General features: G+C 44.5%; 55 protein-coding genes and 1 pseudogene (2 of these 56 cut by a window edge). 19 read left to right on the top strand and 37 right to left on the bottom strand.

All coding sequences use genetic code 11. The features are described 5' to 3' along the window. The 3 genes from L4D12_RS12755 to L4D12_RS12745 all read right to left on the bottom strand — a co-directional run. A protein-coding gene (locus L4D12_RS12755) for a zinc/cadmium/mercury/lead-transporting ATPase (protein WP_428448221.1) crosses the window boundary here: on the bottom strand, positions 1 to 1,486 show its 5' portion. 947 nt of this gene lie to the left of the window's left edge; only the first 1,486 of its 2,433 coding nucleotides appear in the window; it begins with the start codon at positions 1,484 to 1,486; its stop codon lies beyond the left edge, outside the window. Positions 1,487 to 1,687: 201 nt separating this feature from the next. Beyond that, complete coding sequence (locus L4D12_RS12750; protein WP_428448232.1) at positions 1,688 to 2,524, bottom strand: patatin-like phospholipase family protein; 837 nt, start codon at positions 2,522 to 2,524, stop codon at positions 1,688 to 1,690. 344 nt (positions 2,525 to 2,868) lie between these two features. After that, on the bottom strand, positions 2,869 to 3,162 hold the full coding sequence (locus L4D12_RS12745) for an SH3 domain-containing protein (RefSeq protein ID WP_428448220.1): 294 nt from the start codon (positions 3,160 to 3,162) through the stop codon (positions 2,869 to 2,871). 264 nt (positions 3,163 to 3,426) lie between these two features. Between L4D12_RS12745 and L4D12_RS12740 the strand changes: the two genes are divergently transcribed. Beyond that, positions 3,427 to 3,708 (top strand): hypothetical protein, encoded by a 282-nt coding sequence (locus tag L4D12_RS12740; RefSeq protein WP_428448219.1) that lies wholly within the window; start codon positions 3,427 to 3,429, stop codon positions 3,706 to 3,708. 40 nt (positions 3,709 to 3,748) lie between these two features. Here L4D12_RS12740 and L4D12_RS12735 read toward each other — a convergent pair whose 3' ends face one another. The 4 genes from L4D12_RS12735 to L4D12_RS12720 form a co-directional block, all read right to left on the bottom strand. Continuing rightward, entirely contained in the window at positions 3,749 to 4,222 is a 474-nt protein-coding gene (locus tag L4D12_RS12735) for a response regulator (RefSeq protein ID WP_428448218.1), read from the bottom strand. A gap of 9 nt (positions 4,223 to 4,231) precedes the next feature. Beyond that, on the bottom strand, positions 4,232 to 5,557 hold the full coding sequence (locus tag L4D12_RS12730; RefSeq protein ID WP_428448217.1) for an ATP-binding protein: 1,326 nt from the start codon (positions 5,555 to 5,557) through the stop codon (positions 4,232 to 4,234). 10 nt (positions 5,558 to 5,567) lie between these two features. Continuing rightward, entirely contained in the window at positions 5,568 to 6,983 is a 1,416-nt protein-coding gene (locus L4D12_RS12725; RefSeq protein WP_428448216.1) for an SLC13 family permease, read from the bottom strand. A 345-nt stretch (positions 6,984 to 7,328) separates the two neighbouring features. Beyond that, positions 7,329 to 7,745 carry a CBS domain-containing protein gene (locus L4D12_RS12720; RefSeq protein WP_428448215.1) on the bottom strand — a complete coding sequence of 139 codons (417 nt, stop codon included), beginning with the start codon at positions 7,743 to 7,745 and terminating at the stop codon, positions 7,329 to 7,331. A gap of 423 nt (positions 7,746 to 8,168) precedes the next feature. Between L4D12_RS12720 and L4D12_RS12715 the strand changes: the two genes are divergently transcribed. Further along, positions 8,169 to 8,816 carry an AcfA family outer membrane beta-barrel protein gene (locus L4D12_RS12715; protein WP_428448214.1) on the top strand — a complete coding sequence of 216 codons (648 nt, stop codon included), beginning with the start codon at positions 8,169 to 8,171 and terminating at the stop codon, positions 8,814 to 8,816. A 22-nt stretch (positions 8,817 to 8,838) separates the two neighbouring features. After that, positions 8,839 to 9,174, top strand: coding sequence for a YgiW/YdeI family stress tolerance OB fold protein (locus L4D12_RS12710; RefSeq protein ID WP_428448213.1), 336 nt, complete (start codon positions 8,839 to 8,841; stop codon positions 9,172 to 9,174). A 139-nt stretch (positions 9,175 to 9,313) separates the two neighbouring features. On the opposite strand, the gene L4D12_RS12705 is transcribed toward L4D12_RS12710, so the two are convergent. Further along, on the bottom strand, positions 9,314 to 10,618 hold the full coding sequence (locus L4D12_RS12705; protein WP_428448212.1) for a DUF945 family protein: 1,305 nt from the start codon (positions 10,616 to 10,618) through the stop codon (positions 9,314 to 9,316). Positions 10,619 to 10,915: 297 nt separating this feature from the next. Here L4D12_RS12705 and L4D12_RS12700 point away from each other — a divergent pair, with 297 nt between their 5' ends. The 4 genes from L4D12_RS12700 (at position 10,916) to L4D12_RS12685 (ending at position 15,244) form a co-directional block, all read left to right on the top strand. After that, a complete protein-coding gene (locus tag L4D12_RS12700; RefSeq protein WP_428448211.1) occupies positions 10,916 to 12,856 on the top strand; it encodes an ATP-binding protein in 1,941 nt (646 codons plus the stop codon). A 9-nt stretch (positions 12,857 to 12,865) separates the two neighbouring features. Continuing rightward, entirely contained in the window at positions 12,866 to 13,366 is a 501-nt protein-coding gene (locus tag L4D12_RS12695; RefSeq protein WP_428448210.1) for a response regulator, read from the top strand. A gap of 145 nt (positions 13,367 to 13,511) precedes the next feature. Further along, positions 13,512 to 14,504: a 2-hydroxyacid dehydrogenase gene (locus L4D12_RS12690; RefSeq protein ID WP_428448209.1), complete on the top strand. Its 993-nt coding sequence runs from the start codon at positions 13,512 to 13,514 to the stop codon at positions 14,502 to 14,504. Between the two features lie 188 nt (positions 14,505 to 14,692). Then, entirely contained in the window at positions 14,693 to 15,244 is a 552-nt protein-coding gene (locus L4D12_RS12685; RefSeq protein ID WP_428448208.1) for a hypothetical protein, read from the top strand. A gap of 100 nt (positions 15,245 to 15,344) precedes the next feature. Here the strand turns inward: L4D12_RS12685 and dsdC are convergent, their stop codons facing one another. Both dsdC and L4D12_RS12675 read right to left on the bottom strand, forming a co-directional pair. Further along, positions 15,345 to 16,250, bottom strand: a complete 906-nt coding sequence (gene dsdC, locus L4D12_RS12680) for a DNA-binding transcriptional regulator DsdC (protein WP_428448207.1) — start codon at positions 16,248 to 16,250, stop codon at positions 15,345 to 15,347. 141 nt (positions 16,251 to 16,391) lie between these two features. Beyond that, positions 16,392 to 16,979 (bottom strand): TfoX/Sxy family DNA transformation protein, encoded by a 588-nt coding sequence (locus tag L4D12_RS12675; protein ID WP_428448206.1) that lies wholly within the window; start codon positions 16,977 to 16,979, stop codon positions 16,392 to 16,394. A 277-nt stretch (positions 16,980 to 17,256) separates the two neighbouring features. Between L4D12_RS12675 and L4D12_RS12670 the strand changes: the two genes are divergently transcribed. The 3 genes from L4D12_RS12670 to L4D12_RS12660 all read left to right on the top strand — a co-directional run bounded on the left by L4D12_RS12670 (position 17,257) and on the right by L4D12_RS12660 (position 19,969). Continuing rightward, a complete protein-coding gene (locus L4D12_RS12670; protein ID WP_428448205.1) occupies positions 17,257 to 17,850 on the top strand; it encodes an LON peptidase substrate-binding domain-containing protein in 594 nt (197 codons plus the stop codon). Positions 17,851 to 17,948: 98 nt separating this feature from the next. Then, positions 17,949 to 18,872, top strand: a complete 924-nt coding sequence (locus L4D12_RS12665; RefSeq protein WP_428448204.1) for an HDOD domain-containing protein — start codon at positions 17,949 to 17,951, stop codon at positions 18,870 to 18,872. 197 nt (positions 18,873 to 19,069) lie between these two features. Then, positions 19,070 to 19,969, top strand: coding sequence for a LysO family transporter (locus L4D12_RS12660; RefSeq protein WP_428448203.1), 900 nt, complete (start codon positions 19,070 to 19,072; stop codon positions 19,967 to 19,969). A 96-nt stretch (positions 19,970 to 20,065) separates the two neighbouring features. Here L4D12_RS12660 and hpf read toward each other — a convergent pair whose 3' ends face one another. The 21 genes and pseudogenes from hpf to yceD form a co-directional block, all read right to left on the bottom strand. Next, positions 20,066 to 20,425 (bottom strand): ribosome hibernation-promoting factor, HPF/YfiA family, encoded by a 360-nt coding sequence (hpf, locus tag L4D12_RS12655; protein WP_428448202.1) that lies wholly within the window; start codon positions 20,423 to 20,425, stop codon positions 20,066 to 20,068. Positions 20,426 to 20,865: 440 nt separating this feature from the next. Further along, a pseudogene (gene fadA, locus L4D12_RS12650) lies at positions 20,866 to 21,003 on the bottom strand (acetyl-CoA C-acyltransferase); the annotation flags it as partial. Between the two features lie 162 nt (positions 21,004 to 21,165). Then, positions 21,166 to 21,543 (bottom strand): hypothetical protein, encoded by a 378-nt coding sequence (locus L4D12_RS12645; protein ID WP_428448201.1) that lies wholly within the window; start codon positions 21,541 to 21,543, stop codon positions 21,166 to 21,168. A 182-nt stretch (positions 21,544 to 21,725) separates the two neighbouring features. Continuing rightward, positions 21,726 to 22,241, bottom strand: a complete 516-nt coding sequence (locus L4D12_RS12640) for a GNAT family N-acetyltransferase (protein WP_428448200.1) — start codon at positions 22,239 to 22,241, stop codon at positions 21,726 to 21,728. 293 nt (positions 22,242 to 22,534) lie between these two features. Then, positions 22,535 to 23,113 (bottom strand): hypothetical protein, encoded by a 579-nt coding sequence (locus L4D12_RS12635; protein ID WP_428448199.1) that lies wholly within the window; start codon positions 23,111 to 23,113, stop codon positions 22,535 to 22,537. A gap of 83 nt (positions 23,114 to 23,196) precedes the next feature. Continuing rightward, entirely contained in the window at positions 23,197 to 24,147 is a 951-nt protein-coding gene (locus L4D12_RS12630) for a hypothetical protein (protein WP_428448198.1), read from the bottom strand. A 197-nt stretch (positions 24,148 to 24,344) separates the two neighbouring features. Then, positions 24,345 to 25,148, bottom strand: coding sequence for a lysozyme inhibitor LprI family protein (locus L4D12_RS12625; protein WP_428448197.1), 804 nt, complete (start codon positions 25,146 to 25,148; stop codon positions 24,345 to 24,347). A 233-nt stretch (positions 25,149 to 25,381) separates the two neighbouring features. Next, positions 25,382 to 26,812, bottom strand: coding sequence for a PTS glucose transporter subunit IIBC (ptsG, locus tag L4D12_RS12620; RefSeq protein ID WP_428448196.1), 1,431 nt, complete (start codon positions 26,810 to 26,812; stop codon positions 25,382 to 25,384). A 459-nt stretch (positions 26,813 to 27,271) separates the two neighbouring features. Beyond that, complete coding sequence (locus L4D12_RS12615) at positions 27,272 to 28,048, bottom strand: TatD family hydrolase (RefSeq protein WP_428448195.1); 777 nt, start codon at positions 28,046 to 28,048, stop codon at positions 27,272 to 27,274. A gap of 115 nt (positions 28,049 to 28,163) precedes the next feature. Next, positions 28,164 to 29,126: a DNA polymerase III subunit delta' gene (gene holB, locus L4D12_RS12610; protein ID WP_428448194.1), complete on the bottom strand. Its 963-nt coding sequence runs from the start codon at positions 29,124 to 29,126 to the stop codon at positions 28,164 to 28,166. 1 nt (position 29,127) lies between these two features. Beyond that, on the bottom strand, positions 29,128 to 29,757 hold the full coding sequence (tmk, locus tag L4D12_RS12605) for a dTMP kinase (protein ID WP_428448193.1): 630 nt from the start codon (positions 29,755 to 29,757) through the stop codon (positions 29,128 to 29,130). Next, positions 29,757 to 30,770 carry an endolytic transglycosylase MltG gene (gene mltG, locus L4D12_RS12600; protein ID WP_428448192.1) on the bottom strand — a complete coding sequence of 338 codons (1,014 nt, stop codon included), beginning with the start codon at positions 30,768 to 30,770 and terminating at the stop codon, positions 29,757 to 29,759. Before mltG ends, tmk begins: the two co-directional genes overlap by 1 nt. Then, entirely contained in the window at positions 30,764 to 31,573 is an 810-nt protein-coding gene (pabC, locus tag L4D12_RS12595) for an aminodeoxychorismate lyase (RefSeq protein WP_428448191.1), read from the bottom strand. Before pabC ends, mltG begins: the two co-directional genes overlap by 7 nt. A gap of 90 nt (positions 31,574 to 31,663) precedes the next feature. Then, positions 31,664 to 32,902, bottom strand: coding sequence for a beta-ketoacyl-ACP synthase II (gene fabF, locus L4D12_RS12590; RefSeq protein WP_428448190.1), 1,239 nt, complete (start codon positions 32,900 to 32,902; stop codon positions 31,664 to 31,666). Positions 32,903 to 32,989: 87 nt separating this feature from the next. Beyond that, on the bottom strand, positions 32,990 to 33,226 hold the full coding sequence (acpP, locus tag L4D12_RS12585; protein WP_016961388.1) for an acyl carrier protein: 237 nt from the start codon (positions 33,224 to 33,226) through the stop codon (positions 32,990 to 32,992). Positions 33,227 to 33,383: 157 nt separating this feature from the next. After that, entirely contained in the window at positions 33,384 to 34,118 is a 735-nt protein-coding gene (gene fabG, locus L4D12_RS12580) for a 3-oxoacyl-ACP reductase FabG (RefSeq protein WP_428448189.1), read from the bottom strand. Between the two features lie 30 nt (positions 34,119 to 34,148). Then, complete coding sequence (gene fabD / locus L4D12_RS12575; protein ID WP_428448188.1) at positions 34,149 to 35,072, bottom strand: ACP S-malonyltransferase; 924 nt, start codon at positions 35,070 to 35,072, stop codon at positions 34,149 to 34,151. A 93-nt stretch (positions 35,073 to 35,165) separates the two neighbouring features. After that, on the bottom strand, positions 35,166 to 36,122 hold the full coding sequence (locus tag L4D12_RS12570) for a beta-ketoacyl-ACP synthase III (RefSeq protein WP_428448187.1): 957 nt from the start codon (positions 36,120 to 36,122) through the stop codon (positions 35,166 to 35,168). 5 nt (positions 36,123 to 36,127) lie between these two features. Beyond that, entirely contained in the window at positions 36,128 to 37,153 is a 1,026-nt protein-coding gene (gene plsX / locus L4D12_RS12565) for a phosphate acyltransferase PlsX (RefSeq protein ID WP_428448186.1), read from the bottom strand. A 9-nt stretch (positions 37,154 to 37,162) separates the two neighbouring features. Continuing rightward, entirely contained in the window at positions 37,163 to 37,333 is a 171-nt protein-coding gene (rpmF, locus tag L4D12_RS12560) for a 50S ribosomal protein L32 (RefSeq protein WP_006231206.1), read from the bottom strand. A gap of 24 nt (positions 37,334 to 37,357) precedes the next feature. Then, a complete protein-coding gene (gene yceD, locus L4D12_RS12555) occupies positions 37,358 to 37,870 on the bottom strand; it encodes a 23S rRNA accumulation protein YceD (RefSeq protein ID WP_428448185.1) in 513 nt (170 codons plus the stop codon). A 324-nt stretch (positions 37,871 to 38,194) separates the two neighbouring features. Between yceD and L4D12_RS12550 the strand changes: the two genes are divergently transcribed. Beyond that, positions 38,195 to 38,776: a Maf family protein gene (locus tag L4D12_RS12550; RefSeq protein ID WP_428448184.1), complete on the top strand. Its 582-nt coding sequence runs from the start codon at positions 38,195 to 38,197 to the stop codon at positions 38,774 to 38,776. Between the two features lie 87 nt (positions 38,777 to 38,863). Here the strand turns inward: L4D12_RS12550 and rluC are convergent, their stop codons facing one another. Then, entirely contained in the window at positions 38,864 to 39,808 is a 945-nt protein-coding gene (rluC, locus tag L4D12_RS12545) for a 23S rRNA pseudouridine(955/2504/2580) synthase RluC (protein ID WP_428448231.1), read from the bottom strand. Positions 39,809 to 40,244: 436 nt separating this feature from the next. Here rluC and rne point away from each other — a divergent pair, with 436 nt between their 5' ends. Both rne and L4D12_RS12535 read left to right on the top strand, forming a co-directional pair. Next, positions 40,245 to 43,430 (top strand): ribonuclease E, encoded by a 3,186-nt coding sequence (rne, locus tag L4D12_RS12540; RefSeq protein ID WP_428448183.1) that lies wholly within the window; start codon positions 40,245 to 40,247, stop codon positions 43,428 to 43,430. 260 nt (positions 43,431 to 43,690) lie between these two features. Then, positions 43,691 to 45,247: a SulP family inorganic anion transporter gene (locus tag L4D12_RS12535; RefSeq protein WP_428448182.1), complete on the top strand. Its 1,557-nt coding sequence runs from the start codon at positions 43,691 to 43,693 to the stop codon at positions 45,245 to 45,247. Positions 45,248 to 45,341: 94 nt separating this feature from the next. Here the strand turns inward: L4D12_RS12535 and L4D12_RS12530 are convergent, their stop codons facing one another. After that, positions 45,342 to 46,019 (bottom strand): DUF3313 family protein, encoded by a 678-nt coding sequence (locus tag L4D12_RS12530; protein WP_428448181.1) that lies wholly within the window; start codon positions 46,017 to 46,019, stop codon positions 45,342 to 45,344. 162 nt (positions 46,020 to 46,181) lie between these two features. Between L4D12_RS12530 and L4D12_RS12525 the strand changes: the two genes are divergently transcribed. The 4 genes from L4D12_RS12525 to L4D12_RS12510 all read left to right on the top strand — a co-directional run bounded on the left by L4D12_RS12525 (position 46,182) and on the right by L4D12_RS12510 (position 49,333). Then, positions 46,182 to 46,949, top strand: a complete 768-nt coding sequence (locus tag L4D12_RS12525) for an adenosylcobinamide-GDP ribazoletransferase (RefSeq protein WP_428448180.1) — start codon at positions 46,182 to 46,184, stop codon at positions 46,947 to 46,949. A 23-nt stretch (positions 46,950 to 46,972) separates the two neighbouring features. Then, the gene (cobO, locus tag L4D12_RS12520) at positions 46,973 to 47,578 is read left to right on the top strand and encodes a cob(I)yrinic acid a,c-diamide adenosyltransferase (protein WP_428448179.1); all 606 of its coding nucleotides are present in this window, start codon (positions 46,973 to 46,975) and stop codon (positions 47,576 to 47,578) included. A gap of 173 nt (positions 47,579 to 47,751) precedes the next feature. Further along, entirely contained in the window at positions 47,752 to 48,186 is a 435-nt protein-coding gene (locus L4D12_RS12515; RefSeq protein WP_428448178.1) for a phosphate-starvation-inducible protein PsiE, read from the top strand. A gap of 694 nt (positions 48,187 to 48,880) precedes the next feature. Then, positions 48,881 to 49,333, top strand: coding sequence for a CBS domain-containing protein (locus L4D12_RS12510; RefSeq protein ID WP_428448177.1), 453 nt, complete (start codon positions 48,881 to 48,883; stop codon positions 49,331 to 49,333). An 87-nt stretch (positions 49,334 to 49,420) separates the two neighbouring features. Here the strand turns inward: L4D12_RS12510 and L4D12_RS12505 are convergent, their stop codons facing one another. From L4D12_RS12505 to apbC, 3 genes are all read right to left on the bottom strand, one after another. Beyond that, on the bottom strand, positions 49,421 to 51,562 hold the full coding sequence (locus L4D12_RS12505) for an AsmA family protein (protein WP_428448176.1): 2,142 nt from the start codon (positions 51,560 to 51,562) through the stop codon (positions 49,421 to 49,423). Positions 51,563 to 51,729: 167 nt separating this feature from the next. After that, positions 51,730 to 52,374 carry a uridine kinase gene (udk, locus tag L4D12_RS12500; RefSeq protein WP_428448175.1) on the bottom strand — a complete coding sequence of 215 codons (645 nt, stop codon included), beginning with the start codon at positions 52,372 to 52,374 and terminating at the stop codon, positions 51,730 to 51,732. A 204-nt stretch (positions 52,375 to 52,578) separates the two neighbouring features. Beyond that, positions 52,579 to 53,670, bottom strand: a complete 1,092-nt coding sequence (gene apbC / locus L4D12_RS12495) for an iron-sulfur cluster carrier protein ApbC (RefSeq protein ID WP_428448230.1) — start codon at positions 53,668 to 53,670, stop codon at positions 52,579 to 52,581. A 167-nt stretch (positions 53,671 to 53,837) separates the two neighbouring features. Between apbC and metG the strand changes: the two genes are divergently transcribed. Then, complete coding sequence (gene metG, locus L4D12_RS12490; protein ID WP_428448174.1) at positions 53,838 to 55,889, top strand: methionine--tRNA ligase; 2,052 nt, start codon at positions 53,838 to 53,840, stop codon at positions 55,887 to 55,889. Positions 55,890 to 56,177: 288 nt separating this feature from the next. After that, on the top strand, positions 56,178 to 57,038 hold the full coding sequence (locus tag L4D12_RS12485; RefSeq protein WP_428448173.1) for a hypothetical protein: 861 nt from the start codon (positions 56,178 to 56,180) through the stop codon (positions 57,036 to 57,038). A 50-nt stretch (positions 57,039 to 57,088) separates the two neighbouring features. Here L4D12_RS12485 and serS read toward each other — a convergent pair whose 3' ends face one another. Continuing rightward, a protein-coding gene (gene serS / locus L4D12_RS12480; RefSeq protein ID WP_428448172.1) for a serine--tRNA ligase crosses the window boundary here: on the bottom strand, positions 57,089 to 57,671 show its end. 725 nt of this gene lie beyond the right edge of the window; only the last 583 of its 1,308 coding nucleotides appear in the window; its start codon lies beyond the right edge, outside the window; its stop codon occupies positions 57,089 to 57,091.

The following is a 57,671-nucleotide window of genomic DNA, read 5'->3' as shown; positions in this document are numbered from 1 at the left end:
CTAATGCCGCGCCACCTTTGATCAATGCGCCACGACGGGTTGCCGCCGCTAAGCCAGAGGTTATGGCAGCCGGAATTGAAATCACCAAGGCACATGGGCAAGCAATAAGTAGTAACGTTAACCCTTTATACAACCATTCATCCCACGCTTGACCAAAGAACAACGGTGGAATGACAACAACCAAGGCGGCCAACACAATCATCGCCGGGGTATACCAACGGCTAAAGCGGTCAACAAATCGCTCTAGCGGTGCCTTACGTGATTCTGCATCTTCAATCAGGTGTAAAATACGATCAATTGCGTTGTCGCCCTGCTCAGAAATGATCCGCAAGCGGACAACCTTATCGGCGGCCAAGGCACCAGCCATGATTTGTTCACCGACCAAATGCTCAACCGGTACGGACTCCCCAGTTAATGCACTTTCATCAAAACTGGCCGCGGCATCTAACAGTTCAACGTCAGCAGGAAGGCGTCCACCCGGCGCCACTTCAATGATGTCACCCTGTTGTAATTCACTGGCAGGAACGATCTTCTTACTGCCGTCAGGCATCACCAAGCTGGCTTCTTCCGGTACCAGTGCCATCAGGGATTTCACCCCACTACGCGCTTTTGCAGCAGCATAGCCTTCAAGCTGCTCACCAATTAAAAACAATAGCAATACCATCGCCGCTTCTGCGGTTTCCCCTAAGTACAATGCACCAATTGCAGCAATGCTCATTAAGGTTTCAATGGAAAATGGTGAGCCACTCTTGGCTAAGATTACGGCCTTACGGACAATCGGAAATAAACCCACAATCGTCGTCGCCGTGAATGCCGCCAGCCCTAAAATTTCTGATTGTTTACTAAGTAGAAATGACACAACCATCATTGCTGTGATCATAATCACAGACAAATGATCCTTGATAAAACTTTGACCACTCGCTGGCTCGTTTTTTTGATTAACCGCCAGAAGGCTAAACCCAGCTTGTTTCGTCTTGGCTATGATCTCATCAGCCAAGGATTTTGACTGGCAATGCACCACTAATTTTTCAGTTGCAAACATCACTTTCGCCGAAACAACACCATCTATGGCTGATATGGCTTTTTCCAGCTTACTGGCGCAGCTTGGACAATCCATGCCGTCGACTTTCCAGCTTAAGGTTGCGCTGTAACTTCCCGGTGCGGGTGCTTTTTCTGCCTCATCACTCATTGATGTCGCAGCGGAACAGCTACCGGAAGAAGCACTACAGCAAGAATCTGAATGAGCAGCCTCTGCGGAAGTGATTTTATTCACTGTAAACCCGGTAGGCTGGACGGAAGCAGGATCATCATCATCGGCATATTCACGCTCCTGAGACGGTGAGTGAGCAGTTGCTTCGTGTTGACAACTTACCGATGCACAACAGCTCTCAGCATGATTATGCTCAACGGTTACTGACGCTGTTGAGGTACTGGTCGGTTGCGCGGTATGAACGTGTAGTTTTTTATTATTGCACTGGGCACACATGGCCATTCTCCTTGTTGTTGACAGTGATTGTTCTCATCACTGAGTAAACTATAAACCTTGGAGCTAAGTCTAAGGTCAAGAAGAAATCACAACTTTACATGCTTTTGTATAACGATGACGGCAGGATGACGAGTACAACATCATGATCAGTGCACACCAATAGCATCCCCCATCAATATGTAAATCAACTATGAATCCGGATTATAATTTACTCTCCTTTACCAATTTCAATCCTGCTTGCCGTCCTTGCTCATAACCAGCCTCTAATTTTTGCACGTCACGGGTTAACCGTTTAATTTTAAATTTGTTATTGGGTACAATTGCGGTTATGCGACAATCTTTAGGTGGATTACGAATAAAGAATAATGCTTTATTATAACGATCTTCTTTTGTAAGAAATTCTTGACCAAACACCGGCGTTGTTTTAAATATCTTACGCGTTAACCACGGAACCTGATGGCTATGAATTAAATCAGCCTGTGCATGCGATAAAATCACCGTAATATCTCTCGCACCTCGATGATAAGCTTCAATGACAGGGATAGGATCTGCGATACCACCATCACTCATCGCGATACCATTTACTTTAGGGAAGTTACGATAAACAATGGGTAATGCACAAGTTGCCATCATAATACTCTTTAAGTTATGACGGTTGACCTCAATATAATCAGCATCACCTGTCGCAACATTGGTTGTTGTCGCATAGAGTGGGATGCCTTGGCTTTCGTATTTATCTAACTCTAAAGGTAAATTATTTATACTTTCAGCCCAAAGCCAATCAATATCAATTAAACTTCCACCTTTAGCAAAACGGTAATAATCAATAAACTCCTTACTCCTCGCATATTCAGTGATAACATGATAATTCCGTTTATGATTTTTACACAGGTATCCAATGAGAACCATTGAACCGGCAGATACACCAATCGTAAAATCATAAGGGTTATAATCTTGCTCAAGAAAAGCATCCAGCACACCGGTGGCAAAAATACCACGCATGGCTCCACCCTCAACTACTAAAGCACGCTTAGGCATATTCTTCATCTCTAACCACCCAATATTTCAATATTAAGCTTTGATACTAGTCTAACTTCATCATTTATTTCTCATACTAATAAGTATCGATTACGGCAACAACGCACTAAAAATCATACTTTTATTTCATATTTAATCATTTTATCGCGTTTGCAATGAATGTAGGATTATATGCAAGAATGTGTTGTTTCCGCACGACGCGTATGATTTCTGTTGCGCTTCCATGAATGTGCCAAAATCCGTTGCGAGCGAGATCTCCACCGATGGCAGTACCTGATCAAAATGGTCTGTTATTGGTTCGAAAAATGTCTATTCACACCACCACAGCGTTTGTAAGTCCTAACTTATTGATAGAATGAAAGATGACGTGCACTTACCCAACCAAATGTTTTATTTACCTGAATCATTCGCCAGTTATTTTTTGATGACAGCACGAAAACATGATCTCCTTGCTTTAATCGACCAGAAATGGCGGCATTCATACTGGGTGATTCTCTTATGTTCAGGGACTCAACAGATACGGTATATTTACCGATAACCGTATTATTATCTAATATAAGGTTAATTTGTTTGCTTGTAGTGGCGTTAGCATACACACTGAAATGAATACAAAATATGAGCAATAAAAATACTTTCAACCTGCCTCTCCTATAAAAATGATAAACAGTAAACCAAAACGTACACGTGATACGAGTAACTGCGCTATTAAAAATAGCGATAATTAATATACAAATCAAAATGATATCAATCTTTATTAATGCAAGAAAGAGTATATCGTCTCACTAGAATAATGCGTAGCACAAACCGTCAAAAATCCGACACAGTGCAAAACATCGCTCACCACTGGACATCACTAATCAGGCTCTTATAATCACCGGCCTTTATAGATAGATGTAACAGTAATGAACCGTAAACCAGACAGATCAACCGCGATGTTGCAGATCATCGAACAAGTAAAGCACGAGCTGCCACTCTATGATGCTGATACTTTTGTATGCGGGCCAGACAACAGCTGTATTGGTTGCCCTAAAAAACTCATGGAAATTGTGGAAACCGAAGTGTCGTATTGGGAACATGCCATTCAGCGAGGTACAACGCCGAACTTTGATGAAATCAATCGCTTTGGCAAGCTGTGCAAGAATGTGAAACGAGGGCTAGTAAGAAACAATATTGTGGCGGCATAAATGCAGGCCGAAGCCTGCATTATCAGTATGAAGCGATCGCTCAGCTTAACCGACGGAATACGACACTGTTGTCGAGAATGTCCATCCATGGTTGGTAGTCTAATCCCATATCAAAAATATATTCAGTGATCAGGCTACGAGCCGTTAACAGTAGCGTATCAGCCTTCCACGGCTTTTCAAAATAGCTCTCAATACGGGCACGGTTAATGGCCGAGATCGTATCTTGGTGAGTCGCTTGTCCCGTCAGTAATACCTTCTTGGTTTTGATAAAACGCGCATCTTGTGAAATTTCTGTCAGCAATTCAACCCCGGTCTTACCCGGCATGACGTGATCAGAAATGACCAGAGCAATATACTCCCCCTCCGCATCCAACTCATCCATCAGCTCAAGTGCTTCATCTGCTGATTCACAGTCTTCCACATGAAAAAATTCATTCAGAGCAGACAGATCTTTCAATACAGCGCTCAGTACTTCCCTCTGATCATCCACACAGATGATATTTAGTTTGTCCATAACCATCCCTTACGCGATTGGCAGTTTAATACGAAATTTGGTTTTATCTGAATCACTTTTCAGCGCAATGGTACCGCCGTAGCTATGTACGATCCGCTGCACGATAGATAGCCCCAGCCCGAGGCCAAACGACAAACCACCTTTCTTGGTGGTGAAGTTGGGCTGAAACACTTTTCGCCGTGTTACCTCATCAATTACGGGTCCGTTATTGCTAATGGTGATCAACAAACGGTTTTTCGAGTAACGGGTGATAATCTCAATTTGCGGATGCTCAGTCTGCTCCATTGCATCACAAGCATTCTTGATAATATTCACCCACACTTGCACCAGCTCGGTAGTGCTGGCGGTAATCGTCGGTAAAACTGCCGGGCTCAGTACCACGTTTACCCGACGTAAATTACTCTGTAACAATGACAATGATTTATGAATCGTATCATTGATATCGACATCTGGCTGGCGAGCGGTATCGGTTCCGCCAAGCTGTTTGACTGAGCGAACGATACTGGTGGCATGCATAGCGGCTAACCGCATATCATGAAGATCCCGCCCCATATCCCAGTACTGCAACGCCGTATCCAGATCCACTAACCAATAGTCAGGTACCTCTCCGTCCGGTAGAGCCCTCGCCAGTTGCCGCGCTTGATCACGCCCGAGATTAAGCGCTTGCTGCAGCTCTTTTGCTCGTTGACGGACCTCGGCAGATGTCGCGGTTTGGCCAGTACAAATCCCGAGGTCGATAAACGGACTCACCTGCGGCTTGATCTCTTCCAGTAAACAACAAATCCCGTTCTGCAGGCTTTCTGTTTTACTGCTGAGCACGCCGACAGCATTATTGAGTTCATGCGCGATCCCTGCTGCCAGTTGACCTAATGTGGTCATCTGTTCAGCGGCGTAGAGTTTCTGCAACGCTTTTTCTTTTTCCAGCGCTTCTAACCCGGTTAGCATCTGGCGCTGTGCCAATTCATGCACCATGACTGGCATAAACTGCTCACTAAGCGAACCATAAATCTCAGGCTCGACCGCTTTAGTATCAAGGTCAATCCAGGCCAGCTCACTGTCTTTTTCAGCAATCACCGTGGTTGATGCCATCAATGTCTGAGCAAAAAAACTGTGGACGCCAAAAAACATCCCTTGCTCAACCCGAAACACTTTGGCTGTCAGCTCATGACTCTCGCTATTGATATATCCAGAAAGCTCGCCTTTTTTAACCCAGTACAGTTTGTCATTATAGCCATCCTGTACCAGCACCTGAGTACCCGCTTTCACGCTGTGAGAGCGGGTAGAGTCTCGAAAATAGACATCGACAATACGCTGCATGGCTTTTGGTTGATGCATTGGCATACGCTTAAATATGTCCAATCATGTGTAAAAGCCAGATCATAACGAAACTCAATAACACACCGACTACACCTACAATGACCCCAACCCGTACCATCTGGTTACTTTCCACATGGCCAGTGGCATGTGCCAACGCATTAGGCGGGGTACTGATCGGCAATGACATCCCCAGTGACGCGGCAAATGTTACCACCAGGATCAAGGTAATTTCGCCACCCAACGGTACCAGTGACGCCATTGAGGTCCCTAACGCCGCCATGATTGGCATTAACAAGTTCGCAGTCGCCGTATGGGACATAAAATTCGCCATCAGTAAACATAGCAATGCCGCACCACCCAGAACCACATAAGGTGAGTAACTATCAAATGGAATACTGTGTACCATTAGCTTTGCAAGACCGGTTTGGTCCAATGCAAGGCCCAATGCGATACCACCAGAGACCAGCCACAGTACATCCCAGGAAATCTTCTTCAAATCTTCCTTGTTAATGATGCCTGTGAGAGAGAAAACGGCGACTGGGATCAGCGCCACGGTATATGAGTTCATGCCGTGTGATGAGCCCATTAACCATAGCAGAATCGTTAAACCAAACGTGATATAAACCGTGATGGCTTTTGGCGTCTTCAAGAATTTACCTTTGATGGTAAGTTCAATTTTCTCTTGCTTGGCGGGATACAATGCATTGATCAATCCCCACGCAAACACCAGCATTACCGCAACAAACGGCACACCGAAAAACATCCATTCACCGAAGGTGATCATATTATCATCGGTCAGGTACTTCAACGCAATCGCATTGGGTGGCGTACCAATTGGGGTACCAATCCCCCCGATATTCGCGGCAACAGGCACACATAATGCGAAGGCAATTTTCCCAGGGTCTTTCGCGCCAAACAACGCAATAACCGGTGCTAAAATAGATAGCATCATGGCGGTGGTTGCGGTATTAGACATAAACATAGAGAAAATAGCGGTGATCAGCATTAAGCCAAACATCACATATTTAGGCTGAGTGCCAAAAGGACGCAATAATACCCGGGCAAGGTTGACGTCAAGTCGGTATTTTGTTGCTGCCATTGCCAAAAAGAAGCCACCGAGGAACAGCATGATAATCGGACTGGCAAACGTCGCCATGATATCGCTGTAATTCAGCAACTCACCAAAGTGTGGCTGCCCTTCCGCACTCCGGAACAGGTACAGCCCCTTATTCGACAGCAGTAATAATTCCAACACAATAATGACCACAGAGGTCGCATAAATCGGAATAGGCTCAAGAACCCAGCACAGTGCAGCCAGCAAGAATATAGCAATCACCCGTTGCTGGATGACAGTCAATCCTTCTACTGGAAATGCCGAGCTCGGCAACAATAAAACAATAAGCGGTATGAGGACAGGTACAATGTACCTTAAGTATTGGCGCATGTTGGCATTATTCCCTTAAATACAAAAAACAGGTGCCTATTGCTGCATTTGTCCCAAGGAATGCCATAAGGAGGGATAAAAGCAGCAGCAACAGGGCTTTCTGCCCGCAACAAGCTAATGCGCAGACAGGATAATTTTTCTCGATGTATTCTGCGCTGCCAAACCGATAATTTCCCAGAAGTAGATCAATAAACCAGTGAAAGTATTAGAAAAATATTTATTCTGATACGTGCTTCTAACGATTGAAATCGTACACATGAAAAACCCCCAATCATTGATTTCCCAACGATTGGAGGCGCGTCAATATCCGTATTTTCATTATTCACATATTGAGATGTGTGTCACTTATACCGGATGCTTAAAGCAATCGCCTATCTGATTACTGATCGCAGTAAGCACATCACGGCGCGTGATCACCCCAACCAAGCGATCATTTTCAATGACCGGATATATTTTAGGCTTCTGACCCGCCATTGTATCTGCCAGTTCAATAATTGAATCTTCCGGAGACACCGTAAGTACATCAGCCCGCATACATTCACCCACATTATGAGTATCCTGACAGTGGTACCCCACTTTGAGCAGTTTGTGGATCATATCTTGTTCCGAGATAAACCCGACGACTTTTCGCATTTCATCCACAACCGGACCACCTATTTGCTTCGACGAAAGCAGTTTGTCCAGCGCTTGAGATAGCGACATGGCGGGTTCAAATGTCACTGGGCGAACATTCATATAATCTTTAACTTTTAATGACTCCATGCATCCCCCTAAATCAATTATTCATTCCAGAAACAGCTAATTGATCGTTTTCATTTCTATTTCTGGTCATCATATTAATACTCAGCCATACCTCGCAGAGGTGACCTCCTTTGATCTAAGTGTCGTCCATTTCTTTAAAATTACTAAATTGGATTTGGCAATTTTATCAATAGCTACTGACTATTAAACATACGGAATAACGGGAAAATAAAAAATAACCAGATTGGAACCGTATGTCTAACCCAGTGGCTAACACAAATAAAAAACATTAAAATCAACATTTTAATTATAGATCATTGAATTTAAATTCATTCCATCTCATATCAAAACAATTACCATGCCACTTTTATTTATTTCTTCACGATTCCTTCACACCTCTTCACGCAAAATTCCCCCATCACATAACTAAAAGACCAAAGAATTATGAATAAAGCCCTTATCAGTCTACTTCTCACATGCTCATTCTCTGCTACCGCGGCCCCTTATGTTGGTGTTGAGTTTGGTATGGGAACCTCTAGCTCTGATTTCAACAGTACATTTAAAGCTGACAGCGTTAATTTAAGCCCTGATCTGGATGATGGTATTGCCAGTGCATTTATTGGTTACTCATTCAACGAATCATGGGCGCTAGAATTAGGTTATAGCCAATATGAATTAAGCGATGGCTCATCAAAATATCTCGGACAAAAAATTATTGATGGTCAAGCATTCCACCACGAAATGGACTGGGATGCGTCTATTAAAGCCAAGCAAATCTCTCTTGCTCCAGTATTTACCTATGCCTTGAGTGATAAGTGGACCACTAAATTTAAAGCGGGCCTGACATATACTCAATACAAAGCAAGCCAAGGAAAATCTGAAGAACTAGAACTTATTACAAATGATGACATTGAGATGGATAAGACCTTATTCCATACTTCACACAAGTTAAATGAAGTAGGCGCTCTTGTCTCTGTCGGTAGTGAATATGAAATTTTCCCTCACTTAACTCTGGGTGCAAACGTTAAATATCAAATAGATAGCTACTCAAATACGACATCATTCAATATTGGTTCAACGTATTACTTCTAAAGTGAGTTATGGAATGCGCAAGATGAAAAAAGCAATCACGATCTCGGCCTTACTGCTGATTTCTGGCTCAGCATTCGCGGCATTTAATGGCCCAGAAGTAAAATCAATTAGCACGGTTCATGATGCACTCAATGCTAAAGATGACAGCTTTGTCGTACTGACTGGCAATATTACCCAATCGTTAGGGAATGAAGTTTATATATTCAAAGACAGTACTGGCGAAATTCAGGTTGAAATTGAACATGAAGCTTGGATGGGACAGGATATATCTCCACAAGATAACATAGTCATTCGTGGTGAAGTCGACAGTGAATGGACCAGCACGCAAATTGATGCACATTCCATTCAAAAACTATAATCAATAAACGATACCAATTTAAAAGCCCCTCAAGTCTATGACTCTTACCGTTGATAATCATAGACTTGAGGGGCTTTTCTGCTCATTTCATGTAAACAGTGAAAAATCTACCGATTCAATTTTTCACTCTACACAATGATTACATAAAGAGCATAAACAGCATCGCCAATGGCAATTGATCCCCAGAGGCTAACACAACCTTATCACCTTCTATCTTCATATTCAGACGGTAATGCGTCGCGTCACGCTCTACAAGACTGTTCTGCTCAAGCATTGCGACACGCTCACTCAAAAGCGGTGACGACTCTACAAGCTCAACGGGCAGACTAAGGTTGATTTCACCCCCCATTTTTTCTGCAATCTGGGCGATATTTTCAGAAATACGTTCTATTCCCGGCGCGATGGCTAAAGAAAGGTTGCTGGTCACCTCACCCTCAGGTGTCGTGACACTAAAATTAGTAATAGCAAAAGCCAGCCCTTTCGAAACAAGTTGATCCAGAGCGGCAGATGCTTCCTTAGCCTGCTGTGCTGTTAGCGGTTGATTCGCCGTCTCAGAAAGGGTTCCCAAATGGCTAATCGCAGAATAATTTAAATCTGAAAATGCCATCTGAAAATTAATGCCACTGTAGTCTCGACCATCCAAAGCCGTCAGCTTACCCACTTGAATATAATTTGAATTATTCAAAACGGATTCAGCCGGATCCTCGGGATTGGTTTGTATCAAAACATTATTCATTCCCATGGTAATATCTTGTACATCAACACCTTGGCTGGTTGAAAGATCGTTGAAGCTCACGCTTGCAAGATTGAAATCTTGATTCCCAATCCAAAATTGCCCATCAAGGTAACCCTTACCGCCACCATTTAACCCTTTAAGCACCATTTCTTCTCGTGCTACGGTGGTCAACGTTGCTGAAGGCAATTGATAATGAAACTCACCGGCTCCATCGGCATCAACCTTGCCTTCCATCGTCAATGCCGTAAAGTCCACACTGGTACCATTAATATCGGCGGCCTTAACTGGGTTTATTCTGAAAGTAAAATCCGAGGCACGCGTCAGTGCGGTATACGAAGTAAATGTCACTGGAGCAACATCTGCACCCCACAATTTTGTCACTATCGGTTTAAGTTTTTCATCAATAATCACTTCACTGTTTGAACTCACGCCGACGAAACCATGACGAACATGGTGCTTGATGTACCAAGTAGTCGGTAAACCTTCATCTTCAAAAATAAACTTCAGTTCATCTTTTAGCTCAACTCGGGAAACAACCTCAGAACTCAGATAACCACGCTGATAGCTTTCATTGGTAACAGCCATATACGGGTTGCTATATTGGCCTAGAGTATCAAGATAGATCCGTTCGCCAATTTGTCCCGTAGCGAAAGGCCAACAAAGGGCAAGCGCCACTGCGCCACCAACCGCACCAATTTTCTTCAACATTATCCTTAAGCCCTAGTTCTGAAAATAAAAACTGAGTTTATCACAGCTTTCTGAACAACCTGTTTATCAATAACAATCTGAAGCCCGTTATCTCAAAAAACGGGATACTGACTGATTCAAGTTCTCAACGCTAAAACGAGTACCTTCACATTGCTTGAGCCGTTTGTTTGATAAGCGAAATCCGGCATATAAGGTATTCATATAGCTGAAAAAAGACTTTGCAATCAGCCTCTCAGTCTCAATTGTCAATTACCTATACACTTATGCCGCCTGCCAGTGAACAAAAAGGATAGATGGGTGAATAGTTTTGCGATTGTCTGTCTTGATGATGATCCCGAAGTGGTCGAACGGCTAAATCAAGATCTGGCCCCTTTTGCCGGATTATTTGATATCTACAATGCGTATAGCATCGTTGAAGCCAATGCGATCCTCAATGACATCACCAACCATAACCAACGGATTGCAATGGTGATCTGTGATAACGATCTTGGTGCCGATAATGGGGTGGATTTTTTGATTTCACTTGCCCAATATCCGGCCAGTCAGCAGACTCGCTCCGTTCTTCTTAACGATAAACCCCAGCTCGATGTGATCATGCAGGCAGTCAATGAAGGCAGGCTCCACTACTGCCTCACCAAGCCATGGGATCCACAGGAATTCAATCAATTACTGGTTAAAGAGCTGTCTAACTTTATTCTAAAGCACCCTGATGAAGACTGGCTGCGTTACAGCCAACTGCTCGATCATCGGCGCATTTTAAATGCTCACATAGAGCGACAGATGTCTCGCTTTCGCTCCGGTTTCATTCAAGACAGTCATACTCTTGATGACGCAACGCTGGCCCGTCAACTCACTGATGCCCTCCATGATTTTTTTGCTGGTAATGATGAAGATAAAGCTTGCCGTAGTTATCGCGAAAACCACATCCTGACTCACGAAGGTGATGCAAATAACTTCTTGTGGTTTATCACCCAAGGCGAAGTGGCGCTGTACAAAGAGGATGAGCACGGATGTCGACATGAAGTGGTACGGGCCGGACCAGGTCACCTTGTCGGGGGCATGTCATTTATTTCCGGTGAGCCATCTTTCTCGACAGGGGTAACACTGAGCAAAACCGAAGTCATTAAACTCAATCGTTCCTTGTTCAATAAAGTCATGAATTCACGCAGTGAACTTCTCCCGCTGTTCACTAACCTTCTGCTACGTAACTTTAACCGTCGACTCAAAGGCAGTATTCAGACCGAATTACAGCTACAGCAGACACTCAAATCGCTTGATGATGCCCACCACCAGCTGGTTGAAAAAGAAAAGATGGCGATGCTCGGCCAACTCGTCGCAGGCGTTGCTCATGAGCTCAACAACCCCATTGCAGCAATTTTACGTGGCAGCGACACCCTAAAACAGACCATTGGCAAAATCACCGACACGCCATTGGATCATGTCAATCAAACGCGCGGCAACGCGATCATGCAGCAAGCCATGCTATCTCGCCCTTTATCGACATCAGAAACCCGACAGCGCGCCAAAGAACTAACGGCAGCCATCGGTGATCGTCAATTTGCGCGAAAAATAGTGCAAATGGGCATTGATGATCCCGAGCATTTAAATAATTGGCTGTTGCCACAGAAAAAAGAGTTAAACACGATACTGGCTGAATGGGATAATTACTACCAAACAGGTAACTTTCTCCGTTCGATCAATGTCTGTGCCCAGCGGATTGCCGATTTAGTCAAAAGCCTAAAAAGTTATGCTCGACAAGATGATGAATCGGTCCACAGCGTTGATATCCATGAAGGGATTGAAGATACCTTGGTGATCTTCGAAAACAAGTTAAAACGCCACCGAGTGATCAAAGAATACAGCCCTCTCCCCCATCTCTATTGTCAGCCGATTGCGCTACAACAAGTCTGGACTAACTTAATTTCTAATGCCCTTGATGCCATTGACGAGCCAGGGGAAATTCGTGTTTCTACCCGTTTAGTCACGCAAGGTATACACGGACAACGCGCGATAGAAGTCGCAGTAACCGATAATGGCAAGGGGATCCCTCCCGAGCAGCAAAAAAAGATCTTTGAACTTAACTACACCACCAAACGAGAAGGCAATTTCGGGCTGGGGATCGGGCTATCGGTTTGTCAGCAGATCATCCACCAGCATAATGGCACCATCTCTGTAAAATCAGAACCAGGAAAGTTTACTCAGATGATCGTCACTCTGCCCCTGAATGCCGTCCATTAAGGAGACCTAATGAAAAAATTTCTCATTCTCTGCGTTGATGACGAACGCGAAGTACTTGATAGCGTCATCAATGATCTCAGCGCGTTAGACACGCATTTTGTTATCGAGGCTGCTGAGTCTGTTGCCGAGGCCAAAGAAGTACTGGCGGATGCGATTACCGATCACACCCCGCTCGCATTGATCCTCTGCGATCATATTATGCCAGGCGAAACCGGTATTGATTTCTTGATCGAGCTGAAACATCAAGAGGAAACCACTCAGGCTCGTAAAATATTACTCACCGGTCAAGCCGGATTAGAAGAAACCGTTGAGGCCGTCAATAACGCCAGCCTTGATTACTACATATCTAAACCTTGGGATGGCGAACAACTCAAGCAAGTTGTCATTGAGCAATTAACCACGTTTATCATTAATACCGAGCAAGAGCTCATGCCATGGATCCAAATCTTAGATGCCGAGCGACTGATGCAAGCACTGAGTGACCGACGATTGAGTCTATCAGATATCTAACGGTTACAAATCTCAACAAAATATTTGTCATACAAACCTTTTCGGGGTACGACAAAAGTGTTAACTTGATCACATAAATATCAGTAAATCAGTTACACTCATCCAAAGCATTACGTTGCGGATAGTCAACCCGAGAAGGTGAACGATGAAAGTTGCAGTCTTCAGCTCAAAAAAATACGATCAAAACGCTTTTGAACTCATCAACCAGCACTACCAACATTCGCTGGAGTTCTATGATTTTCACCTCACTCAACAAACCGCGAAAATGGCAAATGGCTATGATGTGGTCTGCGCCTTTGTTAATGATGATCTGAGTCGTCCAGTGCTTGAAAAATTGGCTGCTTGTGGAATTAAAATCATTGCCATGCGCTGTGCCGGATTTGATAAAGTAGATCTAGACGCTGCACGGGATTTAAATATACAGGTGGTTCGTGTACCCGCCTACTCACCAGAAGCCATTGCCGAACACACCATTGGTCTGATGCTAAGCTTAAACCGCCGTATTCACCGTGCTTATCAGCGCACCCGTGATGCTAACTTTTCTCTGGAAGGATTAACGGGATTCAACTTTCATGGCAAAACGGTTGGGGTGATCGGCACTGGTAGAATTGGTATCGCCACTATCCGCATACTCAAGGGGCTTGGCATGAATATACTGGCTTACGACCCCTACGAAAACCCGCTTGCCACTAGCCTTGGTGTCACTTACACCAGTCTGGATGATATTTACCAACAAGCCGATGTGATCACTCTGCACTGTCCAATGACAGAGCAAAATCACCATATGCTTAATGTTCAATCGTTTGCCAAAATGCGTGATGGCGTAATGATCATCAATACCAGTCGTGGCGAACTACTGAATTCCAAAGATGCCATTGAGGCACTCAAAAGCAGCAAGATTGGATCGTTGGGGATTGATGTCTACGAAAACGAGCAAGACCTATTTTTCGAAGATAAATCTAATGATGTAATTAAAGATGATGTTTTCCGTCGCTTATCAGCCTGCCATAACGTGCTATTTACTGGTCATCAGGCATTCTTGACGGAAGAGGCGTTGGCCAACATTGCTGACACGACACTCAACAACATTACCTTATTTGACCAAGGCAAGCATTCTGGTAACGAGTTGATCCAATAGGCCCTGTAGACCACAAATTATCATCACTACCTGCATTATTTTGGCAAAGATCACGTTATCATGTGATTTTTGCTGAATTACCCATCGATGAGTAGATTTAAAGACAAGAAAGTCCGGTAAAAATCTATGCTTCGGCAACATTGTCCATTAAAATATGACAATTATTTTTAGCCCTCGGACTAATTGTCATGCGTAAAACACTTCTTGCCTCAGGTCTGATCCTGGCGTCAATTTCACCAGCTCATGCTGCTAGCAGCCAATCGACTATGAGTAACTTCAGTTACGACTATGCCGAGGCGCGCATTGGTATTAGCCCGCTAACTTATGGCGCGGGCTTCAGCAAATCTATTCATCCTAATGCCCATATCATTGGTAGCGTTGATACAGAATTTGATAATGATTGGGATCTCGCTCTCGGTGTGGGTTTTCATGCCCCAATTAACAACTGGGCAGACATTACTGGTGAACTAAAAGCCCGTAACGTTAAAAACAAAAGTTGCTTTGACAGTTCAGCCGGTAAAATGGGTATGGAAGTTAACCTTGGCATCCGTCAATGGTTAGGTCCACAGCTTGAAGTCGGCGGTCAAATTGGTCATCTAAACATTGATAGCCATGAAAAAACCATTGGTAGTATCTACGGTCGTTTCCATGCTACCGAGCTATTCTCTATCGGTGTTACGGGTCGCTTTAACGATGTTTATGACGATCAGATCATGATCACCACCCGCTTTAAATTTTAATACCGGTCTATCTACCGACGCTAAAAAGTAAATATCATGCCCCTGCTTATACAGGGGCTTTTTTGTAGGCAATACCCGAAGTACGAATACCTATTACAAATCAGTATTTGATTTCATCCAACCAGTCAATGAAGGCCTTTACGCGAGGCGACGTCGCCATTTCTTTGCGACAAACCAGATAATAATTTTGTGGTGATGCTACCGCCAACGTAAAAGGTGTCACCAAACGGCCAGAAGCAACCTGTTCAGCAATAAAAGACGCGCGTCCCATCGCTACCCCAATCCCCCGCTCCGCGGCCTGAAGGGCTAAATCTGCTCGGTCAAACGTACAGCCCGCCTCTGGTAATGTCGCTCCACTTTGTTGTGCCCAGTACTGCCACTCATCATTTCGCCCAGCCCTTGCCCACGGTGCGGCATCATGTAATAGCATACAAGAAGCCAGCTTCGCCGGGTTACCAAACAGGCCATGCTTTGCCGCATAATCACGACTACATACCGGAATCATGCTTTCATCCATGAGTTTCACCGCATGTAAGCCATTATATTTACCATCACCAAAATAGATGGCGCAATCAAATGACTCAGTCTGAAAATCCACTAGTTCATTACGAGTACGCAGGTGGAATCGTAAAGCGGGGTATTTTTCAATAAAGCTTTTCAATCTCGGCACAAGCCAACGTTGGCCAAAGGTAGGCGGAACAGACACATTCAAGTCACCACTAAGCTCCAACGTTTTCAGATCCCGCAGTTCATTCGCGATATCACCAAAATTATGTGCAATAACATCCTTCAGTCGTTTTCCTTCATCCGTCAAAATCAGCTTACGAGGCTGACGAATAAACAGAGTCACACCTAAGGAGGTTTCAAGGTTCTTAATTTTATGGCTTACTGCACTTTGAGTGAGGCACAATAGCTCTGCAGCCCGCGTAAAACTCATTTGATCGGCGGCAATAAGAAAACAATGCAGTCCAGAGAGTACCGAGCCTGTCAGGTGAGGAAGTCGCATAAGTTGTTCAATATAATAAAATGATGTGCATATCATATACCCAAGCAAGCCTGATATGCGATTTCTGTGTCTATTTAGTAGCATAAAAAAAGCCACCGGGTAGTCGGTGGCTTTTTTGAAAGGAAAAAAATGTTGCCAGAATTATTCCAGACCTTGTAATAAGCGTTCTTTGTGATCGTCTTTCAACAATGTCCAATGACAACCATCAATGGCACCCGCAAACATCCATAATAATTTAACATCAAGGTCTTTACCCTGACTCTGACGTACTTTTCGGTATACCTCAACAGCACCTAAAGAAACAAAACTCGTAACATCAGGGATTCCCGCTTTTTTCACCATGCGTTCAAGCGTTAAGCGCATATTAGGTAAATCTCTGATTCTTTTGCTTTTATCAGATAATTTATATGCTTTTTCAGTGACAGAAACGGCAATCGACTCTTTCACCAACACTGCACACTGATCACGATTCTGAAGGTAAATATCGGTAATGTCATAATAATTCACGACTGCAGTTGTGCTTCGCTTGATATGCCTGAATTTTTCACAACCCAGTGAAATTAACGTCTCATCAAGAGCATCGCCACCGCGCAGGTACAAAGCACGATCAGTAATAATCGCGTACATAGCAGCATTGAGGAAAATCCCCGTACCACCAAACATCGAGCGTTTTTCAAACTCACCAAATTCGTGAAGATAATTAAATAGTTCATCCTTGAAATATCGCACAATATCTCTCCTGTTAGACGTTAATGGTTGTCATTTATCCAGTAACGCTAAGCAAATAAGCGTCAACAAATTGACAATGACACACCGCTGTCATAAATGCTAGATATGAAACAACGAACACTTTAAATTGAGATTTTAGACATATTTTCGAGCAAGAATTAAGCGCCTTGTGACAAAAGCGACCTTATTTCACACCGATGAAAAAATGGGTTGAACAGAAAAAAATATGCATTATGCCGCTATCCTTGTTCTTATCAGAAACTGTCAGGAACACTGTATGCCCAGGGAAAATATCATGCCAGATATCGCACTGTACCCTTCCTGTACCCATCTTCTTCCCGAAGGCAAGGCGGAGATCATATTGTGGGAAGATCGTCACCTGCGTATGCTAAAGCAAGCCCTCGCTGAAGAACGACCTTTTGCGCTCTGTATGCTCAATGAAACCGATCTCGACAATGAAATAAAACAAATCCCCGCCATTGCAACGCAATGCCAAGTCATTAATTTCGATCGTATGGATAATGGATTATTGAACATTCAAGTTGAAGGGATTCAAAAAATTCGCCTTCTCAATGTCAAAATTGAGCATGATGATTTACTGTCGGGACATTTCACTCTCTATCCAAACTGGCAGCCACAAATACGCGAGACTCGAGACGATGAACTTGCAGAAAAATTAGTACACCTATTTAGTACTATGCCTGAAATTGGTACCTTATATCCTCATCCCAAACTGGATGATTTAAGCTGGGTATGTCAGCGCTGGATTGAAATATTGCCATTGGAAGTCCGCTACAAACAACTGCTCATCACTCAAGACAATGCCAAACTGACATCACGTTTTTTACATAAACTCTTTTTAGCTGACTAATATTCATTCCAAAATTCGAACATTTTCTGCTATTCGAACTATCTCTCCTCATCAACTCTCTATAAAATGGGCCGGTCTACCACATATATGTATTAGTAATGGCTCACGTATCATTTTTTTGGCTAAAACCTGAAAACGACAAAATAATCAAGGGATTGGAATCCGAGTTTTGTGCATTGGTCAAAACAGCAGTCAAGCAGAATCGACTCACCCTTCCCCCTATACCTTCTGTGCTTGTTAAGCTACAAGCTCTTTGCAATAACGATGACACAACGGTACATAATGTTGCCGAGCTCCTGCTGGAAGACCCTGGTATTGCCGCCTATATTGTCACAATTTCCAATACCATGATGTTTAACCGCAGAAATATCATTTGTCATGATATTTTTACTGCCGTAAGCCGCTTGGGCATTTTTCGTGTCAGGGATATTATTACCGCCAAAGCGATAGAAGAGCTAAAAACTCGTCGTCTCTTTGGCCATGAATGTAACCAATTGCTGACCCATAGTGCCACACGCTCCCGTCAGCTCGCAGCAACCATGGCTTTGATCAGTTATGATTTGGCTAACCACGATGAATTTCCCAAACGTATAGAGCCAGAGAAAGCCCTTTTAGCAGGATTATTTGCCGATATAGGTCTCTTTAGCTTGATCCATGAATACCAGGCATATCTAGACAGCGGTAACTACCTTGATATGGAAATCGCAAAATATGTTTTCGAACACTGCTGTCAAGAAACCAGCTTAGTGATCCTTAAATACTGGGGTTTTGATAGCGATTATCTCGAAGTCGCGACAAACTGCCCGGCCCCATACAAATCGGGTTCTCAAGAGACAAACTATTTAGATGTCGCGCGAATGGCACACCATTTATTGCTATTCAAAACAGATGATGAAGCGATCGACGACCACCATGTAGAGCTGGATCTCGCGGGGGCTGAAATTATGTACGAACTGACAAACCTACCCGACATCGAGTTTAATCATCGTTTAAAAACCGTATTCAAAAATAGCGGTTTATAATATGCCATCATAAAATTATCTTTGGCTGCGAAAGTATATTGACCCTTTCTCAGCCTTACTGATAATCTACCAAATTCGACCCATTACCCACTGTATCTTCCTCAGTCCCCCCTCTACGCATAAACGTATGGGGTAATTTGGCGTGCTCATGGACTGCACGTTAACGATACACAGTGCAACATTGTTTAAGGATTAACATGCTCTCGGGAATGCTCTATATTTTCCTGCCTCTTATCATTGGCTACCTGATACCCGTGCATAAAGCCTCGGTGCTCTCTTTTATCAATACTCAGACCAGCCGCTTAGTGCTTGTTATCTTGTCTTTGATGGGGCTTAGCCTTGCCGGATTAGATAATATTGGTCAGAACCTCAACCAAATTGTGACCTACACGACGGTATTTTTCTTCGTGATCAGCGGCTCTAATCTCATGGTCTTACCGCTGCTGGACAAGCTCTTCCCGACTGAAACTGACCATGAGCAGATCAATATCCCATTCAAAGAAATGATGATGGAGTCAGTCAAACTCATCTTTGTTGTCGCTGGCGGTTTGATTGTCGGCCTTATGTCGGGTATAGATCTCAGCTGGGTGGAACAAGCCAGCGAAATCATCTTGCTAATCTTACTCTTTTTGATTGGTATTCAACTCCGCAACAGTGGCATGACACTGAAGCAAATCTTACTCAATAAAAAAGGGATGATGATAGCCTTAGCAATCATTGCGACTTCGTTGCCGGGTGGGTTGGTTGCCGCATGGATCCTCGAGATTCCGCTCAATCATGGTCTGGCAATGGCATCAGGCTTCGGCTGGTATTCGCTTGCTGGGATCCTGATCGGGGACTCGCTGGGACCCGTGATGGGTGGCGTTGCCTTTCTCAATGAGCTGATGCGGGAATTACTCGCTCTGACTATGATCCCGCTGATAATCACACGCTACCCCAGTACTGCTATTGGCTATGCGGGTGCCACAGCCATGGATTTCACCTTACCCGTAATCCAAACTTGCGGCGGGATCCGCTGTGTTCCTATCGCCATTGTCAGCGGCTTTATCCTTAGCATATTGGTGCCTATTTTAATTTTATTCTTTCTCTCTCTGTAACAGACTTGCATTACATCACCAATTGCAAAAAAGCAGCCACTGAAATACTTTGTTATTTCAGTGACTGCTATTAACATGTAGTTTGGGTATAAGCACTTATCGATTTGCTAATGTCTCTTCTTCTTCTTTAATCAAATTTTCTTTTTCTTTTTCACATTTTTCTGCACGATGAGCAAGTGGCTTCTCTTTATGCTTGATTATTTGACGCTCTAAACGGTCAAATGCCTCATTAAATGCATCAAGCAATTCATTGGCTTCGCCAGTCGATTCTATTTTCCCAAGATCAGATTTAGTCGCAATTTCTACTATGAATTTACGTCCAGGCTCAAGCTTCATAAATACATCTTTACTTAAGAAGGATACTTTAAATTTATCTAACTTAAAGAATGCCTCTTTAACAAAAGTTTCAAAATAATCAGGAAGTTCAAAGCCGCGGGCAGTAATTTTAATGCTCATAATCATTTACTCTTAATTTGTGACTCATTGCTGTTTATGTTGATTACAATAAGCCAATCGCATGGATAAAATGTGACACAGATCACACTTTCAATCATAAGGGGATTGAGTGATGATCACACGAAGCAAAGACAAAGAGACTAACCACCCCAGAAACGGTCACATCGCAAGCAATAAATCATAACTAGTTCATTTTTCAACCCATTCACCTTATTATCTCTACGCTAAAACCTAATTTCACTAGCATCTTCTAAAATGGCAATCTTTGATTGAATATAAATAATGAACTTAGCATTCACAATGCTAATCGGTAATCCGTTTAATTATTAGCAGAAAATACAGAATCACTTTAATAACGCATTTTTAAAACATATTTATTCATGCTTTTCCCCATAAAAAAGGTGGCTAAATAAGCCACCTTCTTGATTTTAATTATCGTATTATTTAATACGTTCCATCACTATTCCCTGCACCATTCCAATACACATGGTAGCAAGGCCGTAATGGCCATCACGTTGCTCCATGACATTCATCAATGTACCGATAATACGCGATCCAGAACATCCCAACGGGTGGCCCCCACAATCAACGCGGACGAGACATTAGGTTAGCACATCAGCATTGCACTGATTAAGTATGCAGATAAGTCATCTGTACAGATATGCTGATGACTACATCCTTAATCGTATTAGCCACGACTAGATCTAACACTTCAATTTAAAAAAGAGAGTTACCTTCTTTCAATACGGCAGTTTATCTGGATCGATACCAATATAATCAGGCTTGATATACTCAGAAAACTGAACGACTTTTACGGTCGATGCTCCAGTAAGCAAAGCTTTACAAACTCGGTGCATTCCATCCATTATCCGACCGTCTCTGCACATGATGATTGGATAAGTTAAGTCTGCCTTATTAATTAAGTCAGCATGTTCTAACACATTTCGGCATGTCGGCCTCGCACCACCCAAGTCATACCAAAATGCTTCATCAAGCTCTTGAATATTGATTAGCAGAATGTTTTTTACTTGTAGCCCTTTTGATAGATCTATAAGACGAAAAACATCCCATACCAGCAAACCCTCTGGTGAGTTTCTAAAATGATATTGCTGTCTCATAGATTCATCCCTGCCATACACTTAACACTTACGACATTTTTATTATGTATCTGATCTTCACCATCTCTGTGGCCTTCTACCGTATTCGCTATATTTACCGATTTAAGTTAAATTGGCTTGGGCTTGCTCAACACGCTGGCTATGTGTTGGCAGCGTAACAGGTTACCTTATCTGTAAGGTGATTAAAGCGACGAGCTGTAAACACAAACTTCACGGCTTTCACCGTGTATTTGAAGTATCCGAGTTTCAATATATTCAACACCCAACTTTAGAATAACTGATTTAGACCTTTCATTTTCAGCCAAGTGCATAACGTGTAACGCTCTCAATCCCAAGTGTATTTGGCTGTGTGTAATTAACGCTTGTGATGCTTCAAACGCAATACCGCGCCCCCAAAACGAAACACCTAACCAATAACCTAGAGTACCAAGCCCATTTTCTAAAGAAGGAAAACTCACAGCACCAATTATATCGTCGCTTCCTTTAAGGGTAATCGCATAAATCACCCCTTTTCCTTCCAAAAAATGTGGCTCATGGGTTTGAATCCAATCTACCGCCATTTCCGGATGATACGGATGAGGGATATTAGCGGTCATATCTGCGATAATTTTATCGCCAGCTAGTTCAGCTACGCGTTCGCTATCACTTGACCGAAACGGCCTCAATATGAGTCGTTCTGTAATTATATTTTGTTGCATACCCCTAAACCTCACCTAATGAATGGCATGGACTCCCCCTCATCCAGACTCAGCCACACTCAGTGGGGCTGGTTTGATAAAATCTCCGAGGCCACCCTATCACGATCATTCTATAGCCTTGATTTAGCACCACACCAATAAACCAAGTTTCAGTATCCACGACGAATGTTCCACTGGCAATGTGTTGAACCATAAAATTGGCTCTGCTTCTAAAACATTAACTAACGTCAAGGCCGACACACATCCATATCGCTACATCGGCCTGATCTTATCTGTTAGTCTATAGATGATATTTATACTATATTAGCAGGGATTTCTGAATATTGAGAATATGTTTTAAGTTTTAATAGATAATCATCATACTCTTCCTTATCAATAATTTCATTCTCTAGCAACCAATCTATTTTAGAAATTTCCTCTTCAATACCATTATTCATATCAATTTCAAAATATTTACTTCTTAAAGCATTTTTCCTTCTTTTATATAATTCAGAAATGATTTCATCATGGTGCTTATCTTTCATTACTTTTACATTATATCTATCAGTACATAGTACAGTAAACTCTGTCCTTGTATGACGGAACATGAAATATAGCACTATACTGACGCTAAGCATTGTCATTTTCGGCTCACCTTTCCAAGCCATAAATATGGTAAATTGAGCAAGACTAACAACAAAAAAAGAAATAGTTCCAATCATAAATAATAAATTTTTATCTACTGATTTTATTGCCCTTGATAAGGGTAAGATCTCATCATACGATATATTTATCGTTTCCGAACTAAATTCAGACTCTTCATAATATTCAAAAAAGGTTTCATTTAAATTAAAATTTATCTTGTTCGACCATTTCTTTTGCTTGAATTTCATTTCAACCTCTTAATGAAAAATAACTAACTGCAATGTGGATCTCTGCAGTCTAACGAATCAACCTGATTTTTTATTATAAAAAATCACTTCACCGCGCTAAAATTACAGTTTTCATCGACCATTCTTGCTGGATAATTACCACTACGCACAACATTGCATAAGCGAGTAATGAACTGAACCACAGACTCATTGGTTTTTTCTACATTAGTAGAAATACTTAAATACTCACCATGTGTTACTCGCGCATAGCCTACATAATGGCTACCTTCAATATCGGCATCCACGCCTAGAATGATGGATTCACGAGAATACTTATTTACAATAGATTTATCACCAAGCACCGATGACGCACCATAAAATTCAGCTGCCGTAGGGTTAATTGAAGCTAAAAACACATTCAGAATACCTTCCAGCACTTGTTCAGGTGGGTTATTTTTAAGATCATCTTGTGTAAGCATCATAGATAGGGTGACAAGGTACAAATTATAGTCTGAGTAATAGGCTAACTCACTAAAACAAAATTTTTCTTTGTTACTGCACTTAGCTACATCAAGAATTTTAGTTTGATCTAATAAAAACTTATTTGGAATATTTATATTTGACGACGTAGTTTCAATAAATCGGTCATAATCCTGCCCAGACAACGACGCTATTTTACTGTTTTCAAATATTGACCGTTCCATGTCCGCCGTAGTTAATGTAAGTGAGTATGTAAATTGTAGATTGCTATCTTCGTGGTTATGAGAAAGCAAACTAGCTCTAAACACACTACTACTAGTGTCAGAAATTGAGTAAAGGACTCCATTTCTTAATATTTTAGCGCTAATATTTTTGTTATCACCCATTCCTGTTCTTACTTCACGTCCTCTCAGTACATTTTTTATGGCATGTGAATTTAATGACAAGTATGTACAATTATTTGACTTTGAACACAATCCAATAGTCGATGCTGGGTAGTAATTCATTGGTACTAGAAATTCAGAATCGATAATTTTGAACTCAGCCGCACTCAGTTGTGATGTTATAAAGCTCATCAACAAAATGCCTCTCCAAACAATCTAATTTTCATAACAATTTAATATATAGAACTGCTCTATATTACAATTCCATATATCACATTCTACATTCTTGCCATCCGTATAACGTCACATTTTTATCTCAATTGTTGTGATTCGAACTCAAAATGCATCATCAAAGATTTAGCCTATACCTATGCGGTATTTTTATCATCTTACACACTATACGGATCATTATAATCATAAGCTCTCACTGAGATGACTTTCTCTACCTGCGTCGTCACCTTCACTTTTTCTATCATCATTGATGCGTTCTGTTCGAAAAAATCATCATTGTTATAAAACAATATCAGTTGTGGCTTATCACGAAAATAACGATCGAGTTTATCTCTAAAACTAATAATACCAAACACGGCATCTAACGTATTTATATCAACGAGAATAAAGCCCTTTTCCTCACAGTGTGTCGGTTCACACGCACTACCAAATATGAGTCCGTTTTCAACCGAGAATTCACCAGGTGTGCCTTGTAATGCGTGATACATACTGATTGTTGCCCACATCTCTTTCACATAATCATCTGTCTCGAAAATGTTGTCGAATAATGAATAACGAGATGCTAAAAACTCATGATAATTAGGGCTATTAATAAGCTGAGCCATTGTCGTTACATGAGGCAGGGCCTGTTTAAATGATTCAAGTGCAATTTTATAGCGCAATTCGCCAATTCGCTGGCCATAACTTGGAATACATTTCGACACACCAAGAGAACACTGTCTGTCACGTTCTTCCCACCACGTCAGTTGCTCTTCTCTTAATACTTGTTTTTGCACAGGCGTTAGTTGCGAGCGCAATGCCTTGTATTGTTCACCAAGTATCTCATCAAACGTATTCAATATTGGATCTTGGCAAATCATCTTTTCAGCAGGAGAAGCCGCTTTACTGCAATCAAAACTTGCTGCTTGGCTTGTAAAAACAGGAGTAATGGCTAGAACTACAAGGAGCCATGGGTAATTCATAAGTTATCTCAAACACAGTTATGTTACACGACTAGATGAATAGCCTTATCAATAGGGGGTTATCATACTGAAATGCTAACCGTCGCAGGATGATCATTATCATTGTTCAAACGCTTGTCCCACAAGTCTATGTGTGATCGGCCAACAATTTATAACCACGAATAGATGCGATCGCTTCAAACGCAAAAAGGGAAGCCGAAGCTTCCCTTTTGAACCTTAATCAGTCATTCGTATTAGTTATTACGAATCCACTCATCCATGTCTGATTTCAGGTTGTCAGATTTAGTACCGAAGATAGCCTGAACACCGCTACCAGCAACAACAACACCTGCTGCACCTAGTTGCTTCAGACCAGCTTGGTCTACTTTTTCCACATCAGCTACTGATACACGTAGACGGGTAATACATGCATCAAGGCCAGTGATGTTGTCTTTACCACCGAATGCCATTACTAGGCTTTTCGCTAGCTCTGAACCTTCAACAGCTGCGCCTGCACTGTTTTCATCATCTTCACGGCCTGGTGTTTTCAGATCAAACTTGATGATCATCACGCGGAATACGATGTAGTAGATCGCCGCGTAAACAAGGCCAACGACAGGGAATAGCCACAGTTTTTGTGCGTTTGCTGATAGCACGATGAAATCAATGAAACCGTGAGAGAAAGACGTACCGTGAACCATACCTAGCATATTCGTTACAACATATGCAGAGCCGGCAAGTAGTGCGTGAATAACATACAAAATAGGAGCAACGAACATGAATGAGAATTCAATTGGTTCGGTGATACCTGTTAGGAATGATGTCAGCGCTGCAGACACCATGATACCCATTACTTTGGCACGGTTCTCAGGCTTCGCACACTGGGCGATAGCGATCGCTGCTGCTGGTAGGCCGAACATCTTAAACAGGTAACCACCCGCTAGCTGACCGAAACCATTGCCTGCAGCACGAGATGCTTCATCAGCAACCAAGTAACACGTCAACACGCCGTTTTGGGTTTCGCCTGCCGCGTTCACACAAGAACCCGCTTCGAAGAAGAATGGTACGTTCCAAACGTGGTGCAGACCAAATGGGATCAGTGAACGTTCAACAATACCGTAGATACCGAACGCTAGTGTTGGGCTCTGGTGCGCAGCCCAGTCAGAGAACGCTGCAATTGCGCCGCCAACAGGTGGCCAAATGATAGATAGCAGTACAGCCAGACCGATAGAACAGAAACCGGTCATAATAGGTACGAAACGCTTACCCGCGAAGAAACCTAGGTATTCAGGAAGCTGGATACGATAGAAGCGGTTGAACGCCCACGCCGCTACGCCACCGACAAGGATACCACCAAGCACACCTGTTTCGATGTTCTCTAGGCCCATTAGGTTAGCCATAACGCCTAGTGTTGCTGTCATGATGCCATAACCAACAATCGCGGCTAAACCAGCAACACCATCATTATTTGTGAAACCAAGAGCGACACCAACAGCAAATAGCAGTGGCATCTGGCCAAAGACTGAGCCACCAGCTTGTGCCATAACCTGTGAAACAACGTCGGGTAGCCAGCTAAAGTTAGCGGCACCAACGCCTAATAGAATACCTGCTACCGGCAAAACCGATACAGGCAGCATTAGCGCCTTACCGACTTTTTGCAGGCTAGCAAAAAGGTTCTTAAACATAATGTGCTCCTGAATGAGTGTTTTAATTAGTAGTAAAGTCTGTATCAGCGACCTATCCCCGTAGTCGTTGTGCCAATACGCTTTTCTTTCTTAATACAGCATAAGTATAAGATGCGGCGCTAAATATAACTTGATGGCTATCATGATTGCCAATGCGTTATGAAATTAAATTTCAAAATTCAATATGGATCACAATTGATTTTAGATGGGAAGCAGCCTAATTACCACCTTAACCATTTGATTATAAAGTGATTTATGGGTTTAAATTCGACTTTCAGCGATATGTAATTTTCTTTCAGTTATGTAACCAACGTTACTTAACGTTACAAAATTAGAATTCAACTAATGAAGGGGTTTTACTAGGGGTTTTGTAATATTTGTTGAGAATTTTCATGTGTACAGTCGACAACATTAACACTGAAGTACAAAAAAGGGGCTAAAGCCCCTTTTTATGTACGATTAACGTTTTGATCGCAAAAAAAGTGAAAAGAAATTCTCAGTCGTGACTTTCTCTACTTCTTCCACTGAAACACCCTTAAGGAGGGCAATATATTCAGCCACCTCGCGCACATAGGCTGGCTGATTTTGTTTACCGCGATACGGTATTGGCGCTAAGTAAGGTGAGTCAGTTTCAACCAATAGGCGATCTAGCGGCAGCTGGCTAACAACGTGCTTTAACTCACTGGCCTTGTTGAAGGTGACAATACCAGAAATTGAAATGTAGAAGCCCAGTTCAATCGCTTCTAATGCCATTTCAAGGCTTTCTGTAAAGCAGTGCAGTACACCGCCACATTTCTCCGCACCTTCTTCGCGCAGGATCTGCAAGGTATCTTCACGCGCCATTCGGGTGTGAATGATCAGCGGCTTATTCAGTTCTACCGCTAAACGTACATGCTGGCGAAAAATCTCTTTTTGGGCATCGGCCAACTCTGGCTGATAGTGGTAATCCAGTCCGGTTTCACCAATCGCTACCACACGCTCATGCTGGGCATACTGTTTGAGCAACTCAAAATCAAATCCTGATTCGATATCCAACGGATGTACACCGCATGATGCAAATACATTCTCATGAGGCTCAATCATCGCCATCATCGCCGAAAAAGCGTCTAACGTGACACCCACTGACAAGAAGTACTCAACACCACGCGCTTTAGCCTTAGCCAACACATCATCAATCCCTGTATGCAGGTTGTCGTAATCCAATTTGTCCAGGTGACAATGCGAATCTACTAGCACGTTACTTACCTCTATTACTTTCTATCGTTACGTAACAATATGTTGCGTAACTATCTGTTGCATAACTATCTATTGCGTAAATGTTCCCGTGCGCATACACATAAAAAGCACATGATTACGGGTTAATGAAGCCGGTCAACCACTCAACCACTAGCAACTCTGTATTTAAACCAGAATGACGTTCCAACTGCTGACACAATTCATTCGCCTTGCGGATCTGCGTCATGAAAACCATCGGGCTCACCACGGATGCGGCTTGCTGAACCAGTGGCACGGACTCACAATGCACGAGTTGCTGTGTGACACCTTGCTGTAGCTTCATGCAATCGACCATAAAGTAACTCAGCCATTTCAAGCTAAGGAACCCCTCTGCCGTACACAAGCCTGCGACATCATACAGTCCAATAAAAGGCGGCTGAACAAACGCGGTAAAGGATTCGAGTAACTTGGTGTAACGAATATCCTGCCCTTGCTCAATAAACTTCAGAGTCGCTAACGGTGCATTGCCATTCAGTCGAACGGTTTCGAGCCGAATAGTTTGCATCAGCTGCCTTTCAACCCAGCGCCGAGCATCGGACTCAGATGGCATGGTTAAACGCCATTTGTTACAGCGGCTATTGATGGTAGGGAGCAGGTTATCCAGCGATGTCGCCAGTAGAATATACTGACAACCTGCTGGCGGTTCCTCAAGCGTCTTGAGCAACGCATTGGCTGCCGCCTCTCCCATCGCATCAGCCTGTTCAATCAGGATAATACGATTACCACCCAGCTGAGAGGTTTCCACCGCCCAACGATTGCTCTGGCGCACCGCATCCACACCAATTTGCTTACCTTCATGTACGGGTGCAAGGTGATGAAAATCCGGATGAGTGCCAGCCGCGAATAATCGACAGCTATGACACATCCCGCACGGCTCAGTGGTCGAATGTTGACATAATACGGTTTTAGCCAGTTGCATAGCCAATACATTTTGACCACCACCCAGTGGTGATAGCAAAAGGACAGCATGGTGCAAGCGGCCCTGCGCCAATAACTGTTGCCAGTTATGCCATAAGCTCTCTTGCCATGGATACAACATCTTATTGCTGCTCCAGCCAGTTATTCAGCGCCACCGTAATATCAGACGTTACCTTATCCAAGGTCTGGCCTGCATCAATGATCACAACACGCGGATCATTTTCAGATAGCTCAAGAAATCTCGCACGGGCACGCTGGAAAAAATCGATATTCATCTGCTCAATACGGTCAAGCTCACCACGGCCACGCGCACGCTCTAAACCGAGCACCGGATCGATATCCATATAAATCGTAAAATCAGGTCGAAAGTCGCCCAACACGGTATCACGCAACTGTGCCATCACATCACGATCAAAGCCTCGCCCGCCTCCTTGGTAAGCTTGCGACGACATATCGTGACGATCACCAACGACCCAGTCACCTTTCGCCAACGCTGGCTTAATCACGTTTTCAACCAATTGTGAACGCGCTGCATACAACAGTAAAAGTTCAGCCATATCAGTTAGCGGCTCGTCCGGATGACCTTCTTTCACCAATGTACGCATCTGCTCTGCCAACGGCGTACCGCCAGGTTCACGGGTTGTGGTTATACGCTCAATGCCATGTGCTGACAGCACTTGCGTTACCTGCTTGATAGCCGTGCTTTTACCAGCACCTTCAAGCCCTTCAATTACAATAAATTTACTGATCATTATTTATTTCTTAGTGTTCTTAAGTAAGCACGCACAGCACGGTTGTGCTCAGTCAAGTTTTTTGAGAATTTGTGACCACCTTTGCCATCGGCCACAAAGTAATAAAAGCCACTCTGTTCAGGCTTAACCGCTGCCAACACCGACGCTTTACTTGGCATCGCTATTGGTGTGGGTGGCAAACCCAAAATGGTATAAGTGTTATATGGCGTTGGGGTGCGCAAATCACGCTTACGGATGTTGCCATCGTATTTATCACCCATACCATAAATCACGGTTGGATCGGTTTGTAAGCGCATCCCTTTTTTCAGGCGATTCATAAATACAGAAGAGACCACTCCGCGCTCTGCGTCAACGGCCGTTTCTTTTTCAATGATTGATGCCATGATCAACGCTTCATAAGGCGATTTCAACGGTGTCGCTTGATCACGAGATGTCCAGGCATCACTCAGTACCGTATTCATATCCCGGTAAGCACGACGCAATAATTCAAGATCTGTCGTTCCAGCAGTATAGTGATATGTTTCAGGTAACAAGAAACCTTCTAGCTTTGTATTGTCAGCTCCAATGGCTTTAGCGATCTCCGCCTCGCTCATACCCTCTGTCTTGTGTACCACACTCGGAGCCTGGTTCAGCAGAGCAAGCCAATCAACAAATCGCCCACCTTCAACTAAAGTGATCGAATACTGGTACTCATGACCCGATGCAACCAAGGCGAGCACATCACGCAGTGTCATGGCCGGTAAGATCTGGTAAGTTCCGGTTTTCAGCTGAGCCAATTGTGGCTCAATCTTAGGGATCCAACGCATCCATGGTGATTGACCAACAATATTGTCCCGCGCCAGCTGATTGAGCAAGCCTCGGTAGGAGGTGCCTGACTTTACCGTCAGTAACACGTCTTCTTTATTCAATACAGATTGATCCAGCGAAGATTTAACCTGCTGATATGACCAGCCCAATCCACCAGCAGCAATAAGCCCTAGCAAACATACCACTAGCACCAACTTCTTTAGCACGTGTACAACCTCTTATTCAGTTCACTGATCGCCGTATGTTCAGTAAACATGGTTCCATTGATTTCATTAACAGGCACTAGTGCCATCAAAGCATTAGTGATAAAAACTTCATCGGCCGCTAGTACACTCTCAAGCGGCTCATTCACGAGCGACAAATGATACCCGATTGAGGGGGCTAATTCGATAATATGGCGACGCATCACGCCATGAACACCAGACAGATCTAACTTTGGCGTAAATAAACGATTATCTTTGCGCCAAAATAGATTCGAGGCGACGGTTTCCACCACACAGTCACTGCTATCCATAACAACCGCATCAAGCCAACCTTGTTGTTCCACCTCACGCTTAAGCAATACTTGTTCAAGCCGATTAAGATGTTTATAACCCGCAAGCATCGGAGAGAGTCCTAAACGCTGCTGACAGATCCCCAACGGTATCCCCTGCTGCTGCCATTGCGAATAATGTGTCGGCCAACAAAAATCAGAGATAACAATCTGCGTATCATCGCAGCCTATGGTACTGTAACCTCGCCCGCCACTGCCGCGACTGATCAATATTTTGATCCCGACTTTACCTGTCATGGTTTGCGCCATCTGCGTTACGGTATGGGTGAGCATCTCCCAATCAGGATCTTCAATCATGAATGCCCGCACAGTTAGCTGAAGACGCTCTAGATGATAAGGCCATAGACAGATCTGGCCTTGTTCAACCAACATGGTGGTAAAACAGCCATCGCCATACTGTATCGCCCGATCTGTCACTGCTAGCTGCGACTGACTTTTACCATTTATCAGGATCATCGGCCATCCCCATTTCCGAGCATAAAAAAACGGCCCGACGCTTTACGCCGGACCGCTCTATGATAACAGGTTATCTATAACCCGTTAGCGTTAGATTTTTTTAAACAGCAGTGAGCCGTTAGTGCCACCGAAACCAAATGAGTTACATAGTGCATACTCAATGTTGACTTGGCGAGCTTCACCTGGAACGTAATCCAGATCACAACCCTCATCTGGGTTGTCAAGGTTGATTGTTGGCGGTACCGCCTGATCAACCAAAGTCATAGCCGTAATAATAGACTCTACTGAACCAGCAGCACCCAATAGGTGGCCAGTCATTGATTTAGTAGAAGATATCATTACCTTATCTGCTGCTGCACCCATTGCACGCTTGATGCCTAGCGTTTCAGCCAAGTCACCCGCAGGCGTTGATGTACCATGAGCATTGATGTAGCCGATCTGATCGACACTGATACCAGCATCACGGATTGCCGCTTCCATCGCCAATGCACCACCAGAGCCATCTGCGCTTGGTGAAGTCATGTGGTAAGCATCGCCACTCATACCGAAACCAACGATCTCAGCATAAATTTTCGCGCCACGAGCTTTAGCGTGCTCATATTCTTCAAGCATCATCATGCCAGCACCGTCACCCAGAACAAAACCATCGCGGTCCTTGTCCCATGGGCGAGAAGCCGCTTGAGGATCATCGTTACGGGTTGATAGCGCCTTCGCTGCAGCGAAGCCACCCATGCCTAGTGGTGTTGATGCTTTTTCCGCACCACCCGCTAGCATTGCATCTGCATCACCATAAGCGATCATACGTGCAGCATGGCCAATGTTATGAAGGCCTGTTGTACACGCAGTAGAGATTGCAATATTTGGACCACGTAAACCATGCATGATAGACAGGTGGCCAGCAATCATATTAACAATTGTTGATGGAACAAAGAACGGGCTGATTTTGCGCGGACCTTTTTCCAACAGTGCTTGATGGTTAGCCTCAATAAGACCTAGACCACCAATACCAGAACCGATAGCGACACCAATACGTGGGCCGTTCTCTTCAGTGACTTCAATACCAGAGTCTTTTAATGCTTGCACGCCTGCCGCGACGCCGTATTGGATAAATAAATCCATTTTACGGGCATCTTTCTTGGTCATGTAATCTTCGCAGTTAAAGTCATTGATCAGACCTGCGAAACGGGTAGCAAAAGCGCTAGCATCAAAATGTTCAATTGTGCGGATACCGCTAGTCCCAGCTAGAAGGGCTTTCCAAGATGATTCAACAGAATTACCTACCGGTGTCAGCATACCCATGCCAGTAACAACTACGCGACGTTTAGACACGATTAATTTCTCCGGGAAATTGAGGGATAAACAGGATTCAAAACAAAATCAGGCGGTCATGGTGACCGCCTGGAGGGAGTTCTTTAATTACTCAGATGCACCAACAACGTAGTCGATTGCAGCTTGAACTGTAGTAATTTTTTCAGCTTCTTCGTCAGGAATCTCAGTGTCGAATTCTTCTTCAAGAGCCATTACTAGTTCAACAGTATCTAGAGAATCAGCACCTAGATCATCAACAAAAGAAGCTTCGTTTTTCACTTCTGCTTCGTCTACGCCTAGTTGCTCAATGATGATTTTTTTTACGCGTTCTTCGATGTTGCTCATTAATCTATTTCCTTAAAACAAGAATTCGCTAATGCGATTTGCTGTAGTTTATTCAATACTGCAAAAGTTGCAATACTCAACGTGCTGGTCAAACCACGATTTACAGTGAAAACCAGTTGAGTTTGACTTGCATCATCAAGTTATGCAACTTTTTTGATTAAATCATGTACATGCCGCCGTTAACATGTAACGTTTCGCCGGTTATATAAGCAGCATCGTCTGAGGCTAAAAAAGCAACAGCTGCTGCAATTTCACGCGGATCGCCAAGACGGCCTGCCGGAACATTCGCCAACGTTGCAGCACGCTGATCGTCATTTAGGGCTTTCGTCATGTCCGTTTCAATGAAACCAGGAGCAACAGCATTCACCGTAATGCCTCGTGAAGCCACTTCGCGTGCCATTGACTTAGTAAAACCAAGCAGACCCGCTTTTGCTGCTGCATAGTTTGTCTGACCAGCATTACCCATGGTACCAACAACCGAGCCAATACTAATAATACGGCCATGACGCTTCTTCATCATCGCACGTAGTACTGCTTTCGATAGACGGAAAACGGAAGTCAGGTTGGTATCCATGATATCCTGCCACTCATCATCTTTCATCCGCATAAGCAAATTATCGCGGGTGATACCAGCGTTATTTACCAGGATATCAATATCACCGAATTCTTCTTTAATTTGCTTAAGAACCGCTTCAATTGACTCCGGAGAGGTCACATTAAGGGCTAAACCCTTGCCGTTGTCACCAAGATAAGCACTGATGGCTTCAGCACCGCTCTCCGACGTTGCGGTACCAATAACAGTCGCGCCGCGCTCAACCAAAATGTCAGCGATTGCACGGCCAATACCACGGCTTGCCCCTGTTACTAGGGCAATTTTACCTTCCAGGCTCATTGTTCTTCCTCTTTGATTGTGTTTACAACGTTACTTAGCAGCTTCTAAACCAGCAGTGTCGTTTACTGCTGCGCCGCCTAGTGAACGGTCAATACGTTTTGTTAGGCCAGTCAATACTTTGCCTGGACCAAACTCCAACAGTGATTCAATGCCTTCTGCGGCCATACGCTCAACAGATTCAGTCCAACGAACTGGGCTGTACAATTGCTTAACCAATGCAAGCTTAATTGCAGCTGGATCGGTCTCTGTTGCCACGTCAGCATTATTGATCACAGGGATCGATGGCGTGTTGAATTCAATGGCTTCCAGAGCAACAGCCAATTTATCAGCCGCAGGCTTCATCAGCGCACAGTGAGATGGCACAGAAACAGGCAGTGGCAACGCACGCTTAGCGCCCGCTTCTTTACACAGCACATTCGCACGCTCAACCGCTTCTTTATTACCCGCAATAACCACTTGGCCTGGCGAGTTAAAGTTCACTGGTGAACAAACCTGATCTTCTGCCGCTTGCGCACATGCCGCCGCAATCGCGTCGTTTTCAAGACCAATAATCGCTGACATCGCACCTACACCCGCAGGTACGGCTTCTTGCATCAGTTGACCACGCAGTTCAACCAGCTTAACCGCGGCTTTAAAATCAATAACACCCGCGCATACCAATGCAGAGTATTCACCTAAGCTATGGCCTGCCAATAGTTCAGGTTGTGCCCCACCTTGTTCTTGCCATACACGCCAGATAGCAACAGAAGAGGTGAGTAGTGCCGGCTGAGTGCGGTCAGTTTTGTTAAGATCTTCGGCTGGGCCATTTTGAACCAACGCCCATAGATCATAACCCAGTGCATCAGACGCTTCGGCAAAAGTTTGCTTAACTACATCAAACTGCTCAGCCAGATCAGCCAACATACCAACTGTTTGAGAACCCTGACCTGGGAACACAATCGCGAACTTAGACATTCGAGAATCCTTATTCTTTGTTACTGATCACTCAGCACGATATATAGAGGAGCGGTACCTGACTGCTCCATGATTAATAAAAGTCGTTAACGTTTAGAATTTCACTAGGGCTGAGCCCCAAGTAAAACCGCCGCCAAATGCTTCTAACAGCAGTGTTTGACCACGTTTAATGCGACCATCTCGTACCGCTTCATCAAGTGCCGTCGGTACCGTTGCCGCTGACGTATTACCATGACGGTCAAGCGTGACAACCACTTGATCCATCGACATCGACAATTTCTTCGCGGTTGCTTTAATAATACGCATATTGGCCTGATGCGGCACTAACCAGTCAAGCTCTGACTTATCCATGTTATTGGCAGTCAGGGTATCTTTTACTAGGTTCGATAGCTGAGTAACGGCGACTTTAAAGACTTCATTACCCGCCATATAGAGCCATTTATCTGCACTAAACTCTTTACCATGCTCAGGCACAGCTAAGCTTAGCAAGCCACCAAAATGGCCATCGGCATGAAGGTGAGTAGAAATAATACCCGGCTCTTCGCTGGCACCAATGACCACGGCCCCTGCTGCATCACCGAATAAAATGATCGTTGAACGATCTTGCGGATCACAGCGATGAGACAATGCATCAGCACCGATCACCAGTACATTTTTTGCCATACCCGTTTTAATATGCTGGTCTGCTATGCTCAGTGCATAAACAAAACCAGAGCAGGCTGCAGCAATATCAAACGCAGGGCAACCTTTAATATCAAGCATGCCCTGAACTTGGCAGGCAGTCGATGGAAAACCGTGGCTGGCACTGGTTGTCGCAACGATGATCAGGTCAATGTCTTCTTTACCAATGCCCGCCATTTCAATGGCGTTTACAGAAGCCTGATAGCCCATAACTGCAACCGTTTCATCTTCGGCTGCAATGCGGCGCTCTCGAATACCTGTACGCGCAACAATCCACTCATCAGTGGTTTCAACCATGTGTTCTAAGTCAGCATTAGAACGTACTTGCTCCGGCAGATAGCTGCCGGTACCTAAAATTTTGCTATACATGAAGACTAATAATGCCTCTCGAGTAAGACTTCTTCCAAACGGTCACTGATTCGTATCGGTATCTGCCGTTTGACCTCGTGTACCGCTTCACCAATTGCATTGGTAAATGCAGTCGTATCAGCACTTCCATGGCTTTTCACCACAATACCCCGCAATCCTAGCAGACTCGCGCCATTATACTGGTCGGGGTTCAGTTGCTTCAGACTATCGAATAGGTCACTAAACAACCATTTGGCGACCAGTTGCTTAAACCGGTTGCCTGAAATGGCTTTTTTGATGCTATTGATAAAAAGGTTGGCAACCCCTTCACTGGTTTTTAAACTGACATTCCCGACAAAACCATCACACACAATCACATCCGCTTTGCCGCTATATAGCTGATCCCCTTCAAGATAACCAATATAATTGATGTCCGGTGATTCAGAGAGCATTTCAGCACAGCGTTTGACGAGATCATTTCCTTTGATCTCCTCTTCGCCAATATTGAGCAAAGCAACTCGTGGTGGAACCGCAGCATCTTGCTCGGCCAGTACCGATCCCATTACCGCAAATTGAAACAGCGTGTCTGCGTCACACGATACATTTGCCCCTAGATCGAGTAACCAAGTCTTGGTCTCATTCTGAGTCGGGATGGCGGAAACTAACGCAGGACGATCGACACCTGGTAGTTGTTTGAGGATATAGCGTGATAACGCCATCAGTGCGCCTGTATTGCCAGCGCTGATACACGCATTGGCTTCACCGGCAGCAACAGCCTCAAGCGCCAAACGCATAGATGACCCCTGACTCCGACGCAAAGCTTGCGATGGACGGGTATCATTAGCGATAACATGATCACAATGGACGATGCGGATGCGAGGGTGATTCGATTGGTTCAGGAGAGATAATTGAAACGTGATCGCACTTTGATCACCAAATAGTATTATTTTGAGCTCAGGGAATTGCAACAGTGCCTGCACGGAGGCAGGCACTGTTACGTGAGGACCGAAATCCCCGCCCATTGCATCAAGTGCAACGGTTTGACCACTCAAGGCTCAACCTTACTTGTTGATAACCTTACGGCCACGGTAGAAACCGTCAGCTGTCACATGGTGACGTAGGTGAGTTTCACCACTTGCAGAATCTACAGACACAGCTGCAGTTGTTAGTGCATCGTGTGAACGACGCATACCACGTGCTGCACGTGATTTTTTGCTCTTTTGTACGGCCATTAACCCTACTCCTGTTAAAATTACTTACTTTAGATTTTTCAATACTGCAAACGGATTCGGACGCTCATCAGCAACGGGGATCTCACCAAAAGACATGTTTCCACTGGCTTTACAGTCAGCTTCATCATGCATTGCAACTTGTGGTAATTCCAAAATCAACTCGTCTTCAACGATTTGAATCAGATTGATCTCACCATTTTCATCGACTTCGGCCGGCTCATAAGCTTCCGGGAAATCATCTGCCTCCTCAGGTTTGAGGAGCGGACTATAACAAAAATCAACACGATATTCGTGTTGAAAATCTTCCCGGCATCGCTGACAGGTCATAGTCACTTCGACATCAGCGTGACCACGCATAAATGCGAGGTGACGTTGGTCTAAGTCAAATGATAAGGTGACGTTTGCATCACGTGTTACGCTCTGCGTTGATTCAGCTAAACGCTCCAGAAGATCCGCTTTGATGGTACCATCATAGTCGAGTCTTTTCTGAGCAGCGCGAACCGGATCAACCGTACGCGGCAATTTTACCTTTTGCATAGGGCGCGAATATTAGCCTTCTAATCTGTTTGAGTCAAAGGAAATGTGCGTGAATTAACAGCATTCAGCCAATTCGACTACTCCTTGTTGGCTTCGATTCATCCAACAAAGACACTTCCACCATTTAGTCTGTTATCTGTCTGTCTGATAACGGTTTGGCTACCGCAATAGCGCCGCTCAAATAACAGACAAAAGCTGTCGAATTTCTCGTCATCTCAGGCGATTTTGACGCAGGTTTATCCCCTGCTTATCTACCATTATAACGTAGCCATTCGGGATCAGGACGCGTAGACTATCACAACCAAGTAGAACCCGGTAACTACCATGATTCAACCGCTATTATTAGCCTCAACCTCACCGTATCGTCAATCACTGCTAGCAAAGCTGCAACTTCCCTTTACCACCGCAAAACCAAACACGGACGAAACACCTCTGCCCAATGAACATGCTGAGCAGTTGGTGCGACGCTTGGCAAAAAATAAAGCGCAAGCCTGTGCTGATGACTATCCAGACCATCTGATCATCGGCTCAGATCAAGTCTGTGTCATCAACGGGCACATTGTCGGCAAACCACATACTCTCGAAAATGCCTGCCGTCAGCTAAAAGACGCCAGTGGGCAAATTGTCACTTTTTATACCGGTCTGTGCCTGCATAATGCCCAAACGGGTTTGAGTGATGTAATTTGTGAACTTTTTCATGTCCACTTTCGTGAATTAAGTGATGAGGCCATCCGTCATTACGTTGAACGTGAACAACCCTTAGAATGTGCGGGAAGTTTTATGAGTGAAGGACTCGGCATTGCCCTGTTTGATAGACTCGAAGGACGCGATCCCAATACCTTGGTTGGTCTGCCACTCATTGCCTTGCGTGAAATGCTGGAAAAACAGGGATACACAGTTCTCTAACCACTCAACCGGTTAATAGCTGACATTAAAAAAGCGGACATGGCGCGCCTTTAAGCCCAGTCCGCTTTTTTGTACCACGTCGAAAACTCAGCGTTTGCGCAATTTCACGACAGCATTTTGCAGTTTGGCTTCCATCGGCGCGCTGATATCCATCGCTTCATCGCTACCTGGATGGGTAAACTTAATGTTCGCTGCATGCAAGAACAAACGATCCAGTCCAACTTTCTTGGTGAATGCATCAAAACGCGGGTCACCGTATCGGTCATCCCAGGCAATAGGGTGGCCTGCGTACTGACAATGAACACGAATTTGATGCGTTCGCCCAGTCACTGGACTGGCTTGTATCAGTGTTGACTGATCTAACCGCTCAAGCACTTTAAAACGCGTATCCGACGGTTTCCCGTTTGGATTAACACGAACAATACTGTTCACTTCATTTTTAAGCAATGGCGCGGTCACTTTCTTGCAACTGGCTTTCCATTCGCCCATCACCAGCGCGAAATAATATTTCTGTACCGTCTTATTCCTAAACTGCTCCTGCAGTTTACGCAATGCAGACCGCTTTTTCGCCACTAACAAAATGCCAGACGTATCGCGGTCAATGCGGTGCACTAATTCAAGAAAACGGGCATCAGGGCGCAACGCTCGTAATGCTTCAATAGCGCCAAATTTCAAGCCACTGCCACCATGTACTGCCGTGCCAGATGGTTTATTGAGGATCAGCATGTGGTCGTCTTCAAAAATGATGCACGACTCAAGCTCAGCCACTTTATCAAGCTTGGTACTGATTGGTGCTTGCTCTTCTTTTTCCGGTACTGTTACCGGAGGAACCCGAACAAGATCACCATCCTGTAGTTTATATTCTGGTTTAATTCGTTTTTTGTTTACTCGCACTTCACCTTTACGCACAATGCGGTAAATCATACTTTTTGGTACGTTTTTGAGCCGGTTTCGAAGAAAATTATCGATCCGCTGGCCTGCAAAGTCATCAGAGATTTCGATGAATTGCACTTTTGGTTTGTCATCTTTCATGGGTTTCATTCTAACATGCATACAAAGCAGATTGCCGCAAAAAAGTCACCCTGCTATGATTGGCAGGCAAAGACAGGAAAAAACGCCTACTTTGCTAACAGGGTGAACAAAATAACACCCAATTGACTACTTTATATACCGCTCTGGTGAAAAACGCAGCATGTGGCGTAAGACGTTAAATTCCTCGGAGTGTTTTTTTAGTGCCTTTAATAACGATTTTTTTATTGGTGTGACAGATACCGCCGCGATAATCGGTGAACCAGCTGTACAGTTTCAGATCTAATCATCTTGGTACAGTTGGATGATACGTGTTGCCATAAGCACCCCTGAATTCCAGCCGTGAGGTTGCATTTAACATCAGACTTGGGGTCCGGCACCATCAATATAATCTCGTTATTAGGTGCACTAGCACATGAAAAAAAACGAGTACAATATAATGAAAAGAATGTTGATTAACGCGACTCAAAAGGAAGAGTTGCGCGTCGCATTAGTTGATGGGCAGAAGCTGTTCGATCTTGATATCGAAAGCCCTGGCCACGAATCTAAAAAAGCAAATATCTACAAAGGACGCATCACCCGTATCGAACCAAGTTTGGAAGCAGCGTTCGTTGACTATGGTGCAGACCGTCACGGTTTCCTACCTCTTAAAGAAATCGCCCGCGATTACTTCCCTGCTGACTATTCTTACCAAGGCCGCCCTAATATTAAGGAAGCCCTGAAAGAAGGCCAGGAAGTCATTGTTCAGGTGGATAAAGAAGAGCGAGGCAACAAAGGTGCCGCTCTCACAACCTTTATCTCTCTTGCTGGTAGCTACTTAGTTCTCATGCCTAATAACCCTCGTGCCGGTGGTATTTCACGCCGAATCGAAGGTGATGAACGTACTCAACTGAAAGCGGCACTAAGTACACTGGAACTGCCTCAGGGCATGGGCCTGATTGTACGTACTGCGGGTGTTGGCAAATCAGCTGAAGATCTTGAGTACGATCTGAACTACCTGCTTAGCCACTGGGATCGCGTAAAAGAAGCGGCCGATTCTGCGCCTGCTCCTTTTCTGATCCATCAGGAAAGCAACGTTATTGCACGTGCTATCCGTGACTATCTACGCCGCGACATTGGCGAAATTGTTATCGATAGCAAAAAGATTTTTGACCGCGCTCGCGATCATATTCAGCAAGTACGCCCTGACTTCCTAAGCCGCGTTAAGCTGTATGAGAATGGTGAAACACCACTGTTTAACCACTATCAAATCGAAAACCAGATTGAATCAGCCTTCCAGCGCGAAGTTCGCCTTCCATCTGGCGGTTCAATTGTGATTGACCCAACCGAAGCACTGACCTCTATCGATATCAACTCTGCCCGTGCAACCAAGGGCGGTGATATTGAAGAAACAGCGCTACAAACCAACCTCGAAGCTGCTGACGAAATTGCTCGTCAATTACGTTTACGCGATCTGGGTGGCTTGGTTGTTATCGATTTCATTGATATGACACCAGTTCGCCATCAGCGTGAAGTTGAAAACCGTCTGCGTGAAGCGGTCCGTATGGATCGTGCCCGTGTACAAATCGGTCGTATTTCTCGTTTTGGCTTGCTTGAAATGTCACGCCAGCGTTTGAGCCCATCGCTGGCTGAAGCGAGCCACCATGTGTGTCCTCGCTGTAGCGGTACTGGTGTGATCCGCGACAGTGAATCCCTATCGCTTTCTATCCTTCGTCTTATCGAAGAAGAAGCGCTTAAAGACAATACCTCGCAGGTGCTGGCCATTGTACCTGTGGCTATCGCATCGTACCTACTGAACGAAAAACGTCGTTCAGTGCAGTACATCGAGAAGTCACACGACGTTCGCGTCATTATTGTGCCAAATGCTGATATGGAGACGCCGCACTTTGAAGTCGTGCGTGTTCGTAGCGGTGATGAGCATGACACGTTGTCGTACAACTTGCCTCGCACCCTAGAAGCCCTTCGCGAAGCTGAAGCGGCTGACTCTGCGCCACAAGAGCGCACAGTGAAGAAACGCGAAGAACCTGTTCTTCAAGGCTTTACTGCGCCTCCAGCACAAACAGCAACAACAGAGAAAGTAAAGCCACAAGCGACCCCTACTAAGGCTGTATCAGCTAAAGTGAGTGAAGAAAAACCAAGTATCTTCAGCCGTATTTTCTCTGCCATTGCTAACTTCTTCTCAAGCCCTGAGCCTGAATCGAAGCAGAATGATGCGCAGAAGGAGACGGATAAGCGTAATCGTCGTGATCGTAAAGACAATCGCCGTAACCAAGACTCTCGTCGAGGTGAGCGTCAAGAAGGTCGTCGCGGTGAGCGTAGTGAACGCCAACAAGATAGTCGTCGTGGCAAAGATGCACGTCGTACTCGTCAAGAGCGTCCTGAACGTCAAGATGCGGAAAGCAAGCAGCAAGTCAACGAGCAACGCGAACAGCGCCAATCTCGTCGCCGCAATGAAAAAGCGAAAGATCGTTCTGAGCAGCAAGCAGAGAAACCAGTTCAACAGCGTAAAGAGAAAGAGCAGAAACGCCAACCTCGCAACGATGAAAACCAGGTTCAAAAGCCGCGCCGCACTGAAGAACTAGCCGCTAAAGTTGAAAAAACCGTTGTTGAAGAGACCCGTTCACAAGAACAGGAAAAAGTCACAAAGGTAAAACAGCGCCGTCAACGTCGCGAACTTCATAAAAAGATTCGTATTACTGACGATGTAGAGCTAGCTCAAGATCAAGCAGCAGTAACCGCTCCTGTCACTGAGACAAAACCAAGTTCTGATCTTCAAGAACTGGGTACCGCAATGGCACAAGAAGCGAAAGCGGCAGATGTTGCTGAAACAACTGAGGCTAAAGCAGACAATAACAGTGAGCAAGACAACGGCCAACGCCGCAATCGCCGCTCACCTCGTCACCTGCGTGCCAGTGGTCAGCGTCGTCGTCGTATCCGTGATACTCGTCCTGAACAAGATGAGAACATGGAACCAGTGGTCGCTCATGCTGTTGAACAAACGCCTGAAGATACAACTGAGGTGCTAGCTACTGACGTTATTAACGATATGGAAAATATGGTTACTATCGTTGAAAAGCCAGTCGCAGTTCGTCCTCGCACCGGTGTTGCATCACCAGAAATGGCGATGGGCAAAGTATGGCCAAGAGCGGCAAAACCCGCGGTTCAGGCGATTGAAGAGCCAGCAGCTGTAGAGCAATCTGAAACGGTTGTTGATGCCACTGATGTACAGCATGAAGTTGTTGCAACTCCAGCACTAAGTGGTGTTGCGATGCCTGAGCTTGCAATGGGTAAAGTATCTCCAATGCGTGAAGCACCAGTAGCGGCGGTTGAATCAGCGCCTATCGCTGAAGCTGTTGTGGAGACGGCTGTTGTAGAGACTGCCGTGACTGAAAGCATTGTTGATGAAGCACCTGCTGAAGCACCAGTAAAACAAGTCACTGCAACATCTCCTCGTGGATTCCACACTGTTGCGCCAATGGCTAAAGCACCTGCTCCACATGCAGCAGCAGAAGCTATGGTGGTTGCTGCCGCCCCACTGCGTGAGTCACGTTTAACGGCTCGCCAAGCAGGTAGCCAGACGGCGACTAACACCGCAATGGCGCCAATGAGCAAGCCAGTGATGTAACGGGTTACCATCCTTCAACAAAAAGCCATGCTAATGCATGGCTTTTTTTTCATCAAAATACCGTGCTTCACTTATCATTGTTATGCCAGAAAAAATACCGTTTTTTCACAATGACTGTAATTAACATCAAACTTTTTTACACTCATCAATCAATTTTGACAAATATCTCGCTTAAAAGTTGAACTAAATCACATATTTCTGTAGGCTTTGCCACTTTGTAAGCTCTTTAAATCCTCAGCATCGGAACAAAACTGATAACAATGTTTGAATTCCCTCAATTTTCACGACAATCTGTCAAAAATGACATTCTTTCAGGGCTCACCGTCGCCCTGGCCCTTGTACCAGAAGCCGTTGCCTTTGCTTTCGTCGCTGGTGTTGACCCTATGGTTGGTCTATATGCCGCGTTCATCGTTGGTTTGACCACTGCCGTACTTGGCGGCCGACCAGGTATGATCTCCGGAGCCACTGGCGCCATGGCAGTCGTAATGGTTAGCCTCGTTGCTGATCACGGCATCCAATACTTATTTGCGGCCGTCATGCTGGCGGGGGTTTTCCAGATCTTTGCTGGTATTTTCAAACTAGGTAAATTCATTCGTATGGTGCCACACCCAGTCATGATTGGCTTCGTGAACGGCTTGGCGATTGTCATTTTCTTAGCTCAACTTGGTCAATTTAAAGTACCGGATGCAACAGGCGTACTACAGTGGATACAAGGCACTCAGCTATACATAATGCTTGGTCTTGTGGCGTTAACCATGTTTATTATTCACTTTTTACCTAAACTGACCAAAGCTGTCCCCTCTTCACTGGTTGCAATTATCACAGTAACCGCACTCGTCCACGGTTTGGGATTAGATACTCGTACTGTTGTTGACTTCGTTCGAACCATGAGTGGTGATGCCAATGCGACATTAGCGGGTTCACTGCCAACCTTCGCCTTGCCTGATGTGGGTTTCAACATGGAAACCTTACGTATCATCCTGCCTTATTCACTGATTCTAGCGGCGGTTGGTTTAATTGAATCACTGCTGACACTCACCGTGATTGATGAAATGACTGGCACACGCGGTCAGGGTAACCGAGAGTGTGTCGGCCAAGGTGTAGCAAACATCACCTGTTCAGTATTTGGCGCAATGGGTGGCTGCGCGATGATCGGCCAGTCGATGATCAATATCAATTCCGGTGGGCGTGGACGCTTATCTGGGATCACGGGAGCAGTAGGTTTATTACTGTTTATCCTCTTTGGCTCATCGCTAATCGAAATCATTCCGTTAGCGGCTCTGGTTGGCGTGATGTTCATGGTGGTGATTGGGACATTTGAGTGGGCAAGCTTCAAAATGGCACGTAAAGTACCTAAGCATGACTTCTTTGCCATCATTCTTGTGACGGCTGTGACGGTTGCTTTTGATCTTGCATTAGCAGTAATTGTTGGTGTGATCTACTCTGCACTGGTTTTTGCCTGGAATCATGCCAAACGTATCTACGCGACCAGCCACATTGATTCGGAAGGCTCAAAAGTGTATGAAGTCAACGGACCACTGTTCTTTGGTTCCGCATCACATTTCCTTGAGTTGTTCGACGCGAAAAACGATCCGGCTGATGTCATCATTGATTTTGCTAAATCTCGCGTTGCGGATCATTCAGCAATCGAAGCTATCGATACCATGGCAGAGCGTTATGCAAACCAGGGTAAAAAGCTCCATATTCGCCACCTAAGCCCAGAGTGTCGGTCACTACTTAAAAAGGCAGGTAGCCTAGTAGAGGTCAACATGTTGGAAGATCCAACGTACAAGGTTGCGACAGATACCCTCGGATAAGGTTCCCACTAACATCAAACGCCCGCCATTGCGGGCGTTTTGGCCTCTTACAGGCGGTCAGAGGGACGCAGGGTGCGTCTATAATTAAAAACTATTATGGGTTGTGACTGGCTTGATATGCAGATAACTGAATGAAATATACAATATCCTGCGTAAAACGGTCCACCATCTCTTCAATTTGCTCATATTTTAGCTTTTCGGTATCGTTTTCAAGTATATCTTTGGCAAGAAGAATACTCACTCGCTCAGCTAACACTTCTCCCGACAAGCTATCCACCAGCTGGGACTCCACCATTAACCGAACATTTCTATCCCGGGTCCCTAATAACGCTTTGGTACCACCAATAATGGCACCATAAGGCAACATTTCCGTGATTTTCAAATCTTCCATATCGGTACTGGCGCGGGTTATTTCAATATGCAGCGTCGCAGTGTGCTGATCTGGTGTATCAATAATCGCAATGCCTCTAGCGAGTTCGTCCGCAATAAGCATTGTCAACCGCTCCGAGACTCGTACTAACACCTTAACGGGTAGCTGGCGATCTTGACTTGCATCTTGGTTTAATCCAACGGGCATAACAATCAATTTATTATAATCAGAAGCGTTCAACCGAGGTGACACCCACTGCAAACCTGTCGCATCTTCAATGTATTCAACTTCAACCAGCTGATTGCTATTGACTATCTTTGATGCAGCTTGTTCTTCCACTGTCGGCAGCCGACTGGAGCATCCCACTAACAAGCCCATAATTGCGAATATAAGATAGCGCATACTTTCTCCATAAAGTCATCAATTCAATATACAGCATGATATACCGTTTGATTTTATCAGGCTAGTTTTTAAGCAATAAACTTAACTGGCGTCACACCCTAGTTTCAAGTAACGTAGCATGGGTATTTAGCCTTGTATTACATCTAGTTAGGGTCACACAAAATGAAACAACAATGGCAAACGTTTTTAGTTTCACTGGCATTTTTTACTCGAATCCCTATTCCAGCAGATATTCCCTATTCACCAGAGCGACTTAATCATGCTAATCGCTATTTTGCCCTTGTCGGGATCATCGTTGGATTATGCAGTGCGGGCGTATTATGGCTAGCTCAACTACTATTACCGGTTCAGGTCGCGGTTATCTTAGCAATGGCTACCAGCCTGCTCCTTACTGGGGCTTTTCATGAGGATGGATTAGCAGACGTTTTCGATGGATTTGGTGGTGGTTGGCTCCCAGAGCAAAAACTCGACATCATGAAAGATTCCCGCCTCGGGACTTACGGTGCGGCAGCGCTCTTCGTCACACTCGGGATTAAATGGGCAAGCCTCTCTGCGATAGCCGAACATTCACCCGCCATGGCCATGATGGCATTGGTCTGTCTTCATTGCCTCAGCCGCGCCATTTCTGCCAGCTTAATTTTTAGCTACCCCTATGTCCGTCTCGATGAACAAAGCAAAGTCAAACCCTTGGCCAATCAGCAGAGTCCACAAGATTTATGGGTTTTAATTTTCACGAGTTTCGCTATATTGCTGCTATTACCTCTCACTATTGCGATCGTATTAACCGTCGTCCTGCTTCTCGTACGATATGCTTGCGGGATCTGGTTTCAACGGCAGCTAGGCGGCTATACTGGCGACTGCCTTGGCGCTGCACAGCAACTGGCTGAACTCGCCGGCTACCTGGTCATATTAGCAGCCATATCGTACTAACAGCATAATGAATAAGGAATAAAATGGTCGACCAATCTCATAAGGAAGGGCGTTACCAAGCCCGCCAAGAAAAAGTGAAGGCAGAAATCGACGCACGTGTAGAAGCGGCACAAGAAGAAAAAGGCTTGTTTCTACTGATCACGGGTAACGGAAAAGGCAAGTCTACATCAGGTTTTGGCACGATTGCGCGCGCAGTCGGGCATGGTCAAACTTGCGGTGTAGGCCAATTTATCAAAGGCACCTGGGATTGTGGTGAGCGCGCGTTGCTTGAACAACACGGGGTTAATTTCGCGGTGATGGCTACCGGTTTTACATGGGAAACACAAAATAAAAAATCGGATACATTAGCCGCACAAGAGACCTGGACTGAATGTAAGAAGATGCTGGCTGATGCTCGCTACGATATCATATTACTTGATGAACTAACCTATATGGTCACGTATGGCTATATTGAGCTGGATGAGGTGATTGACGCGATTAACAACCGACCTAAAATGCAATCAGTCATTGTCACCGGCCGTGGTGCACACCGCTCTCTGATTGAGCTGGCTGATACGGTTTCCGAAGTGCGCAATGTTAAGCATGCTTTTGAAAGCGGAGTCAAAGCACGTAAAGGGGTTGATTGGTAGTTACCAAACTGACCGCCAAAATCATCTGCAACATTCATCAAGGGGCTGTTACCAGTAACACCCCTTATCTGTCTTGTACCCAGCCAGATGAATCAATAATGAAGCACGTTGATCCTGCATCTAACCATCACTCGGTATATAATGCGAAAAAATAATACTTAAAAGGTTTACACATGCCTTCGCATTTACCAAAAACATTCAGTCGTCCTTTTCTTAAGCTCTTCCACATTCTTGAAGCTATCTTGCTGGTTGCGATCACGCTCTCGACCATCGTTGCCATGCTCAGTGAATTCATTCATGTCTTCACCAATAAACAAATTTTACTGACAGATATACTGTTGATGTTCATCTATCTGGAAGTGCTGGCTATGGTTCAGCAATTTATCACCAATGGTAAAATACCAGTCCGCTACCCTATTTATATCGCTATCATGGCAATCGCCCGCTATATCACCCTCGGGATGAAAGAGCTGGATGGAATTTATGTCGTTTGGCTTGCTGTTGCTGCCTTTATTCTTGCAGCCGCGACGCTGATCATTCGAGTCGGGCACCATTATTGGCCCTATGAAGAGATCTCTGATCCGTCGAAACGACAATCAGATGATTAATTGATAGCAAAAAGGAGCGAATAATCGCTCCTTTTTATGTAATAACTGATGAGTGCAATACGCCTTCATCTATTTAGTTTTTTGTTTTGCTGTGTTTCTTTTTATAGAATTCTAAGGCTTTTTTTACTGCCTTTTCATGCATCCTTGCCCTTAGCATATCCAAATCAAGCTTGTTCATTGCTCACCTCTTACGAGTCATTTGATATCACCTGGGTATACCTACAATATACAACCTGAACTGAAACTTGCGCTCAGAAATGTTCTGAAAACAGCTGAATGTTTAAATTCAATGACAAAGAAACAAAAACAATGAAAGTAAATATATAAACCAACCTCAAGACAGAATTAATATTGGTGAAATTTTATATCTATCATGATTAAATGGCGCACTCTGAACGGTGGCAGAGATTTGCATCAAAATCTTGATTACCCAGTAATCTTAACCACAGTGCTGGCAGATAATCCATCATACCCAATCGAAGATCAATGACCACTAACACCTTATTTCGCTGTTCATATTGCACAACCTCTGGGTGAAGTTTTCGAGCATTGTGGATAGATATAAAGCATCATTTTATTTACCCATTCAATATTGAACAATCGTAAAAACCCAAGGTTGCTCGCAGTTCAGGATAGTGATATTCGCTAGGGTAAATCAGGCAACATCCATTCACTCTGACAAAGGGAAGATGCAATGCCAACAAAAGTGTCTGAATACATGACTCAAAAAGTAATCACCATTCAGCCTGATGCCGGTGTAAGAGAGGCTTTTTTCTTAATGAAAGACGAAACGATCCGGCACTTACCGGTCGTTGACAACGTGGGAACGCTCGTCGGTATTATCAGTGATCGTGAACTTCGACGCCCAGGCTGGGTTGATGAATCGCCTGACATTGGCCACGATTATCATTTAACGGATGATCTCCAAATCCAAGATGTCATGTGTAAAGATATTATTCATGTTCGTACCTACGATTCTTTAACGAAAGCCATCGGCACAATCCTTGATAATCACGTCGGGGCTGCCCCCGTTCTCAATAAAGCCGACGAATTGGTTGGTATGTTATCGGCTGTCGACTTACTAAAAGCCTTTCAGGCCACGTTGGAACACCAGAAATCGGTCAAGAAAAAAAAACTTAACGCCTAAAAGGTGTTAGTTGCATACCTTAAAAAGGGCTTGCCAATGGCAAACCCTTTATACCCAATCGATCACCTAAGATGAAAAACAAGATGGTTAGTTAAAGAGCCCTTTAAGCAATTTATCTGCGGCATTCTTGAGATCTTCATCTTTTGCTTTATCACCAAACAGTTTGTCCAAACCTCGCTGGACTTCCTTCTTCGCTTTCTTTTCCAACTCATTGTTTTGCTTTAATAACTGAGCAATATTTAGCGAGAAAGCCGGCTTAGTCCAATTTCCTTTCACATCAATCGGTACCGTCAGATCAGCAACATCGTCAACTTCTTTACCACCTTGCCCCTTCGTTGTTGCAACAACCGAGGTATTGATCGTGAAGTCAATCGTTTCAGAAACAAGATTGGTCGCCCCTTGCCCTGCAATACGCAATAACGGTGAATTAACATCCAAATTATGTGTCGAAGCGATCCCCTTCCCTAGCGTGAAAGTCGCACTCATCGCAGAGAAATCTGTTTTCTTCGCTTCTTTTACATATTTTGCTTTTTTGCCCTTCAGTGTTGCTCTCGCTTCGCGGATCATCTCCGGAATATTGATCCCATAGATGGCGCCATCTGCAAAATGAATATCAACCGTACCCGCTATGTTTTCGCGAATACGAGATTGTGCCAACCCTCGACCGCTGAGTTGCACAGAAATGTCACCTTGACCCGCAAGTACGTCATTATTAATAACATCAACCAATAAAGGCTGCACTTGCACCCCTTTGATATCATTGGTTATACGGTAAGTTGGCAATTTACCATTAGCATTAATTTTTGCCTTGGCTTGAATTTCACCTTGATACAGCTTGGCATACAGTTTTTTCAGATCTAACACACCTTGCTTGATCTGCACATCCATCAGCACATCGCTCATTTTGGCATTTGCGGCTGTCAACTGACCAATTGCAACTGTCCCCGCGAGATCCACCGTCTTCACTGCTGACAAGTCCGGTTCTTGGTCTTTATCCGCCTCTGATTTTGTATCATCACTTGGGGTTGAAGCCGTGTCGTTCTCTGCAGAAGAAGCAGCCCCTTCTTGCTTTGCCTTACCCGTCCCCAAAAACGCATCCACATCAATATTGTCGGAAGCCAATGCAAAGCGGATCACCGGAATATCGGCCGCTTGGAATGACCCTTTACCCGTTACCGCCAACTCATCAATACTGGCAGTCATACGCGCCAATTTGGCCAGCCCACGGCTAAGTTGATAGCTGGCATCAGCATCAAGTTTTAACGTCATTTTAGGACGAGGGAGTGTCTTACCTGCAAGATCAGCGGCAACAACCAACTTTTCCAATGAGATATTGTCGATGGCTTTATTGACTTTAAGCTGTGTTGAACCTTGGGTATCAAAGGCCAGATCGGGTACTTGCCCTTTAATGGAAAACTCAACGTTCGACCACTCGCCAAACTGGAATTTATCCATTGCTAAAGTGAAAGCTTCAATATTATTTAGCTTGTCTTGCGCGGATGCAGATAACTTCAGGTCTTTAACCTCGGCGCTGTCGAATGTCTTGGCAATCATCAGCTCGGTTTCACCGGTTGCGCTAAACCCAAGTTCACCGCTTTTACCATTAACATCAAACGTGGCTTTCGCCCACTCGCCAGGCGCAAAATGGCTTAATGAAAAATTAAACTGGTCAATTTCGGTTTGACTGCCCGCCTTATCGTCACGGATCATCGCGCTAGCATCGACTATTTCGACACCTTCCAATGAAATGGCCCATGGTTTTTGGGTCGCTGTATCAGATTTTGGTTCAGATTCTGTCGCTGCTGGCTCACCAGAAGGGTGTTTTCCCGGTGCTTTTTTATTACCAATACCATCAAGATTACTTACCCCTGACGCCAAGGTTTGGATAAAAACATGGCCTCCCAGCAAACTAACATTTCCAATTTCAAGCTGTTGCGAGAACAATGGCATAACAGAGACAGACAGTTCCGCACGATCGAATTGCACCATATTAGGTTCAGCAAAACCCGCAGGGTTACGAAAAGCGGTTTTACCGATATCAAAACCAATACTCGGAAAGAAGCGCCAATCAATATCGCCTTCAATGACTAAATCACGACCGGTATTTTTTTTCACTTGCTCAGCAATTAGCGGCTTAAACTGATTTGGATCCACTAACGCCAGCAAAGCGGCAATACCAATCACAGCAAGCAATACCACGGCGAGTAAGGCAAAGAGTATTTTTTTCATTCTATCCCCATCTTTTCCATGTTCTACGTATCCACATCCCCCCAACGAGGACTGGATAAAATCTTAACGCTTTTTATAACAACAATTAGCCAAAAAAAATAGGCAACCATGAGGTTGCCTGATGAATTACTGAAATAAAAAAGGCTGACACTGTCAGCCTTTTCATTTTAAGCGTGTAGCAATTTGTCGATATGCGCTTTAAGCACATCAATCGCGATACGGTTCTTACCGCCACGAGGGACAATGATGTCCGCATACTGCTTTGATGGCTCAATAAATTGCATAAACATCGGACGTACTGTCTTCTGATACTGCTTCAATACTGATTCCATTGTGCGATCACGTTCAGCGACATCACGCTGAAGACGACGAAGCAGACAGATATCCAACGGGGTATCCATAAATACACTGGCGTGCATCAATTCGCGAAGACGTGGATCCGTTAGCAACAGAATACCTTCCAGAATGATCACTTTCTTCGGTGTCATTGTGGTGGTTTCTTCCATGCGAGTATGCTCGCTATAGCTGTACTGTGGAACTTCAACCGCTTTACCCTGAATAAGCATTTCAAGATGATCACAAAGCAGATCGTGATCCAATGCATTCGGGTGATCGTAGTTGGTCTTTACCCGGTTTTCCATGCTCAGGTGACTTTGATCGTTGTAGTAACAATCTTCTGTAATAACACCGATCTGATGATCGCCGACTTTTTCTCTCAGTTCTTTGTAAACTGTGCTGGCAATCAGACTTTTACCGGATGCAGAGGCACCTGCAATACCGATAATAACGCATTGGTGTGTGTGTTCAGACATATCAGAAAGCACCTGTAAAACAACGTGACTTGGTGGAAACACCGATTTAAATGCTCATTGCCAATGGTAAATATCAGTAGCAATGAAGCGAATAGGCATAAATAAACCGCATGATTATAGGCAGATGTGCAAGTAGAAGCCAGCAAAAATGCGACATCTGCTATATTTGATTATAAACTCATCAGCTTAGGCGGAAGCAACGGTTTACATTGTACGAATTGTGATCTGCTCTGCTACTGGCATGCCCTGCCAATATAATCGGCTAGCCACTGACCCTGCTAACAGAATATACGCCTGTGCTTGCTCAGACTCCGGTGATGCCGCCACGGTTGGTTTACCGTTATCAATATCTTCGCGAATTTTAATATGCAGCGGCAGCTGAGCCAGCATTGGTACTGCGTATTCCTTCGCCATGCGCGCTGCTCCACCCGTGCCAAAAATCGGCTCATGGTGACCACAATTACTGCAAATGTGATAACTCATATTTTCTACCACGCCCAATACTGGCACATCGACCTTATTGAACATGCTGACCCCTTTAATCGCATCTGCTAACGCCAAATCTTGCGGGGTGGTGACCACCACGGCTCCAGTCACCGGGATCTGCTGGGCCAATGTCAGTTGAATATCACCAGTACCGGGTGGCATATCAATCACTAAATAATCAAGATCCGGCCACCAGGTTTCATTAATGATCTGCGACAATGCCTTCGATGCCATTGGCCCACGCCAAATCGTCGCACTGTCGGCAGGGACCAGATAGCCCACTGAATTGGTGTATAAGCCACACGACTCAATCGGCATCATCATTTTGCCATCAGGCGATTGCGGTTTCTCATTCACGGAGCCCAACATCAGCGGCACTGAGGGGCCATAGATATCAGCGTCTAATAGACCCACTTTGGCACCCTGTGCTTGTAAACCCAGCGCGAGGTTCACAGAGGTAGTCGATTTTCCAACCCCACCTTTAGCCGAGCTCACCACAATAATATTCTTAACGCCTTTAAGGGGTGACTTATCACCCGTTGCTAGAGGAGCGACACGACAAGAAACAACAAAATGGGCATCATGCGGAATATGCTGCAGCTGCTGTTGAGTGATAATCCATTGTTCCAGCAGTTCTGCAACCGTATTAGCAGCAAAAGGAAGAACGATTGAAATCTGACCGTCGGCAGAAACCGAAACGACGTTGGGCGTATCAGCCCATTCATTGTGCAGCCAAGGATGTTCAAACTGATTCAGCCAGCAGGTAATATCTGCAACAGTTTCGAAACGAATAATTGAGTCACGACTCATGGTTTTCAACGCTCCATTTTTACTCATTCCCTTCATCCTATCACCAATGCCTCGCTATCGCCCCTGTTTACCCTGAATTACCACAGATCCTCCTAGGCAATATGCTGTCCATCAGGTAATATTTAACGCTACGTTTTTATTACCCATCATGAGCGAAAGACAACATTATGGCTGCAAATCCAAGAAAAATTCTGGTGACCTGCGCCCTACCGTACGCTAACGGTTCTATCCACTTGGGTCACATGCTTGAGCATGTACAAGCGGATATTTGGGTGCGCTATCAGCGCCTTCGCGGCAACGAAGTTCATTTCATCTGTGCAGACGATGCACACGGTACTCCAATCATGCTTAAGGCCCAGCAGATGGGTATGGAACCTGAGCAGATGATCGCCGAAGTGAGCAAAGAGCACCAAGCTGACTTTGCGGGCTTCGATATTAGCTTTGACAACTACCACAGCACACACTCTGAAGAGAACCGTGAGCTGGCATCATTTGTCTATACCCAGCTTAAAGACAAGGGCTTTATCACTAGCCGCACTATTTCTCAGCTGTTTGACCCTGAGAAAGAGATGTTCCTACCTGACCGTTTCGTCAAAGGTACTTGTCCTAAGTGTAAAGCTGAAGATCAGTACGGCGATAACTGTGACAACTGTGGCGAAACCTACAGCCCGACCGATTTGATCAACCCTAAGTCTGCGGTTTCTGGTGCCACACCAGTGATGAAAGACTCAGAGCATTTCTTCTTCGACCTGCCTCAATTTGAAGGCATGCTAAAAGAGTGGACCACATCAGGTGCGCTTCAGGACGAAACTGCAAACAAAATGCAAGAGTGGTTCGAGTCTGGTCTGCAGCAATGGGATATCTCCCGCGATGCACCCTACTTCGGTTTTGAAATCCCAGGTGAAACTGGCAAATACTTCTACGTATGGCTAGATGCGCCAATCGGCTACATGGGCTCATTCAAGAACCTGTGCGACAAGCGTGATGATCTGAACTTTGATGAGTTCTGGAATAAAGACAGCTCAACAGAGCTTTACCACTTCATCGGTAAAGATATCGTTTACTTCCATAGCCTGTTCTGGCCAGCCATGCTTGACGGTGCTGGACTACGTAAACCAAACAATGTATTTGTTCACGGCTACGTAACGGTCAACGGCGCGAAGATGTCTAAGTCAAAAGGTACCTTCATTAAGGCAGGTACTTACCTTCAGCATCTTGATCCTGAATGCCTGCGTTACTACTACGCAGCGAAGCTGAACAACCGTATTGACGATCTGGATCTTAATCTTGAAGACTTCACCCAGCGTGTAAACAGCGATGTCGTAAACAAGATTGTTAACCTAGCGTCTCGTAATGCTGGCTTTATTGCTAAGCGTTTCGATGGCATGCTTTCTGAGCGTTGTGCTGAACCTGCTCTATACGCGGAATTTGTCGCAGCCGCAGATCGCATTGGTGCACTTTACGAATCACGCGAATATGGCCGTGCCATTCGTGAGATCACTGCACTGGCTGACAAAGCTAACCAGTATGTTGATGAAAAAGCCCCTTGGGTTGTCGCAAAAGAAGAAGGTAAAGACCTGGAGCTGCAGGAAATCTGCTCGATGGGTATTAACCTGTTCCGCGTGTTGATGGCTTACCTGAAACCAGTAATGCCTAACCTGACCGAGCGCACAGAAGCATTCCTGAATGAAACACTGACTTGGGAATCTATTGCTCAGCCACTGACTAACCATGAAGTGACTAAGTTCAAAGCACTGTTTAACCGTATTGATCCTAAGCACGTAGAAGCAATGGTTGAGTCTTCAAAAGAAGATGCAGCCGCTGAAATGGCAGCAAAAGAACAAGCAGAAGCGGCGAAAAATGTGACCGAACTGAGCAAAGAGCCAATTGAAGCAGAAATCGAATTTGACGATTTTGCTAAAGTTGACCTTCGTATCGCGAAGATTGTGTCTTGTGAGGCGGTGCCAAAAGCGGACAAACTACTTAAATTCCAATTGGATATTGGCGGTGAAATGCGTCAGGTATTCTCTGGTATTAAGTCTGCTTATACGCCAGAGGAACTGGTTGGTAAACACACTGTAATGGTAGCCAACCTAAAACCACGCAAGATGAAGTTCGGCATGTCTGAAGGCATGATCCTAGCTGCAGGCCCTGGTGGTAAAGATCTATGGATCCTTGAACCACACGAAGGCGCTCAGCCTGGCATGCGTGTCATGTAAACTGAGATGATCCGAGCTGACTAAAAGGCCCTTATGGGCCTTTTTTATACCATGCTCATTATGTAATACTCGTGGTTAATAACAGGCTGATTACTCTTATCCAGCTTCCTCTGCACCAAAAATGATCGTACCTTGCACCAATTGCATTCGCGGCACAAACCAAACTCTCTCGTAAATAATATAATTCATTGATTTTTTACGATTTAAAAATAACGTCAAAACAATAACTCTCAGGCATAGAAATTGCAGAACCCCTTATTCCACTGAAAGATATGGGCTGGATGCTTTATGCTATTTTTGATTATTTCTGTTTGCGCACTGAGTCTGATCGTCGGCATATTTGTTGTCCAGACAAAAAAGAATCACCATTTTTTACAAAGCCGCTTCAATCAAATTATCGGACTCAGGCAGTTAATTCATCTACTTCGTTTTCATCGACGTCATGCACATCAGATTCTCACTCAAGACAATAATCCAACTCAATCTCAACCTGTCATCCATGCGGAGTCCATGGCGATACAAGCTTTGCTGCAAAGCTTAATTACTCAAACAGATACCAGTAGCAAACCAATGTATCGAATCTTGCAAAAACGCATTACTACCCTGCTAAGTGATTGGCCTAAATACTCACTACTGCGAAATCAATCATCCCATGGGAAAGCGATTCGTCACGTCCTATACCTTATTGATGATATCCTGACACAGAGTTTACTTGCTACAGACAAGCAATATTTATTACACCAATATCAAACAGTCTGGCCGATCACGTTAAATGCCATCGATAGCCTGAGTCGATTTCGCTACACCATTCATAACTACACCGCTGACAGTAGTGCAATGGAAAAAGAATTATTGCTACATACACAGATTCTTAAACGCCGACTGAACCAGATGGTGCTGTCAAAAAGCAATGCTATTCCACCATTACTGATCGAATCACTCTTTGCCCAGTTTAATGAAATTGACTTAAAAAATAGTCATGGCCGCCAAGCCAATAGAGAACTGTACGCGCTTTCTTTACAAATCTCCGACACGCTCTTCAACTTATTTGACAATGTGTTAATTGATATTGCCAATGAGGTCTCGGTGAAGCTACCAAGCATCTCGCCGACAGAGAATAGAGTCGGCAGCAAACTTGAAAGGATATAAAAAAACCGGCTACTTAGCCGGTTTTTAATGTCTCTACACTATCTGGATAGTTATCCGATATGTGTTGCATTACCCATGTACTGACGTAGTACTTCAGGAATACGAATACGGCCGTCAGCTTCTTGGTTATTCTCAAGAATAGCCACCATAGTACGACCAACAGCAAGACCTGAGCCATTCAGAGTGTGAACCAATTCTGGTTTCTTCTCACCCTTACGACGGAAACGCGCTTGCATACGACGCGCCTGGAAATCCCACATGTTTGAGCATGATGAAATTTCACGGTACGTTTCTTGAGCTGGAACCCAGACTTCAAGATCATAAGTCTTCGCTGAACCAAAGCCCATATCACCAGTACACAGCACAACTTTACGGTAAGGCAGTTCTAGCAGCTGAAGTACTTTCTCAGCGTGGCCAGTCAGCTCTTCAAGCGCAGCCATTGAATCTTCAGGGCGAGTGATCTGAACCAATTCAACTTTGTCAAACTGGTGCATACGGATCAAACCGCGAGTATCACGACCATAAGAGCCTGCCTCTGAACGGAAACAAGGGGTATGTGCTGTCATCTTAATAGGTAACTCAGCCTCTTCGCTGATGGTATCACGCATTAAGTTGGTTACAGGTACTTCAGCC

Source organism: Photobacterium nomapromontoriensis, assembly GCF_050336815.1.
GTDB classification, from domain to species: Bacteria; Pseudomonadota; Gammaproteobacteria; order Enterobacterales; family Vibrionaceae; genus Photobacterium; species Photobacterium nomapromontoriensis.
Note: the sequence above shows the minus strand (reverse complement) of the source record. Positions and strands in the feature narration are given on the sequence as shown.

Coding starts and splice junctions, on each gene's coding strand:
- cobO (WP_428448179.1), top strand. CDS start 46,973: ATGGTCGACCAATCTCATAAGGAAGGGCGTTACCAAGCCCGCCAAGAA.
- ptsG (WP_428448196.1), bottom strand. CDS start 26,812: ATGTTTAAGAACCTTTTTGCTAGCCTGCAAAAAGTCGGTAAGGCGCTA.
- hpf (WP_428448202.1), bottom strand. CDS start 20,425: ATGAGCATTAAAATTACTGCCCGCGGCTTTGAACTTCCTGATTATTTT.
- L4D12_RS12715 (WP_428448214.1), top strand. CDS start 8,169: ATGAATAAAGCCCTTATCAGTCTACTTCTCACATGCTCATTCTCTGCT.
- L4D12_RS12660 (WP_428448203.1), top strand. CDS start 19,070: ATGCTCTCGGGAATGCTCTATATTTTCCTGCCTCTTATCATTGGCTAC.
- L4D12_RS12710 (WP_428448213.1), top strand. CDS start 8,839: ATGAAAAAAGCAATCACGATCTCGGCCTTACTGCTGATTTCTGGCTCA.
- L4D12_RS12505 (WP_428448176.1), bottom strand. CDS start 51,562: ATGAAAAAAATACTCTTTGCCTTACTCGCCGTGGTATTGCTTGCTGTG.
- dsdC (WP_428448207.1), bottom strand. CDS start 16,250: ATGCGACTTCCTCACCTGACAGGCTCGGTACTCTCTGGACTGCATTGT.
- tmk (WP_428448193.1), bottom strand. CDS start 29,757: ATGATCAGTAAATTTATTGTAATTGAAGGGCTTGAAGGTGCTGGTAAA.
- L4D12_RS12510 (WP_428448177.1), top strand. CDS start 48,881: ATGCCAACAAAAGTGTCTGAATACATGACTCAAAAAGTAATCACCATT.
- L4D12_RS12730 (WP_428448217.1), bottom strand. CDS start 5,557: ATGCATCAACCAAAAGCCATGCAGCGTATTGTCGATGTCTATTTTCGA.
- L4D12_RS12525 (WP_428448180.1), top strand. CDS start 46,182: ATGAAACAACAATGGCAAACGTTTTTAGTTTCACTGGCATTTTTTACT.
- L4D12_RS12725 (WP_428448216.1), bottom strand. CDS start 6,983: ATGCGCCAATACTTAAGGTACATTGTACCTGTCCTCATACCGCTTATT.
- L4D12_RS12570 (WP_428448187.1), bottom strand. CDS start 36,122: ATGTATAGCAAAATTTTAGGTACCGGCAGCTATCTGCCGGAGCAAGTA.
- metG (WP_428448174.1), top strand. CDS start 53,838: ATGGCTGCAAATCCAAGAAAAATTCTGGTGACCTGCGCCCTACCGTAC.
- L4D12_RS12720 (WP_428448215.1), bottom strand. CDS start 7,745: ATGGAGTCATTAAAAGTTAAAGATTATATGAATGTTCGCCCAGTGACA.
- fabG (WP_428448189.1), bottom strand. CDS start 34,118: ATGAGCCTGGAAGGTAAAATTGCCCTAGTAACAGGGGCAAGCCGTGGT.
- rne (WP_428448183.1), top strand. CDS start 40,245: ATGAAAAGAATGTTGATTAACGCGACTCAAAAGGAAGAGTTGCGCGTC.
- L4D12_RS12535 (WP_428448182.1), top strand. CDS start 43,691: ATGTTTGAATTCCCTCAATTTTCACGACAATCTGTCAAAAATGACATT.
- L4D12_RS12740 (WP_428448219.1), top strand. CDS start 3,427: ATGAACCGTAAACCAGACAGATCAACCGCGATGTTGCAGATCATCGAA.
- L4D12_RS12670 (WP_428448205.1), top strand. CDS start 17,257: ATGCCCAGGGAAAATATCATGCCAGATATCGCACTGTACCCTTCCTGT.
- L4D12_RS12530 (WP_428448181.1), bottom strand. CDS start 46,019: ATGCGCTATCTTATATTCGCAATTATGGGCTTGTTAGTGGGATGCTCC.
- fabD (WP_428448188.1), bottom strand. CDS start 35,072: ATGTCTAAGTTCGCGATTGTGTTCCCAGGTCAGGGTTCTCAAACAGTT.
- udk (WP_428448175.1), bottom strand. CDS start 52,374: ATGTCTGAACACACACACCAATGCGTTATTATCGGTATTGCAGGTGCC.
- L4D12_RS12635 (WP_428448199.1), bottom strand. CDS start 23,113: ATGAAATTCAAGCAAAAGAAATGGTCGAACAAGATAAATTTTAATTTA.
- L4D12_RS12515 (WP_428448178.1), top strand. CDS start 47,752: ATGCCTTCGCATTTACCAAAAACATTCAGTCGTCCTTTTCTTAAGCTC.
- pabC (WP_428448191.1), bottom strand. CDS start 31,573: ATGATCCTGATAAATGGTAAAAGTCAGTCGCAGCTAGCAGTGACAGAT.
- L4D12_RS12645 (WP_428448201.1), bottom strand. CDS start 21,543: ATGAGACAGCAATATCATTTTAGAAACTCACCAGAGGGTTTGCTGGTA.
- L4D12_RS12550 (WP_428448184.1), top strand. CDS start 38,195: ATGATTCAACCGCTATTATTAGCCTCAACCTCACCGTATCGTCAATCA.
- acpP (WP_016961388.1), bottom strand. CDS start 33,226: ATGAGCAACATCGAAGAACGCGTAAAAAAAATCATCATTGAGCAACTA.
- rluC (WP_428448231.1), bottom strand. CDS start 39,808: ATGAAAGATGACAAACCAAAAGTGCAATTCATCGAAATCTCTGATGAC.
- apbC (WP_428448230.1), bottom strand. CDS start 53,670: ATGAGTCGTGACTCAATTATTCGTTTCGAAACTGTTGCAGATATTACC.
- L4D12_RS12690 (WP_428448209.1), top strand. CDS start 13,512: ATGAAAGTTGCAGTCTTCAGCTCAAAAAAATACGATCAAAACGCTTTT.
- L4D12_RS12750 (WP_428448232.1), bottom strand. CDS start 2,524: ATGCCTAAGCGTGCTTTAGTAGTTGAGGGTGGAGCCATGCGTGGTATT.
- rpmF (WP_006231206.1), bottom strand. CDS start 37,333: ATGGCCGTACAAAAGAGCAAAAAATCACGTGCAGCACGTGGTATGCGT.
- L4D12_RS12705 (WP_428448212.1), bottom strand. CDS start 10,618: ATGTTGAAGAAAATTGGTGCGGTTGGTGGCGCAGTGGCGCTTGCCCTT.
- L4D12_RS12735 (WP_428448218.1), bottom strand. CDS start 4,222: ATGGACAAACTAAATATCATCTGTGTGGATGATCAGAGGGAAGTACTG.
- L4D12_RS12625 (WP_428448197.1), bottom strand. CDS start 25,148: ATGAATTACCCATGGCTCCTTGTAGTTCTAGCCATTACTCCTGTTTTT.
- L4D12_RS12665 (WP_428448204.1), top strand. CDS start 17,949: ATGGCTCACGTATCATTTTTTTGGCTAAAACCTGAAAACGACAAAATA.
- L4D12_RS12640 (WP_428448200.1), bottom strand. CDS start 22,241: ATGCAACAAAATATAATTACAGAACGACTCATATTGAGGCCGTTTCGG.
- L4D12_RS12485 (WP_428448173.1), top strand. CDS start 56,178: ATGCTATTTTTGATTATTTCTGTTTGCGCACTGAGTCTGATCGTCGGC.
- yceD (WP_428448185.1), bottom strand. CDS start 37,870: ATGCAAAAGGTAAAATTGCCGCGTACGGTTGATCCGGTTCGCGCTGCT.
- L4D12_RS12695 (WP_428448210.1), top strand. CDS start 12,866: ATGAAAAAATTTCTCATTCTCTGCGTTGATGACGAACGCGAAGTACTT.
- L4D12_RS12685 (WP_428448208.1), top strand. CDS start 14,693: ATGCGTAAAACACTTCTTGCCTCAGGTCTGATCCTGGCGTCAATTTCA.
- holB (WP_428448194.1), bottom strand. CDS start 29,126: ATGTTGTATCCATGGCAAGAGAGCTTATGGCATAACTGGCAACAGTTA.
- L4D12_RS12630 (WP_428448198.1), bottom strand. CDS start 24,147: ATGAGCTTTATAACATCACAACTGAGTGCGGCTGAGTTCAAAATTATC.